Source organism: Actinomadura atramentaria DSM 43919 (assembly GCF_000381885.1).
Classification (GTDB): Bacteria; Actinomycetota; Actinomycetes; order Streptosporangiales; family Streptosporangiaceae; genus Spirillospora; species Spirillospora atramentaria.
This window is the reverse complement of sequence record NZ_KB907216.1, coordinates 1-55,968: the sequence shown is the minus strand read 5'-3', so window position 1 is coordinate 55,968 and position 55,968 is coordinate 1. Positions and strand designations below refer to the sequence as shown.

Sequence of the window (55,968 nt, the reverse complement as noted above, 5' to 3'; positions counted from 1 at the left end):
CGGCCACGCCGCGCAGCGCCGGGTCGCCGCCGCCGGTGACGGTCAGCGCCGGGCCGCGCCCGTCCGAGCCGCCGATCTCCCACTGCAGGTCCGGGTGGATCTTGCCGACGCGGTGCGACAGCTCCTCGACCAGCTCGGTCGGCAGGCCGTCGGCGTCGTCGTCGCCGGGCTGCGCCTCCAGGGCGGCCTCGATCGAGGGGCGGGCCTGCGCCCACCACTCCCAGAACTCGCCGATCGCGGCGGGCGTGGCGGCGGACATGTCGCGGGGGCGGCGAAAGATTCCCATGGCGCGTCACATCGTACGCGGATAACGGGTGGCGCCGAGGTGCGCGGCGGACCTTACCCTGGGGGAGTCATGACTCTGCGCGTACTGGCCGCCATGTCCGGCGGCGTCGACTCCGCGGTGGCCGCCGCCCGCGCCGCCGAGGCGGGGCACGACGTCACCGGCGTCCACATGGCCCTGTCCAGCAATCCCCAGTCCTACCGGTCCGGCGCGCGCGGCTGCTGCACGCTGGAGGACGCCCGCGACGCGCGCCGCGCCGCCGACGTCATCGGCATCCCGTTCTACGTGTGGGACCTCGCCGAGCGCTTCCACGAGGACGTCGTCGAGGACTTCGTCAGCGAGTACGCGGCGGGCCGCACCCCGAACCCGTGCCTGCGCTGCAACGAGAAGATCAAGTTCGCGGCGCTGCTCGACCGGGCGCGCGCGCTCGGGTTCGACGCGGTCTGCACCGGCCACTACGCGCGGCTGGACGGCACCGTCCTGCGCCGCGCGGTGGACTCGGCCAAGGACCAGTCGTACGTCCTCGGGGTCTGCACGTCCGAGCAATTGGCGCACGCGCTGTTCCCGCTGGGCGACACGACCAAGGCCGACATCCGCGCCGAGGCCGAGCGGCGCGGGCTGCGGGTCGCCGCCAAGCCCGACAGCCACGACATCTGCTTCATCGCGGACGGGGACACCCGCGGGTTCCTCGCCGAACGGCTCGGCGCGGCCCCCGGCCCGATCGTCGACACCGACGGGCGGACGGTCGGCGAGCACGACGGCGCGTACGCGTACACGATCGGGCAGCGGCGCGGCCTGCGGATCGGGACGCCCGCCGCCGACGGACGGCCCCGGTACGTGCTGGAGATTTCGCCGGTCTCGAACACGGTCACGGTCGGGCCGCGCGAGGCTCTGGACGTCACCGAGATCACCACCGGCGCGCCGGTGTGGCTCGCGGACGCGCCCGCCGGCCCGTTCGGCTGCGCGGTGCAACTCCGCGCGCACGGCGAGGTCCACGGCTGCACGGTCGAGCCGGGCCCGGACGGGCTCCGGCTGCTGCTGGCCGCCCCGGCGCGCGGCGTCGCGCCCGGCCAGACCGCCGTCCTGTACGACGGCGACCGGGTGCTCGGGTCCGCGACGATCGCCGCCGCGACCCGGGTCCGCGCGTCCTGACCCCGCGCCCCCGCGGCGCGAGCCCCCACCAGGTGAAGGAGAACCCGCATGCGGTTCGGTGTGTCCACGTTCGTGACCGACGAGGGGATCGGCCCGGCCGCGCTCGGCGCGGCGCTGGAGGAGCGTGGGTTCGGCTCGCTGTTCGTCGCGGAGCACACGCACATCCCGGTGAAGCGCGAGTCGCCGTGGCCGGGCGGCGACGAGCTGCCGCGCGTCTACTACCGGACGCTCGACCCGTTCGTCGTGCTGACGGCGGCGGCGACCGCGACCGAGCGGCTGCGCGTCGCGACCGGCATCGCGCTGGTCGTCCAGCGCGACCCGATCGTGCTCGCCAAGGAGGTCGCGTCGCTGGACGTCGTCTCGGGCGGCCGGGCGGTCCTCGGGATCGGCGCGGGCTGGAACCGCGAGGAGATGCGCAACCACGGCACGGACCCGGCCACGCGGATGCGGCTGCTGCGCGAGCGCGTCCTGGCGGTGAAGGAGCTGTGGACGCGCGACGAGGCCGAGTTCCACGGCGAGTTCGTCGACTTCGACCCGGTCTTCTCCTACCCCAAGCCCGTCCAGGACCCGCACCCGCCGATCCTGGTGGGCGGCGCGGGCCCGACGACGTTCGACCGCGTCGTGGAGTTCGGCGACGGCTGGATGCCGATCTACGGCCGCAACACCGCCGACCTCGCCGCGCGGATCGCCGAGCTGCGCGACCGGGCGGGCCGCCGCGTCCCGGTGACGGTGTTCGGCGTCCCGCCGCGCCGCGAGGCGGTGGACGAGCTGGCGGCGGCGGGCGTCGACGAGGTGCTGTTCGGCCTGCCCACGGCACCGGCGGACGAGACCGCGCGGCATCTGGACGCGTTCGCCGGGCTGCTCTGAGCACCGTCCGGCCCCGTTAGTATCCAGCGCGTGGCCAGCTTCCCGTGGACTCCCGGCACCGCGACCGGCGTCGGCTCCTACCCCGGCACCGACGTCGCCGAGGCGCTGCGCGTCGTCCTCGGCGAGTGCCCCGAACTCCCGCACCTGCCCGAGCTCCCGGCGCGCGGCGTCGGCGCGGACCTGGTCGGCCGCACCGCCGGACTGCTGGTGGACCTGCCGGTCCGCGTCGAGCCGTCCGGGTGGCGGTTCGCGGACCGGCCGGGCCGCGACACGCGCCGCGCGCTCGACCACCTCGCCCGCGACCTGGACGTGCTGGAGGAGCTGGCGGGCGGGCACGACGGCCCGTTCAAGGTCCAGGTGTGCGGCCCGTGGACGCTGGCGGCTGCGATCGAGCTGCGCAACGGCCAGCGGACGCTGCGCGACCCCGGCGCGGTCCGGGACCTGGCCGAGTCGCTGGCCGAGGGCGTCGCGGGGCACGTCGCCGAGGTCCGGCGGCGCCTGCCGCGCGCGACGGTCCTGCTGCAGGTGGACGAGCCCGGCCTGCCCGCCGTCCTCGCCGGGTCCGTCCCGACCGCGAGCGGTCTGACGCGGCTGCGCCCGGTGGAGGCCCCGGTCGCGCAGGAGACGCTGCGGCGGCTGCTGGAGCGCGCGGGCGACGTCTTCGGCGTCGCGCACTGCTGCGCGCGCGACGTCCCGTTCGCGCTGCTGCGCGGCGCGGGGTTCGGCGCGATCTCGGTGGACCTCTCGCTCGTCCCCGAACGCGACGACGACCCGGTGGGGGAGGCCATCGACGCGGGCGTGGGCCTGTTCCTCGGCGCGGTGCCCGCGACCGACGCGGCGCTGCCGCCGCTCGCGGCGACCGCGCGGCCCGTCCGGGAGCTGTGGCGGCGGCTCGGGTTCCCGCCCGCGCGGCTCGCCGAACAGGTCGTGGTCACTCCCGCGTGCGGGCTCGCGGGCGCGTCGCCCCGGTACGTCCGGGACGCGCTGAAGCGCTGCCGCGACACCGCCCGGATGCTGTTCGAGGCCGCCGACTGACCGGCGGGACGCGTTCGCGCGATTCCGGTGCCGGGCCCGGCCCGGCGGGGTGGGAATGTCACTGCCACCGGCCACAATAGGGGCATGACCTTGAGCGACGGTGTTCCCACGGGAGTCCCGGCGTCGGCCGCGCGGCGGCACGCCGAGCTGGCCGAGCGGATCGACGAGGCCAACTACCGCTACTACGTCCTCGACCGGCCCACGCTGAGCGACGCCGAGTACGACGACTTCATGCGCGAGATCCAGGCGCTGGAGGCCGAGCACCCCGGGCTCGTCACGCCCGACTCCCCGACGCAGCGGGTCGGCGCGCCGATCGTCACCGAGTTCGCGACGGTGGCGCACCTGGAGCGGATGCAGAGCCTGGACAACGCGCGCAACGCCGACGAGCTGCTGGCGTGGGACGAGCGCGTCCTCAAGGAGGTCGGCGAGGTCGCCGCCTACCTGTGCGAACTGAAGATCGACGGGCTGGCCATCGCGCTGGTGTACGAGGACGGGCGGCTGACGCGCGCGGTGACGCGCGGCGACGGCCGCACCGGCGAGGACGTCACCAACAACGTCCGCACGATCGACGCCGTCCCCGACCGGCTGACGGGCGAGGGCTGGCCGTCGGTGCTGGAGGTCCGCGGCGAGGTGTTCCTGCCCGTCGAGGGGTTCCGGAAGGTCAACGAGCTGCAGGCGGAGGCGGGGCTGGCGCCGTTCGCGAACCCGCGCAACGCGGCGGCGGGGTCGCTGCGGCAGAAGGACCCGCGGGTGTCGGCGCAGCGGCCGCTGTCGATGCTCGTCCACGGGTTCGGCCGGTGGGAGGGCGGCGCGCGGCCGGAGAGCCAGTCCGGCGCGTACGAGATGATGCGCGGCTGGGGCCTGCCGGTGAGCGACCGGTACCGCGTCCTGCCCGACCTCGACGCCGTCCGCGAGTACATCGGCTATTACGGCGACCACCGCGACGAGCCCGCCTACGAGATCGACGGCGTGGTCGTGAAGGTCGACCAGTTCCCGCTACAGCGGCGGCTCGGTTCCACCTCGCGCGCGCCGCGCTGGGCCATCGCCTGGAAGTACCCGCCGCAGGAGGTCAACACCAAGCTCCTGGACATCAAGGTCGGCGTGGGGCGTACCGGGCGGGTCACGCCGTACGGGGTCATGGAGCCGACCGTGGTCGCCGGGTCGGTGGTCGCCTACGCGACGCTCCACAACGCGAGCGAGGTCGAGCGCAAGGGCGTCCTGATCGGCGACACGGTCGTGCTGCGCAAGGCGGGCGACGTGATCCCCGAGATCGTCGCGCCCGTGACGGATCTGCGCGACGGGTCCGAGCGCCCGTTCGTGATGCCGGACAAGTGCCCCGAGTGCGGGACGACGCTGGCCTACCAGAAAGAGGGCGACGTCGACATCCGCTGCCCGAACGCGCAGTTCTGCCCGGCGCAGCTCCGGGAGCGGCTGTTCTTCGTCGCGAGCCGCAACGCGCTGGACATCGAGGCGCTGGGCTACGTCGCGGCGACCGCGCTGACGCAGCCGCTGGAGCCGAGCAATCCGCCGGTCCGCAATGAGGGCGACCTGTTCCATCTGACGGTCGAGGAACTGCTGCCGATCCGGTCGCTGGTGCGCGACCAGCGCACGGGCCTGCCCCGGATCGACGAGAAGACCGGCGAGCAGAAGGTCGTCACGTTCTTCGCCAACAAGGAGGGCGAGCCGAAGAAGACCGTCGAGAAGCTGTTCGAGGAGCTGGAGAAGGCGAAGCGGCAGCCGCTGTGGCGGGTGCTGGTCGCCCTGTCGATCCGGCACGTGGGCCCGTCGGCCGCGCAGGACATCGCCCGCGAGCTGCGGTCGATGGACGCGATCCGCGCGGCGACCGAGGAGGAGCTGGCGACGGTCGAGGGCGTCGGGCCGACGATCGCGGCGTCCGTCAAGCAGTGGTTCGAGGTGGACTGGCACCGGGAGATCGTCCGCAAGTGGGCCGAGGCCGGCGTGCGGATGGCCGACGAGGACGCGGCGGGGCCGCGCCCGCTGGCGGGCGTCAGCGTCGTCATCACCGGGTCGCTGGAGGAGTTCAGCCGCGACTCGGCGACGGAGGCGGTGCAGAACCTCGGCGGCAAGGTCAGCGGCTCGGTGTCGAAGAAGACCGGCTTCGTCGTCGTCGGGGACAGTCCCGGCTCGAAGTACGAGAAGGCCGTGAAGCTCGGCGTGCCGGTCCTCGACGAGGCCGGGTTCCGTGTCCTTCTCGATGATGGGCCGGATGCGGCCACGAAGGTCACGATCCGCGCGGAAGAGTGACAGATCGCGGTCAACCGGGGCCGACCAGCGTAAAGTTACCTAAGCGTACCGCTGAGGAACTTTTCTGCGGAACGCCCCAGGGGTGCGGCATAACGGAACGTGCGCAATTGGTTTCGCGAAGTTGGTCGTAGGTCGTACTCTCCGAGTCATCACAAGGTCCCCGAACCCCCCGAGATGGTGATGAAGGACCCGAACAACACGCGGAACACGCCCCCGCGCCGGGGCTCACCGCTGTGGACCTACTTCGCGGCCGTCATCGCGCTCGGCGCCCTCGCGGCCGCCGCCGCGTTCGCCGGGCTCGCCGCCGACCAGTGCCACGCGCTCGCGACGAGCCCGGCGTTCTGGCTGCTCGGCTGCCTCATCGTGCTCGGGGAGCTGCGGCCCATCATCACCCCGGGCCTGACGGAGAACAGCAGCGCGAGCACCGCGACGACGTTCTCGTTCGCGGCGCTGCTGTACGCGGGGCTGCCCGCCGCGATCGTGCTGCGCGCCGTCGCGCTCGTCGCGTGCGGCGTGTTCCGGCGGAGCGCCCCGCACCGGATCGCGTTCAACGTCGCCCAGTACACGCTCAGCCTCAGCGCCGCCCAGCTCCTGCTGCTGGCGTTCGGGACGCGGAGCACGCCCACCGACACGTGGGTGCCCGGCGGCGCGGACCTGCTCGCCATCGCGCTCGCGGGCGCCGTCTACTTCGTGTGCAACGACGCGCTGGTCGCGGCGGCCGTCGCGCTGCACGAGCGCGCGCCGTTCCTGCGGGCGCTGCGCGGCGACCTCGGGTACCAGGTGCTCGTCCACCTCGCGCTGCTCGGCCTCGCGCCGCTCGTCGTCGCGGCGATGGACCGGTCGGCGGCGTTCCTGCCGCTGATCGTGCTGCCGTTCACCGCCGTGTACCTGAATGCGTCCGCGTCCGTCCGGCGCGAGCACCAGGCGCTGCACGACGTGCTGACCGGCCTGCCCAACCGCAAGCTCCTCACGCTGCGCACCGAGGAGGCGCTGGCCCGCGCCCGCGCCGCCGACCGCCGCCGCGACCGGCGCGGCGTGCTGCGGCGGGCCGAGGCGGAGGGCCGCGCCGGGCTGTTCCTGCTGGACCTGGATCGTTTCAAGGAGGTCAACGACACGCTCGGGCACGCGACGGGGGACCGGCTGCTCCAGCTCGTCGCGGACCGCCTCACCCACAGCGTCCGCCCCGGCGACCTCGTCGCGCGGCTCGGCGGGGACGAGTTCGCGGTACTGCTGCCGTCCGTCCGCGACGAGGCGGCGGCCCGCGAGGTCGCGGCGCGGCTGCGGGCGGCGCTCGGCGAGCCCGTCCGGCTGGAGGGCATGATGTTCGACCTCGCCGGGAGCGTCGGGATCGCGCTGTTCCCCGACCACGCGCAGGACTTCGAGCCGCTGCTGAAGCGCGCCGACGTCGCGATGTACCACGCCAAGCAGAACCGCAGCGGCGTGGAGGTGTACGCGCCCGAGCAGGACCGCAACTCCCCGGCGCGGCTGCGGATGCTCGGCGAGCTGCGCCGCGCGGTCGACCGGGACGAGCTGGAGCTGTTCTACCAGCCGAAGGTCTCGCTGCGGGACGGCCAGCTCGTCGGGATGGAGGCGCTGCTGCGCTGGCGGCACCCCGAGCAGGGGCTGCTCGGCCCGGAGAGCTTCCTGTCGGTCGCCGAGCAGACGTATCTGATGCGGTCGATCACCGCGCACGTCATCCAGGCGGCGCTCGCGCAGGCCGCCGCGTGGTGGCGGGAGGACCTGACCGTCCAGGTCGCGGTGAACGCGTCCGGCCGCGACCTGTTCGACGCGGGCCTGACCGAGGCCGTCGAGAAGGGCCTGCGCCGCCACGGCCTGCCCGCCGCCGCGCTGCAACTGGAGATCACCGAGCGCATCCTGATGAACGAGCCCGCGTACGCGTCCGAGACGGTCGGGGCGCTCGCGGAGCTGGGCATCCCGCTCAGCCTCGACGACTTCGGCACCGGCTACTCGTCGCTGGTGCGGCTGCGGCGGCTGCCGGTCGAGGAGATCAAGATCGACGCCTCGTTCGTGCGGCGGCTCACCGGCTCGCCCGACGACGCGGTGATCGTCCGCTCGATCGTGGAGCTGGTCCGCACGCTCGGGCTGCGCTCGGTCGCCGAGGGCGTCGAGGACCACGCGACCGCCCGCGCGCTGCGCGAACTCGGCTGCGACGCCGCGCAGGGCTACCACTTCGGCCGCCCGATGGACGCCGCGACGGCGACGGACTGGCTGCGCCGCCGCCGCGAGCGCGGACTGGCCCCCGAACCCGCCGCCTGACGCGCCGCGTCAGAGGTCGTCGCGGTACTCGCGGCGGCCCGAGGGGACGTCCTGGTAGTACCGCCGCTCCCGCACCTCGGCCGGGCGCTCCACGACCCGCCGCCGCGCGGTCGCGATCCGCACGATCCCGACGACCAGCCCGATCAGGCCGCCGATCATGAGGATGACGCCGACCAGCCGGATGTCGATGCCGCTGAACTGGTAGTCGACCGCGTAGGCGAGGATCGCCCCGATGATGATCAATGCGATGCTGCCGCCGATGGTCACGGCGAACTCCTTCCGTCGTCCGCAGACGTACGCGAAGGGTGGTTCCCTCCCCTCCGGGATGAAACAAGCCGCCGCTCAGGGACCCCGTGGGTGGTTGGTCGACAGCGCTCGTGGAGTAATTAAGTAGGTGTACGTTTGAGCAGATACACATTGGGTCCATGAGCGCCGATACGAGCCTCTGACCTCGCGAATCCCATCGCTTCCAGAAACGGTTTGCACATGTCCGCGATCACCCGTGACGAGGTCGCGCACCTCGCCCGGCTGTCCCGGCTGGCGCTCGGCGAGGACGAACTGCAGCGTCTCGCCGCCCAGCTCGACCAGATCATCTCCGCGGTCGCGCGGGTGCAGGAGGTCGCGGCGGAGGAGATCCCGCCGACCTCCCACGCCCTGCCGCTGACCAACGTGTACCGGCCCGACGAGGTGCGCCCGTCGCTGTCGCCCGGGCAGGCCCTCGCGGGCGCGCCGGCGGCGGAGGAGCAGCGCTTCCGGGTTCCGCGGATTCTGGACGAGGAGGCGTGACGGCCGTGAACGAGCTGGTCGGGAAGGGCGCGGCGGAGCTCGGCGCGCTGATGGCGGCGGGCGAGGCGTCCGCCGTCGAGGTGGCGCAGGCCCACCTGGACCGCGTCGCCGCGGTGGACGGCGAGATCGGGGCGTTCCTGCACGTCGACCCCGAGACCGTCCTCGCGCAGGCCCGCGCGGTCGACGAGCGGCGCGCGGCGGGCGATGAGCTGGGCCCGCTGGCGGGCGTGCCCGTCGCGCACAAGGACGTCTTCACGACGCGGGACATGCCGACGACCGCCGGGTCGAAGATCCTGGAGGGCTGGCGGCCGCCCTACGACGCCACCGTCACGGCGCGGCTGCGCGCGGCGGGGCTGGTCATCCTCGGCAAGACGAACATGGACGAGTTCGCGATGGGCTCGTCCACCGAGAACAGCGCCTACCACGTGACCCGCAACCCGTGGGACACCGCGCGCGTGCCGGGCGGCTCGTCCGGCGGGTCCTCGGCGGCGGTCGCCGCGTTCGAGGCGCCGCTGGCCACCGGCACCGACACCGGCGGCTCGATCCGCCAGCCCGCCGCCGTGACCGGCATCGTCGGCGCGAAGCCGACCTACGGCGGGTCGTCGCGGTACGGGCTCATCGCGTTCGCGTCGTCGCTGGACACCCCCGGCCCGTTCGCGCGCAACGTGCTGGACGCGGCGCTGCTGCAGGAGGCGTTCAGCGGCCACGACCCGATGGACTCCACGTCGGTGGACCGGCCGGTCCCGCCGGTGGTGGAGGCGGCGCGGCGCGCGGACGTCGCCGGGCTGACGGTCGGCGTCGTCAAGGAGTTCGCGGGCGACGGCTACCAGCCGGGCGTGTCGGCGCGGTTCGCCGAGGCGGTCGCGCTGCTGGAGTCGCTGGGCGCGAAGGTCGTCGAGGTGTCGTGCCCGCACTTCACCTACGCGATGCCCGCCTACTACCTGATCGCGCCGTCCGAGGCGTCCTCGAACCTGGCGCGGTTCGACGCGATGCGGTTCGGACTGCGCGTCGGCGACGACGGCTCGCGCAGCGCCGAGGAGGTCATGGCGCTGACCCGCGCGCAGGGCTTCGGCCCGGAGGTCAAGCGCCGGATCATGCTCGGCACGTACGCGCTGTCGTCGGGCTACTACGACGCCTACTACGGCAAGGCGCAGCAGGTCCGCACGCTGATCGCGCGCGACTTCGAGGCCGCGTTCGAGCGGGTGGACGTGCTCGTCTCGCCGACGACGCCGACGACCGCGTTCCCGATCGGGGAGCGCGCCGACGACCCGATGGCGATGTACCTGGCCGACCTCTGCACCATCCCGTCCAACCTTCAGGGCAACGCGGCGATCTCCGTGCCGTGCGGCCTGGCGGACGAGGACGGCCTGCCGGTCGGCCTGCAGATCATGGCGCCCGCCCTCGGCGACGACCGCGTGTACCGCGTCGGCGCGGCGGTCGAGAAGGCGCTGGAAGACCGCTGGGGCGGCCCGCTGCTGGCCAAGGCCCCCGAGCTGGCGGAGGCCGCGAAGTGAGCACCCCCACGGTGATGAAGTTCGACGAGGCGCTGGTGAGGTTCGAGCCGGTCCTCGGGCTGGAGACCCACATCGAGCTGGGCACGGCGTCCAAGATGTTCTGCGGCTGCCCGACGGAGTTCGGCGCGGAGCCGAACACGCAGGTGTGCCCGGTGTGCCTGGGGCTGCCCGGGTCGCTGCCGGTCGCCAACCGCGCGGCGATCGAGGGGATCATCAAGATCGGCCTCGCGCTGAACTGCGAGATCGTCGAGTGGTGCCGGTTCGCCCGGAAGAACTACTTCTACCCGGACATGCCGAAGAACTATCAGATCTCCCAGTACGACGAGCCGCTGTGCGTCGACGGCCACCTGGAGGTCGAGGTCGACGGGGAGGTCTTCCGCGTCGAGATCGAGCGCGTCCACATGGAGGAGGACACCGGCAAGTCGCTGCACGTCGGCGGCGCGACGGGCCGCATCCACGGCGCGGACCACTCGCTGGTGGACTACAACCGGGCGGGCATCCCGCTGGTCGAGATCGTCACCAAGCCGATCACCGCGACCGGGGACAAGGCGCCGCTCGTCGCGCGCGCCTACGTCACCGAGCTGCGCGAGCTGGTGCGCTCGCTCGGCGTCTCCGACGTGCGGATGGAGCAGGGCTCGCTGCGCTGCGACGTCAACGTGTCGCTGATGCCGCGCGGCGCGAGCGAGTGGGGCACCCGCACCGAGACCAAGAACGTCAACTCGCTGCGGTCGGTGGAGCGGGCCGTCCGGTCGGAGATCGAGCGGCAGGCGGCCGTGCTCGACGGCGGCGGCAAGATCGTGCAGGAGACCCGCCACTTCCACGAGGACACCGGCACGACCACGTCCGGGCGCAGCAAGGAAGAGGCGCAGGACTACCGGTACTTCCCCGAGCCCGACCTGGTGCCGATGGCCCCGTCGCGGGAGTGGGTCGAGGAGCTGCGGGCGACGCTGCCGGAGCTGCCCGCCGCGCGCCGCCGCCGCGTGCAGGGCGAGTGGGGCCTGTCGGACCTGGAGCTGCGCGACGTCGTCAACGCCGGGGCGCTCGACCTCATCGAGGAGACGGTCGCGGCGGGCGCGGACGCGGGCGCGGCCCGCAAGTGGTGGATGAACGAGCTGTCGCGGCGCGCCACCGAGAAGGGCGTGGAGCTGGCCGAGCTGCCCATCGAGCCCGCGCAGGTCGCGCGGGTGCAGGAGATGGTCGCGGCCCGCGAGCTGAACGACAAGCTCGCCCGGCAGGTGTTCGAGGGCGTGCTGGCGGGCGAGGGCGGCCCGGACGAGGTCGTCGCCGCGCGCGGTCTCCGGATCGTGTCGGACGAGGGCGCGCTGACCGCCATCGTGGACCGGGTCATCGCCGACAACGCCGCCGTCGCCGACAAGGTGCGCGGCGGGAAGGTCGCGGCGGCGGGCGCGCTCGTCGGCGCGGTCATGAAGGCCAGCCGGGGGCAGGCCGACGCGGGCCGCGCCCGCGAGCTGATCCTGGAGCGCCTCGGCGTCTCCTGACGCGCGGTCCGGTCCCGCGGCGCGCGCCGCGGGACCGGCCGGTAATGTCCCCGGCGCTCGCTACCGTGCCGTCATGGCAGTCATTCATCCCCCCTTCCCGCCCGTCCCGGACGCCCTTCCGCCCGGTCGCGTCGTCGACGCCGCCGAGGGCATGACGGACGCCCGCTGGGCGGGCCGCCCCGTCCTGTGGATCACCGCGGACCCGGTGCCCGATGCCGCCGCGCTGTGGACGCGGCTGTACGACGAGCGGGCGAAGACGGGCCTGTACCCGCTGCTGCTGCCCGGCCTGCGCAACGCGGAGGAGCGGCCGTGGCTGTCGGGCGAGCTGGGCTTCGCCCCGGTCGACGCGGTCGACGCCCTCGACGCCGCGACGGCGCTGGACGACCTCGCCTGGGACGACGGCGACGAGGGCGTCGTCGCGCCGCGCGCGCTGGCCGCGCCGGGCGTGGTGACCGAGGACCCCGACGCCCTGGCCGTCGAGGTCGTCGCGATCCTGGCGGGCGGGACGGCCCGGCGGGTCGGCCTCGTCCCCGTGGACCGGGGCGCGGACGCGCTGGCGATGTCCGGCTGGGACGGGCCGTGCAACCACACCAACGACACCGAGAAGATCGCGGCGGTCGTGCGCTCGTGGGAGGAGCGCTTCGGCGCGCGCGTCGTGCAGGTGGGGTTCGACACGCTGGAGGTCTCGGTGGCCGCGCCGCCGACGACGATCGAGCACGCGCGGGCGGTCGCGGCCGAGCACTACATCTTCTGCCCCGACAACGTGGACCAGGGCGTCGGCTCCCTCGACGAGTACGCGGCCGACCTGGTGGGCGCGCCTTGCTGGTCGTTCTGGTGGGACTGACCGCCGGGGGCGGCCGCCGCCCGCCCCGGTCACGGAGCGTGTCCGGGCTCGTTGGTCGTCATCAGCGGTTTTGTGACCGGGAGACGCTGTCTGGGGCGTTCTCGCGGCGTCCTTTGTCGCCGGGTGGACGCTGAGCCTCAATCGCTCCGTGACCTACGGAACGTACATTGAGCATCACGGTGATCCCGCACCGCAGCAACGTCGCTGATCCGACCTCCGGCGGCACCGGGTCCGCCGGAGCCCGGCGCGGACCGGGGCGGGCACGATCCGCCCGGTCCCGGGCGTTGTCCGAGCGCCGGGCCGGCCCCAGACCATGAATTCCGAGCACCCGTCCCGTCCGAGCGCGGGGCGTCGCCCGATCGGGCAGGAGAGGACACGAGGCGCGATGAGCGGCGGCTTTCCCGACCGGGTTCCGCGCGGCGCGGTGCCCGTCGGACTGGTCGTGGTGGTCGCCGTCCTGTACGCGGTCGGCTCGACGTTCAACTGGGGCGGCGCGGCGTTCCTGGCGTGGGCGGAGGTCTTCGCCGCCGGGGCGGCGGCGACCGCGCTGCTGCTGGCCTCGCGCCGCCGCCCGGGGCCGCCGTCCGACGACCCCGAGCCTCCGGCCGAGTCCGAGCGGGACGGCGCGGACGCCGTCGAGGCGCCGCTGTCGCCCGGTCTCGGGCCGGTCGGCGTCTTCCGGCGCGGCCTGCGCGTCGGCATCCCGCGGCGCGGCGACCCCGACCCCGACGACACGCCGCGGAGCCTCCGCACGTCGTGGCGGTGGTTCGGCGTCGCGGCGGCGGCGTGGTGCGTCGGCGCGGCCGGGTCCGCGATCTCGGTGACCGTCCAGTCCCGCAGCGCGCTGTCGCTGTCGGTGCCGGACCTGTTCTACCTGGTCGCGGTCGTCTCGCTGGTGACGGGCCTGGTCGTCCCGATCCGGCTGCCGCGCGGCGCGGGCGTGTGGGTGCGGTACGTCGCCGACACGTACGTGTGCGCGAGCGCGCTGTTCGTGCTCGGCTGGGTGGCGCTGTTCGGCGACCTGTACCACCGGTCGGGGGAGTCGGCGTCGTCGTTCCTGCTGGAACTGCTGTACCCGCTCATCGACATCGTGCTGGTGTGCGGATCGCTGCCGTTCGTGCTGGGTGCGGCGCGCGGCGGCCGCCGGACGGCGTGGACGGGCTACGGCGCGCTGGCCGCGTTCGCCGCCGCCGACATCGTCACGACGGCGGTGCGGCTGCGCGGCGGCGCGCCCGCCGACGACCCGTCCGACATCCTGCGCATCGCGGGCATCGCGCTGCTGCTGCTCGTCCCCTGGACGAACCGCGCGGACGAGCCGGACGCCCGGCCCGCGCGCCCCGGCCGGATGATCGGGCCGGGCATCGCGCCCGCCGCCGCGGCCGCCGCGGCGGCCCTGTTCGTCGCGGGCCACTCGCTGACGGCGTCCCACGGGCTGGAGCCGGTGGTGTCGATCGTCGCGGGCCTGGCGACGCTGGTGCTGCTGGCGCGGCTCGCGGGCCTGCTGCGCGAGAACGACGCGCTGCGCCGCGCCGTGGACACCGGCGACGACCACTTCCGCGCGCTGTCGGAGTCGATCAACGACGCGGTCGTCATCTGCGACACCGAGGGCGTCGTCCGGTACGCGAGCGGCGGCGCGCTGCGGACGTACCGGTACACGCCCGAGGAACTGGTCGGCCGGTCGCTGCACGAGATCGTCCACCCGGAGGACCTGCCGCGCGTCCGCGCGGCGTTCCTGGCGTTCGTCGCCGCCGACCCGGACGCGGACGCGCCCGAGTTCGAGGACGCCGCGGGCGGCCACGGCGAGGTCCCGCCCGGTTCGCTGCGGCTGGCGTGCCGCGTGCGCGCGTCCGACGGCACCTGGCTGCCGACCGAGTCGGCGGTGTCGCGGTACGCCGGGCTCGGCGCGCCGTCCCTGCTGATCACGACCCGCGACCTGAGCGAGCAGGCCGCCCTGCAGCGCCAGGTCGCGCACCTGACGTTCCACGACGGGCTCACCGGCCTGCCGAACCGCGCGTACTTCGAGGAGCGCACCCGCGAGGTCCTGTCCCGTCCGGACGACGGCCAGGTCGCGGTGCTGTTCGTGGACATCGACGGGTTCACGGCCGTCAACGACTCGGCGGGCCACGCGGCGGGCGACCAGGTCCTCGCGCAGGCCGCGCGGCGGCTGCGCGGCACCGTCCAGGCCGACGACACGGTCGCGCGCTGGGGCGGCGACGAGTTCTCGGTGCTGGTGCAGCTCCCGCCGGACGGCGGCGCGGGCGGCGCGGACTCGCAGGCGGCGGTGGAGCTGGCCGAGCGGCTGCTGCGCGTGCTGTCGGCGGAGCCGTACCGGGTGGGCGGCAAGGACATCGCGCTGTCGGCGAGCGTCGGCATCGCGTTCGCGGGCGACGTCGGCGGCGCGGACGAGGCCGGGGCGACCGGCCGCCGCGCGGGCGGCCGCGCCGAGCGGGGCCGCGGCCTGCGCGCCGACGCCGCCGACCTGATCCGCAACGGCGACCTGGCGATGGCGCGGGCGAAGGAGCACGGCGGCGGCCGCGTCGAGGTGTTCGCCCCGCACATGCACACCGACGTGGTGCGCCGCCTGGAGCTGGGCAGCGACCTGCAGCGCGCGCTGGCCGACGAGCAGTTCACGGTCGAGTTCCAGCCGGTGGTCGAGCTGGCGACGTCGCGCGTGACGGGCGTCGAGGCGCTCGTGCGGTGGTGGCGCGGCAGCGAGTCGGTGCCGCCGGAGGAGTTCATCGCGCCCGCCGAGGAGTCGGGCCTGATGATCCCGCTCGGCGACTGGGTGCTGCGCCGCGCCTGCCGGGAGGTGGCGCGCTGGCGGGAGGACTCGTTCGAGGTCGGCCTGTCGGTGAACTTCACGGCCCGCCAGATCGCGGACCCGCGGTTCGTCGAGTCGGTGGCCGGGGCGCTGGCCGAGACGGGCCTGCCGCCGCAGGCGCTGACGGTGGAGGTCCGCGAGGAGGTCCTGGTCGAGGACGCGGGCCAGAACGTGCGGCGGCTGTCGGCGCTGCGCGACCTCGGCGTCCGGCTGGCGATCGACGACTTCGGCACCGGGTACGCGTCGCTGGCCTACCTCGGGCAGCTCCCGGTGGACATCATCAAGATCGACCCGTCCTTCGTGGCGGGGCTGGGCTCGGACGAGACGCTGACGCTGCTGACCGAGACGATCGTGCGGCTGGGCCGCGACCTCGGGCTGACGGTCGTCGCGGAGGGCATCGAGCGGCCCGAGCAGCTCGAACGGCTGCGGGCGATGGGCTGCCCGCGCGGGCAGGGCTACCTGGTGGCCCGGCCGATGGCGGTGGGCCGCGTGGAGTCGCTGGTCCGGACGAACATCGAGGCCGGGCCGCCGCTGGGCGCGGAGGGCCTCCAGGCCGGTTCGGAGGCCGGTTCCGAGGCGGGTTCGGCGCTCTCCGCGGGTTGACCCCGATCATGACCAAAGGGTCATGTTGTCTCGCATACTGGGATTAACTGTCCACGGATTTGACCAGCGCGGCGAAGTCGGCGAAAGTGGCCTACGTGCAGAGCAGTCTCAACATCCTCGTAGTACTTGGTCGGCGCGCAGGCTGATCAAGTCTTCACCCCTGCGCGCGCCCCTCGACCGCCAACCCGGCGGCGGGGGTTTTTTGTTGGCCGTGCGACCTCGCGAACCCCGCGTTCGAAGGCCCACCCTCCCCAAGGAAACCCAAGGACATGACGACCGAACAGATGACGGGAGCCCAGGCGCTGGTCCGCGCCCTGGAGAACGTCGGCGTCGACACCGTGTTCGGCATTCCCGGCGGCGCCATCCTTCCGGCCTACGACCCGCTCTACGACTCGGTGAAGCTGCGGCACATCCTCGTCCGGCACGAGCAGGGCGCGGGGCACGCGGCGCAGGGCTACGCGATGGTGACCGGCAAGGTCGGCGTCTGCATGGCCACCAGCGGCCCGGGCGCGACGAACCTGGTCACGCCGATCTCCGACGCCTACATGGACTCCGTCCCGATCGTTGCGATCACCGGCCAGGTGGCCACGTCGCTGATCGGCACCGACGGGTTCCAGGAGGCCGACATCGCCGGCATCACGATGCCGATCACCAAGCACAACTTCCTCGTCACCGACCCGCGCGACATCGGCCGGACGATCGCGGAGGCGTTCCACATCGCCTCGACCGGCCGTCCCGGGCCCGTCCTGGTCGACATCGCCAAGGACGCGCTGCAGGCCACGTTCGACTTCGAGTGGCCCGTCCAGATGCACCTGCCGGGGTACCGTCCGGTGACCCGCCCGCACTCCAAGCAGGTCCGGGAGGCGGCACGGCTCATCGCCGAGGCGAAGCGGCCGGTGCTGTACGTCGGCGGCGGCGTCCTGAAGGCGGGCGCGTCCGCGGAGCTGAAGGTGCTCGCGGAGCTGACCGGCGTCCCGGTCGTCACGACGCTGATGGCCAAGGGAGCGTTCCCCGACAGCCACCCGCAGCACATGGGCATGCCCGGCATGCACGGCTCGGTCGGCGCCGTCGGCGCGCTCCAGCGGTCCGACCTGCTGATCACGATCGGCGCGCGGTTCGACGACCGCGTCACCGGGCGGCTCGACGGGTTCGCGCCGCACGCCAAGGTCGTCCACGCCGACATCGACCCGGCCGAGATCTCCAAGAACCGGCACGCGGACGTCCCGATCGTCGGGGACGCGCGCGAGGTCATCGCCGACCTGATCGTCGCGGTGCAGGCCGAGCACGACGCGGGCCGCGCCGGCGACTACGAGGACTGGTGGCGGCAGCTCAACGCCTGGCGCGAGACGTACCCGCTCGGCTACGACGAGCCGGAGGACGGGCTGTCCCCGCAGCACGTCATCGAGCGGATCGGGCAGCTCGTCGGGCCGGAGGCGTACTACGTCGCGGGCGTCGGCCAGCACCAGATGTGGGCCGCGCAGTTCATCAAGTACGAGCGGCCGGGAGCGTTCCTGAACTCCGGCGGCGCGGGGACGATGGGCTACGCCGTCCCGGCGGCGATGGGCGCCAAGGTCGGCGCGCCCGACACGCAGGTCTGGGCGATCGACGGCGACGGCTGCTTCCAGATGACCAACCAGGAGCTGGCGACCTGCGTCCTGGAGGGCATCCCCGTCAAGATCGCGATCATCAACAACGGCAACCTCGGCATGGTCCGGCAGTGGCAGACGCTGTTCTACGAGGGGCGCTACTCCAACACCAAGCTGCACACCAACCGGGTCCCCGACTTCGTCAAGCTGGCCGAGGCGTACGGTTGCGTGGGGCTGCGGTGCGAGCGGCCGGAGGACGTCGACTCCGTCATCGCCAAGGCGATGGAGATCAACGACACCCCGGTCGTGATCGACTTCGTCGTCCACCCGGACGCGATGGTCTGGCCGATGGTCGCGGCCGGCACCGGCAACGACGACATCAAGATCGCCCGCGACATGGCCCCCGAGTGGGAGAACGGAGACTGACCGCGATGACGCAGCACACCCTGTCGGTGCTGGTGGAGAACACCCCCGGCATCCTCACGCGGGTCGCGGCCCTGTTCGCCCGGCGCGGGTTCAACATCGAGTCGCTGGCGGTCGGCACCACCGAGCATCCGGAGATCTCCCGGATGACGATCGTGGTGAAGGTCGAGGGCCTGCCGCTGGAGCAGGTCACCAAGCAGCTCAACAAGCTCGTCAACGTCCTGAAGATCGTCGAGCTGGACCCGGGCACGTCGGTGCAGCGCGAACTCGTGCTCATCAAGGTCCGCGCGGACGCCGAGACGCGCTCGCAGGTGCTGGAGACCGTCCAGCTCTTCCGGGCGAAGGTCGTCGACGTCGCGCCGGACGCGGTGACCGTCGAGGCGACCGGCAACCGCGAGAAACTGGACGCGCTGATCAGGATCCTGGAGCCGTTCGGCATCAAGGAGCTGGTCCAGTCGGGCATGGTGGCCATCGGCCGCGGCGCCCGGTCGATCACCGACCGCTCGCTGCGCGCGATCGAGCGCAGCGCCTGACCGGACGGCGGGCGAGGCCCGCGCGACCGACACACAACGCGTGTCACTGACACCAGGAAAGGCAGAACAGCACAGTGGCTGAGATGTTCTACGACAACGACGCGGACCTGAGCGTCATCCAGGGCCAGCACGTCGCCGTCATCGGGTACGGCAGCCAGGGGCACGCGCACGCGCTGTCCCTGCGCGACTCGGGCGTGGACGTCCGCATCGGCCTCCCCGAGGGCTCCAAGAGCCGGGAGAAGGCCGAGGCGGAGGGCCTGCGCGTCCTCACCCCGGCCGAGGCCGCCGAGGAGGCCGACCTGATCATGATCCTCGCGCCGGACCACCTCCAGCGCGGGATCTACGAGAAGGACATCAAGCCGGCCCTGGTCGAGGGCGACGCGCTGTTCTTCGGCCACGGGCTCAACATCCGCTACGGGCTCATCGAGCCCCCGGCGGGCGTGGACGTCTGCATGGTCGCGCCGAAGGGCCCGGGCCACCTGGTCCGCCGCCAGTTCACCGCGGGCCGCGGCGTGCCGGTGATCGTGGCGGTCGAGGCCGACGCGTCCGGCAACGCCTGGCCGCTGGCGCTGGCCTACGCCAAGGCCATCGGCGGCCTGCGCGCGGGCGGCATCAAGACGACGTTCACCGAGGAGACCGAGACCGACCTGTTCGGCGAGCAGGCCGTGCTGTGCGGCGGCGTGTCCGAGCTGATCAAGACCGGGTTCGAGGTCCTGATCGAGGCCGGGTACCAGCCCGAGGTCGCCTACTTCGAGTGCCTGCACGAGATGAAGCTCATCGTGGACCTGATCTACGAGGGCGGGCTGTCGAAGATGTTCTGGTCCGTCTCGGACACCGCCGAGTTCGGCGGCTACACGCGCGGCCCGCGCGTGGTGAACGCCGAGACCAAGGCGGAGATGAAGAAGATCCTCGCCGAGATCCAGTCCGGCGAGTTCGCCAAGGAGCTGATGGCCGAGTTCGAGGGCGGCCAGGTGCAGTTCGGCAAGTTCCGCCAGGAGCTGGCCGAGCACCCGATCGAGAAGACGGGCGGCGCGCTCCGCCCGATGATGAGCTGGCTGAACGACTGACGTTCGCCCGCACGCGCGGCCGGGCCCGCCGTCCCCTGACCGGGGCGGCGGGCCCGTCGCCGTTTCCGGGGACGCGCGGGGTGCATACTCGGTATTGCCTAGAGCATGCTGCGTATGCATACTTGGTAGGCATGTCCATACGTCACGGCCTGCTGGCCCTGCTCTCCCAGGGACCGCGCTACGGCTACCAGCTCCGCGCCGAGTTCGAGTCCTCCACCGGAGCCACATGGCCGCTCAACATCGGTCAGGTGTACTCGACGCTCGCCCGGCTCGAACGGGACGAGCTGATCACCCGGGTCGGCGCGGACGACGAGGGCCGCTTCGTCTACCGCATCACCCCCGCCGGCGAGGAGGACGTGCGCGCCTGGTTCGCCACCCCGGTCGTCCGGGCCGACCGGCCCCGCGACGAGCTGGCGATCAAGATGGCGCTGGCCGTCACGACGCCCGGCGTGGACGTCCGGACGGTCGTCCAGACACAGCGCGCCGCGACGCTGCGGTCGCTGCAGGACCTCACCCGGCTCAAGGCCGGCGCGCCGGACGACGCCGTCGAACCGGGGGAGCACGCCTGGCGGCTCGTCCTCGAATCCATGATCTTCCGGGCCGAGGCGGAGGTCCGCTGGCTGGACCACTGCGAGGCGTACATGGTGCGGGTGCGGCCGGTCGACGCGCCGCCGGCGGCCCCGGTCGCGGCCGACGACGCCGAGAGCGCGGAGGCGCAGCGGTGAACGTCCTGGAGATGCGGGACGTCACCCGGGAGCACGGGGCCGGGCAATCGCTCGTCCACGCGCTGCGCGGTGTCTCGCTGGCGGTGCGGCCGGGCGAGTTCGTCGCCGTCATGGGGCCGTCCGGGTCGGGGAAGTCGACGCTCCTCACGCTGGCCGGGGGACTGGACGCGCCGACGTCCGGCACGGTCGTCGTCGAAGGCGTGGACGTCGGCGGGCTGCGGCGGGCGGGCCTCGCGGCGCTGCGCCGCCGCAGCATCGGCTACGTGTTCCAGGACCTCAACCTGATTCCGAGCCTGACCGCCGTCGAGAACGTGATGCTCCCGCGCGAACTGGACGGCGTCCGCGCGCGCCGGGCGCGCCGCGAGGCGCTGTCCGCGCTCGCCGACCTCGGGCTCGCCGACCTCGCCGGGCGGTTCCCCGAGGACATGTCCGGCGGCCAGCAGCAGCGCGTCGCCATCGCCCGCGCCCTCGCGGGGGACCGGCGGCTCGTCCTGGCCGACGAGCCGACCGGAGCGCTCGACAGCCGCACCGGCGAGGACGTCATGCGGCTGCTGCGCTCCCGCTGCACGGAGGGGGCCGCGTGCCTGATGGTGACGCACGAGTCGCGGCACGCGGCGTGGGCCGACCGGGTCGTCTTCCTGCGGGACGGCGAGATCATCGACAGCGCCGGGCGCAGCGTGCCCGAGTCGCTGCTGGAGGGGACCGCGTGAACCGCGCGACGCTGCGGATCGCCCGGCGCGACGCCGCGCGGTCCCCCGGACGGACGCTGCTCGTCCTCGCGATGATCGCGCTGCCGGTCACGGTGATCGTCGCGTTCGCCGTCCTGGCGCGGACGGCGGACTGGTCGCCGCGCGAGTCGCTGCCGAACAACCTCGGCACGGCGGACGCGCGGCTGAGCGGCGTCGACCGCGTCCCGATCGAGCAGTTCTCGGCCGTCGACCCGACCGGCTACCAGCGCACGGCCGACACCGAGCAGAACGGCACGGCTCCCGGCGCCGAGCCGAACGGCGGCACGGCGACCGGCGGTGCGAACGGCGGTGCCGCGCGCGGCGGCGCGACGGGCGGTGTCGCGGTGACGGGCGGCGAAGCGGGCGGTGGTGCGGAAGGCGGTGAAGGCGACGGTGATGTCCGGCCGTGGAGTGACGCCGAAGTCGCGCGGGTCGTCGCCGGGAGGTTCGGGGATGGGGCGCGGGTCGTTCCCGTCACCACCGGAGGGCAGGTCGAGGTCCGGACTCCGCGCGGTGTGCTCGGGGCCGATCTCACGCAGCTCGATCTGCGTGATCCGCTGACGCGCGGCATGGCCTCGGTCACCGCCGGGCGTGCGCCGGTCGCGTCGGACGAGATCGCGCTCAGCCGCGAGTTCGAGGAGCGCGGCTTCCGGATCGGTTCGACCGTCCGGGTCGGTCCGAAGGGCGAGGCGAAGCGGCTGACCGGGTTCGTGTCGCTGCCGCGGGCGGCCGGTCCGGTCGCCGTCGCGCCGCCCGGCGCGTTCCCGGCCGGGCGGGAGGGCCGCACGGAGTGGCTGCTGTCCGCCGGACACGACGTGAGCTGGGCCGACGTCCGCTCGCTGAACGGGGCGGGGTTCACCGTCCTGTCCCGCGCGGTGGTGCTGCATCCGCCGTCCGGGCTCCCCGACCCTCCGGGCAGTGGGACACGCGGTTCCGATCTCGCCGTCGTCGCGCTCGCCGTCGCGATGATCATCCTGGAGGTCGTGCTGCTCGCCGGGCCGTCCTTCGCGGTCGGCGTGCAGCGCCGCCGCCGCGACCTCGCGCTGCTCGCGGCGGCGGGCGGGACGCCCGGCCACCTGCGCGCGGTGGTCGTCGCGGGTGGCGCGGTCCTCGGCACGGCGGGCGCGCTGCTCGGCGTCGCCGCCGGGATCGGGGTCGCGGCGGTCGCCGCGACGGCGCGGACGCACGTCCTGGACCACGCTCCGCTCGGCCCGTTCGACGTCCCGTGGCTCCCGGTCGCGCTGACGGCGGCGCTCGGCGCGGTCAGCGGCCTGCTCGCCGCGCTCGTCCCCGCGCTCCAGGCCGCGCGCACCGACGTGGCCGCCGCGCTCGCGGGCCGCCGCGACCGCGCGCGGTCCCGCGCGGGCCGGCCGATCATCGGTGGCGTGCTCGTCGCCGCCGGGACCGCGCTGAGCCTCGGCGGGATCGGCCCGCTGCACGAGCTCGCGCCCGCGCTCGGCGCGGCGGCGATCATCGTCGGCTGCGTGCTGGCCACGCCGTGGCTCGTCGGGCTGGCGGGCCGCGTCGCGGGGGCGCTCCCGCTCCCGCTGCGCCTCGCCGTCCGCGACGGCGCGCGCAACCGGGGCCGCGCCGCGCCCGCCGTCGCCGCGATCACGGCGGCCGTCGCGGGCATCACGGTGCTCGCCATCGGCGGGGCCAGCGACGCCGCGCAGGAGCGCCGGGAGTACCGCCCGCAGCTCCCGTACGGGTCGGCGCTGGTCCGCGTGCCGGACGGGCGCGTCGCCGCGACGCGCGACGCGATCGGCCGCGAGTTGGCCGACGCGCCGGTCACACCGATGCGCACCCTGCCGGGCGAGGGCTCGGAGTGCCACCCGGGGACCGAATGCCCGTTCGTGTCCTTCGCCGTGAAACAGCGCAAGGGGCAGCGCACCATCGTCCTGGACACGGTCGTCGGCGGGCCGCGCGAGGCCCGGCTGCTGCTCGGCCGCGACGATCCGCGGATCGCCGCCGCGCTGACCGCCGGGAAGGTCGTGCTGTTCGACGCGGCGCGGCCCGGCGAGACGACCACCGCCGCGACCGTCTCGGTGTACCGGAACGACATGCCGCACACGCTGCGGACCGTCCGCCGCCTGCCCGCGCTGGCCGTCGCCGAGGACCCGCACGTCGCGGTGATCGTCCCGCCCGCCGTCGCCCGCCGCGTCGGCCTGCCCGTCACGGTGACGGCGTTCGGCGTGGACCGCGCCGACCACCGCACGACCCGCGACGAGCAGGAACGGCTCACCGAGCGCGTCGCGGGGATCGCCGGTACGGCGGACGACGGCTCGGTGTACGTCGAGCGCGGCTACACCGGCGGGAACGGCCGAATCCTGCTCCTGCTGGCGCTCGCGGCCGCCGCGCTCGCGCTCGGCGGCTCACTGCTCGCGACCGGGCTCGCCGCCGCCGACTCCCGGCCCGACCTCGCGACGCTCGCCGCGATCGGCGCGAAGCCGCGCACCCGGCGGCTGCTGCTCATGGGGCAGGCGGCGTTCGTCGCCGTGCTCGGCTGCTGGCTCGGCGTCGCGGCCGGGTTCGTCCCCGGGCTGGCGGTGGCGATCCCGCTCACCGCCGACACGACCGGCGGCGCGGGCCACCACGGGACGATCATCGACGTCCCGTGGACGGTGCTCGGCGCGGTCGTGGTCGTCGTGCCCGCCGTCGCGGCGCTCGTCGCGGGGCTGTTCGGGCGCGGCCGGCTGCCGCTCGTCCGGCGCGCGACGGGATGACACGCCGCCGCCGATCGGCCACGGATCGTCATATTCGGCCGTTGCGCTGCTAATTTGCTGATCCGTGGCCGACGCGGTGGCGATGGAGGGGCGACCGCCCGCGCGCGCCGCGCGCCGTCCGCGCCGGTCGCCGCGCCGCCCGCCGGGCCCGCTCGCCGCGCTCGTCGTCGCGACCGGGACGGTCTACACGGTCCTGGCGCTGCTGCGGCTCCGGACGTTCCGGACGAGCACCTACGATCTCGTCATCTTCGACCAGGCCGTCCGGTCGTACAGCCGGTTCGGCGCGCCGATCGCACCGGTGAAGGGCGTTCACAACGGGTTCGGGGCGGACTTCTCCATCCTCGGGGACCACTTCTCGCCGCTGCTGGCCGTGCTCGCGCCGTTCTACCGGCTCCACGACGGCCCCGCGACGCTGCTCGTCGCGCAGGCCGTTCTCTTCGCGCTCGCGATCGTGCCTGTCCACCGGTTCGCCGCGCGGCGCGTCGGGCGGCGCGCGGCGTACGCCGTCGCGGCGGCGTACGCCCTGTCGTGGCCGATCGCGGAGGCGCTGGCGTTCGACTTCCACGAGGTCGCGTTCGTCCCGCCGCTGTCGGCGTACCTCGTGGAGCGCTGGGACGCGGGGCGGCGCGGACGGGCCTGCGTCGCGGCGCTCCTGCTGCTGCTCGTGAAAGAGGACACGGGCCTGCTGCTCGTCGGGTTCGGGCTGTACCTGCTGACCCGGCGCGGCGAGCGGTGGGCGGGCGCGGCGTTCGCGGCCGCCGGACTCGCCGCGACGTGGATCGCCTCGCGCGTCGTCATCGCGGAGTTCGGCGGGGACACGCGCTACTACTGGGCGTACGGGCGGCTCGGCGCGGACGTGCCGGACGTCGCCGCGCACCTGGCGGCCCGCCCGTGGGACGCGCTCGCCGCGCTCGGCACGCCGCCGGAGAAGCTGCTGACGGCGCTGCTGCTCGTCGCGCCGTTCCTCCTGCTCCCGCTGCTGTCCCCGGTGACGCTCGTCGCCGTGCCGATGCTGGCCGAACGGATGCTCGCGGACCGCTTCGAGAACTGGTGGGCGCCGCATTACCACTACAACGCGTTCGTCGTCGCGGTGATCGCCCTCGCCACCGCCGACGGCGCGTCCCGCCTGCGCGCCCTCGCCACCCGCGCCCGCCGCGCGCACCCGGCCCGCGCCCGGCCCGGCGGCGTACGGACGCGCTCCGCGCGGTCTGGGGGCGTGTGGTCTGGGGGTGCGCAGTCTGGGGGCGCGCGGTCTAAGGGCCTGCGGTCTAAGGGCGCGCAGTCCCAGGGCACCCGGTCCCAGGGCACCCGGTCCCAGGGCGCCCGGTCCGAGGGCGGGCAGTTCGGACGCGCGCCGTCAGAGCGCGCACGGGGCGGGCGCGGGCGGACGCGCTCGGCGCGGGTCGGCCGCGTGTGGTCGGGTTTCGGGACGCCGCATCGGGTGGGCGTGCTGGTTCGGCGGCCTGGGGCGTTGTTGGGGGTGGGGCTGCTGGTCGGCGCGGTCGTGCAGGTTCCGTTCTTCGCGTTCCGGCGGCTCGCCGAGCCGGGCCTGTACGTCCGGGACGCGCGCGCGTCCGCCGCCGCGCGCGCCGTCGCAAGGGTGCCGGACGGTGCCGTCGTCGAGGCGGCGAACCACGTCGGCCCCGCGCTCACCGGCCGCGCCCGCGTCCTGCTGTGGGACGGCGTCCCGCGCCGCGCCGCGTGGGTGGTCGCGGACGGCGACGCGCGCGAGTTCCCCTTCCCGTCCGCCGCCGCGCAGCGGGACCGGATCGCGCGGCTGCTGCGCGCCGGCTACCGGGAGGTGTACCGCTCGCACGGCTACGTCGTGCTGCACGGTGACGCGGCCGCCGAGGACCGGCTGGCGACCGGGAAAGAGGTACCTACCCATTCGGCGTCCCCTGTCCGATAATCGAGGGGAGAAGTCGTGAGGGCCGCGGCGCGTTCGGCGCGCACCAGCGCGTCACTCCCGGAGCCCGCGCCCCGAGCGGCGGTTGGGGCGAGGCTGGTGACTGAGCGCGGCGGCAGGGGCGGCGAGGACACGGCGGGCGGGACGGCGTTCGAGGTCCGCCGCCACGAGACCTGCGGGCACGCCTGGATCGGGCTGCTCCGCCACGTCTGGGCGGCGGGCGAGGCGGGGATGGACGATCCCGGGCCGATCGTGGAGGGCCCGCCGGTCATGTTCGAGATCGCGTCGCTGAGCCGCGAGGACCCGATCCTGCTGCGGTACGGCGAGCCCGCGCCCGCCCCGACCGCGGCGAACACCCCGAGCGCGCCGAACGCCCCGAGCGTCCCGGCGGGCCGTGCGGAGGCCGCGGACGCGCACGGCGCGGGCCAGCTCCGCTGGGTCGTGGAGCTGCTGCGCGCCCGCCCGTGGACGACGAGCGCCTGGATCTCGCTGACCGATCCCGGCCCGCCGGGCGCGGCGTCGCCGCCGATCACGGCGCTGTCGTTCCGCGTCCGCGGCTACCGCCTGGTCATGACGGCGATGTTCCGCTCGCAGAACGTACGCACGGCGTACCTGTCCTATATCCCGCTTTATGACGTGCAGGTGCGGGTGGCGGCCGCGCTGGGGCTGCCGCCGGGGCCGCTGCGGGTGTTCGTGGACGTCCCGCACGTCGGCGTCGGCGACATCGACCGGGTGGCGGCGGTGCTGGCGGCGCAGCCGGAGCCGCACGCCGCCTGACCGCCCCGGTGGACCGCTCCCCGGTCCGGGCGTGCTACCACAGACCCTAATGAATGCGGATTTTTTCGGCATATAGGGTGTTCGGGTGTGTGTCACCATGTCCGCGAACCGGCCCGCGGGCGGGGGATAGACTCGCGAGAGGCGAGCGCACGACGAGGTGGACTCGCGCCAGCACCCGAACCGCACATCCCACGTTCCTAAGGACTCTTCCTTGAGCAAGCCCGTCGTCCTCGTCGCAGAAGAACTCTCACCCGCCGGCATCGCCGTCCTCGAGTCCGACTTCGAGGTCCGCAGTGTGGACGGCGCCGACCGCGCCCAGCTCCTGCCGGCCGTCGCGGACGTCGACGCGCTGATCGTCCGCTCCGCCACCAAGGTCAACGCCGAGGTCTTCCAGCACGCGCGCAGGCTGCGCGTCGTGGCCCGCGCGGGCGTCGGCCTCGACAACGTCGACGTCGAGGCCGCCACCAAGGCCGGCGTGATGGTCGTCAACGCGCCGACCTCCAACATCGTCACCGCCGCCGAGCACGCCATCGCGCTGCTCCTGGCCACGGCGCGGAACGTGCCACAGGGCCACGGCGCGCTCAAGCAGGGCGAGTGGAAGCGCTCGAAGTACACCGGCGTCGAGCTGGCGGGCAAGACCGTCGGCGTGCTCGGCCTCGGCCGCATCGGCGTCCTGGTCGCGCAGCGCCTCGCCGCGTTCGACATGAACGTCATCGCCTTCGACCCCTACGTCCAGGCGGCCCGCGCCGCGCAGCTCGGCGTCAAGCTCGTGACGCTGGACGAGCTGCTGCGCGAGAGCGACTTCATCACCGTCCACCTCCCGAAGACGCCCGAGACCCTCGGCCTCATCGGGGACCGCGAGCTGCACCAGGTCAAGCCGTCCGTCCGGATCGTCAACGCCGCGCGCGGCGGCATCGTGGACGAGGCCGCGCTGGACCTGGCGATCAAGGACGGCCGGGTCGCGGGCGCGGGCATCGACGTGTTCAGCACCGAGCCCTGCACCGACAGCCCGCTGTTCCACCACGACAACGTGGTCGTCACCCCGCACCTGGGCGCGAGCACGCACGAGGCGCAGGAGAAGGCGGGCACGCAGGTCGCGCGTTCGGTCAAGCTGGCGCTGTCGGGCGAGTTCGTGCCGGACGCGGTGAACGTCCAGGGCGGCGCGGTCGCCGAGGACGTCAAGCCCGGCCTGCCGCTCGCCGAGAAGCTCGGCCGCATCTTCACCGCCCTCGCCGGCGGCGTCCCGGTCCGGCTCGACGTCGTGGTGCGCGGCGAGATCACCGCGCACGACGTCAAGGTGCTGGAGCTGGCGGCGCTCAAGGGCGTCTTCCTCGACGTCACCGAGGAGGCCGTCACCTTCGTGAACGCGCCGCTGCTCGCCCGCGACCGGGGCGTCGAGGTCACGCTGACGACCAGCGAGGACAGCCCCGACTGGCGCAATGTCGTGCAGGTGCGCGGCACGATGGCCGACGGCGCGGTCGTGTCGGTGTCGGGCACGCTCACCGGCCCCAAGCACGCCGAGCGGATCATCGAGATCAACGGCTACGCGATGGAGCTGGTGCCCACCGCGCACATGGCGTTCTTCTCGTACGCGGACCGGCCGGGCATCGTCGGCGCGGTCGGCAAGCTGCTCGGCGACGCGGGCGTGAACATCGCCGGGATGCAGGTCGGCCGGGACGCCAAGGGCGGCCGGGCGCTGATCGCGCTCACCGTCGACTCGACGGTCCCGCCGCAGCTCGTGGACGCGATCTCCGCCGAGGTCGGCGCGGACATGGGCCGCCGGGTGGACCTGGACGGCTGATCCCGCGACGCGTTCCGACGGCCCCGCACCGGCTTCGGTGCGGGGCCGTCGGCGTTCCGGCGGACGACCCGCGTCTCGGCATGTGAGATGAACCGCCATGAGCTGGGACGATCGGACGCGGTCGCGGGTACGTTGGACGGAGACCCGCGGCGAGCCCGCGACCACCGTCCGCCGCCGCTCGGGTCCCGTCCGGAGCCGGGCCGCGCGACCCGCGGCGCCGTCCACGGCGATCCCGTTCAGCCACCGTTCCGCCCGGATGGAGCATGCCGTGAACAACACCGAGGACGAGACGACCGAAGCCCTGCGCTCGGCCCTCCAGAAGTCCCTGGACCGCCGGGGCTGACCCGCCCCTCCCGCGACCGGCCGCGGGCCCGCACGCCCGCGGGCCGGTCCGAGGGGTGAGACCAATGACCAAGCAATGAGACATTTGCAGTAGAGTTCGCGCATGGCTTCCCGCAGCATCCGCCTCGCGGTCATCCCCGGCGACGGCATCGGCCCCGAGGTCGTCGCCGAAGGGCTCAAGGTCCTCGCGGCCGCCGCCCCCACGTCCGACCTGGCGTTCGAGCAGACCACGTACGACCTCGGCGCGGCGCGCTGGCACCGCACGGGCGAGACGCTGCCCGACTCGGTGCTGGAGGAGCTGCGCGGGCAGGACGTGATCCTGCTCGGCGCGGTCGGCGACCCGTCCGTCCCGAGCGGCGTCCTGGAGCGCGGGCTGCTGCTGCGCGCCCGGTTCGAGCTGGACCACTACGTCAACCTGCGGCCGGTCAAGCTGTTCCCCGGCGTGAAGACCCCGCTGGCGGGCGTGAAGCCCGAGGACATCGACATGGTCGTCGTCCGGGAGGGCACCGAGGGCCCGTACACCGGCGTCGGCGGCGTGCTCCGCAAGGGCACCCCGCACGAGGTCGCGACGCAGGAGAGCGTCAACACCGCGTTCGGCGTCGAGCGGGTCGTCCGGTACGCGTTCGCGCAGGCCGACGCCCGGCCGCGCAGGAAGCTCACGCTCGTCCACAAGGACAACGTGCTGACGTTCGCGGGCGAGCTGTGGCAGCGGATCGTCAAGCAGGTCGGGGCCGAGTACCCGCAGGTCAGCGTGGACTACTGCCACGTGGACGCGGCCACCATGTTCTTCGTCAACCAGCCCCAGCGGTTCGACGTCGTCGTCACCGACAACCTGTTCGGCGACATCATCACCGACATCGGCGCGGCCATCGCGGGCGGCATCGGGCTCGCGGCGTCCGGGAACGTCAACCCGGACGGCACCGCCCCGTCGATGTTCGAGCCCGTCCACGGCAGCGCCCCCGACATCGCGGGCCAGGGCAAGGCCGACCCGACCGCCACGATCCTCTCGGTCGCCATGCTGCTCGACCACGTCGGCGCGGCCGACGCCGCCCGCCGCGTCGAGCGCGCCGTGTCCGACGACCTCACCGAGCGGGCCGGGCTCGGCAACCGCTCGACGGCGCAGATCGGCGACGCCATCGCCAAGCGAGTATCCGGCTAGCGGCGCGCCGGCCGCCGGGCGACCCCCGGCGGCGCGGAACCCTCCGGGCGCGCCCTGCGGCGCGCCCGGATTTCGTCGTGCGCCGTACGGAGGGGTGAGTCTCGACGAAGCATCACAATAGGGAATGAGCCGCGACGGCGAGGAGGCCGGCCGGCGATCCGCGAGAGGACCAACGCGATGAGCACCATCCCGGACTTCGACGTCACGCTCAACGAGCGGGCCGTTCCGGCCGCCGAACGCGAGCGCATCATGGCCGACCCCGGATGGGGCCGCTACTTCACCGACCACATGGTCACGATCCAGTACTCGGCCGAGCGCGGCTGGCACGACGCGCGCCTCCAGCCGTACGGGCCCATCGCGCTCGACCCGGCCAGCCAGGTGCTGCACTACGCGCAGGAGCTGTTCGAGGGGCTGAAGGCGTACCGGCAGCCGGACGGCTCGATCGTCACGTTCCGGCCGTACATGAACGCCGCCCGGATGAACCGGTCCGCCAAGCGGATGGCGATGCCGGAGATCCCCGAGGAGCTGTTCGTCGCGGCGCTGGAGCTGCTGGTCCGCACCGACCGGGACTGGGTGCCGACCGAGGAGGGCGCGAGCCTCTACCTGCGGCCGTTCATGTTCGCGACGACGCGCGCGCTCGGCGTGAACAACCCCGCGCAGGACTACACGTTCGCGGTGATCGCGTCCCCGTCCGGTCTGTACTACAAGGGCGGCGTCAAGCCCGTCAGCGTGTGGCTGTCGCAGGACTACACGCGGGCCGCGCCGGGCGGCACCGGCGAGGCCAAGTTCGGCGGGAACTACGCGGCGTCGTTCGCGGGGCAGGCGCAGGCCGTCGCCAACGGCTGCGACCAGGTCGTCTGGCTCGACGCGGTGGAGCGCCGCTGGGTCGAGGAAGTCGGGTCGATGAACCTGATGTTCGTCTACGGCGAGGGCGCGAACGCGCGGCTGCTGACCCCGGCGCTCACCGGAACGCTCCTGCCCGGCATCACCCGCGACTCCATGCTCAAGCTCGCCCCGGACCTCGGCATCCCCGCCGAGGAGGGCAAGATCAGCATCGAGGAGTGGCAGGCGGGCTGCGAGTCCGGCGAGATCACCGAGGTGTTCGGCTGCGGGACCGCCGCGATCATCAGCCCGGTCGGGACGGTGAAGGCGGCCGACCGCGAGTGGTCGATCGGTACCGGCGAGACCGGCCCGGTCTCGTCCCGGCTGCGCGAGGAACTGATCGGCATCCAGTACGGCACGCGCCCCGACCCGTACGGCTGGGTCCACAAGATCGCCTGACGTCCCCGGGGTCCGGCCCCGCCCTCCGGGGCCGGACCCGGGCGTCTCGGCTGGCGAGACGGCGGGTGACCGCACCGGGAGCCGTGTGGCACACTGGGACCATCATGCGTATCAGCCTCGTCATTATCGGCTGGCGCGTCGGCATCTGACGGGACACCGCCGACGCGCAGACCTCTCACGTCCGTGGGGGGTCTTTTTGTTTGCCCCCGCGCGGCCGCCACGGCACTCATCGAAAGGTCTCCAGACCATGCAACGCGACGCCTTCCACGTCTACGACACGACCCTGCGCGACGGATCGCAGCAGGAGGGGCTGAACCTGACGGTGGCCGACAAGCTCGCGGTGGCGCGGCACCTCGACGGCCTCGGCGTCGGGTTCATCGAGGGCGGCTGGCCGGGCGCGAACCCCAAGGACACCGAGTTCTTCCGCCGCGCGCTGACCGAGCTCGACTTGCAGAACGCGCAGCTCGCCGCGTTCGGCGCGACGCGCCGGGCGGGGCTGCGGGCCGCCGACGACCCGCAGGTCGCGGCGCTGCGCGAGTCGCGCGCGCCCGTCGTGACGCTCGTCGCCAAGAGCCACGACCGGCACGTGGAGCTGGCGCTGCGCACGACGCTGCAGGAGAACCTGGCGATGATCCGCGACACGGTCTCGCACCTGCGCGCGGAGGGCCAGCGGGTGTTCCTGGACGCCGAGCACTTCTTCGACGGGTTCCACGCCAACCGCGCGTACGCGCTGGAGGTCGTCCGCACGGCCGCCGAGGCGGGCGCGGACGTCATCGCGCTGTGCGACACCAACGGCGGAATGCTGCCGGACGAGCTGGCGGAGGTCGTCCACGAGGTCGTCGGGACGGGCGCGCGCGTCGGCATCCACTGCCACGACGACTCCGGCTGCGCGGTCGCGAACTCGCTCGCGGCCGTCAGCGCCGGGGCCACGCACGTCCAGGGCTGCGCGAACGGGTACGGGGAGCGCAGCGGCAACGCCAACCTCTTCACGCTCGTCGGGAACCTCCAGCTCAAGCGCGGCATGGACCTGGTGACCGGCGAGCAGCTCACCCGGATGACGCGGATCGCGCACGCCGTCTCGGAGATCACCAACGTCGTGCCCAGCTCGCAGCAGCCGTACGTGGGCGTGTCGGCGTTCGCGCACAAGGCGGGCCTGCACGCCTCGGCGATCAAGGTCGACCCGGACCTGTACCAGCACATCGACCCGGCGGCGGTCGGCAACGACATGCGGATGCTCGTGTCCAGCATGGCCGGGCGGGCGTCGGTGGAGCTGAAGGGCCGCGAGCTGGGCTACGACCTGTCCGGCGAGAAGGCCAAGGCCGTCGTGGACCGGGTCAAGGAGCTGGAGGCGACGGGGCACACGTTCGAGGCGGCCGACGCGTCGTTCGAGCTGCTGCTGCGCGAGGAGCTGACGGGCGTCCGGCAGCGGCACTTCGAGGTCGAGTCGTGGCGGACGATCGTGGAGCGCCGCGCGGACGGCGTCCTGGTCAGCGAGGCGACCGTCAAGCTCGTCGCCAAGGGCGAGCGGATCATCGCGACGGGGGAGGGCAACGGCCCCGTCAACGCGCTGGACAACGCGCTGCGCATCGCGCTCGGGCGGCTGTACCCGGAGCTGGCGACGATGGAGCTGGTGGACTACAAGGTCCGCATCCTGGAGGGCTCGCACGGGACGGGCGCGCGCACCCGGGTGCTCATCGGGTCCAGCGACGGCACCCGCGAGTGGGGGACGGTCGGCGTCGAGGACAACGTCATCGCGGCGTCCTGGCAGGCGCTGGAGGAGGCCGTCAGCTACTGCCTCCTGCACGCGGGCTACGAGGCGGACTGACGGGCGGGCAGAATCGGAGCCATGAGCACAGAGATCGCCGACGCCCCCGACGCCGACCGGTACGAGATCCGCGACGACGGCGTCCTCGCCGGGTTCGCGCAGTACCGCGCGGAACCGGGCGCGGTCGTCTTCGTCCACACCGAGGTGTTCCCCGAGTTCGAGGGGAAGGGGATCGGCGGGGCGCTGGCGCGCGGCGCGCTGGACGACGTGCGGGCGCGCGGCCTGAAGGCCGTGCCGTCGTGCCCGTTCATCCGGGGCTGGATCGAGCGGCACCCGGACTACCGGGACCTCGTGGCGTAGCGCCGCGAGGCCCCGGACTCAAAGGGTCAGGACTCCGCCGGGCCGGCGGACTCGACGACCTCGAAACCCCACAGCTCGGACGCGCCCGCGGCGGGGCCGCCGTGCCCGTGTCCATGACCGTGCCCGCTGCCCTCGGCGGCGGCGCGGGCGTGGCCCTCGGCGAACGCGCGGCTCTCGGTCCACGCGCGGAAGTCCTCTTCACTTCGCCACTTCGTGTAGACGAGGTAGCGGTCGGTGCCGTCCACCGGGCGCAGCAGCTCGAAGCCCTCGAACCCGTCGGCGTTCTCGACGAGCCCGGCGCGCCCGGCGAACCGGCGCTCCAGCTCGTCGCGCCGCTCGGCGCTGACGGTCAGGACGTTGATCTTCACGACGGACATGGCATCCCCTCGGCTCGCTGGTCGGCACGACCATATCCGGCCGAGCCGCGCCCGCCGTTCGGGGGAGTGACCAGCGGAAAGGTCCGTTGTTTCGTGGAGAACAATGAGAAAACGCCACTAATTTGGGCAAAGTGCTGGCGGTTTTGTCACCCGGACGCCAGCATGAATGCCCCGGACGCGGTGGCGAGGCCGTGCCGGGAGCCATTGCCCGCCGCGTCACGGAGAGCCGCCCATGCCCGTCCCGTCCCCGAACCGCCAGGCCGACGGCGGCCCCGTGGACGCCCGCTACGCCGAGGCGGCGTACCGCGTCGGTGAGGCGTGCGAGCACTGCGGCGACCTGTGGACGGCCGCGCAGTGGTTCCGGGAGGCCGCCGAATCCGGCCGGCCGGGCGCGCGGGCGCGGCTGTGCTGCGTCCTCGGCCGCCTCGCCGACTCCCTCGCCGACCGGCCGGACGGCGTCCCCGACTCCGGCGAGCTGCTGGCCGAGGCCGCCCGGTGGCTGACGGGCGCGCCCGAGGCGGCCATGCCGGTCGGGATCGGGCTCGTGACGGCACTGCTCAACCTCCAGCAGCGGCAGGCGGCGCGGCGCGCGCTGGAACCGGCGGCCCCGCGCTGATAGCCGACATGTCGCCGTCTGAACCGAAAGCGCCCCGCCGTCGTCGGAGAGGGTGAGCGACCGGCGCGAGGGAGAACGACATGGCACGGCACGGCGTGGAGAGGGCGGCGCGGTGAGCGGCGACGAGACCGGACGGGACCGGCGCGCGCCCGACCACCGGACCACGGCCGAGTTCCGCAGGCCCGGCGCGCCGGCCGAGGACACGATCGTGGACGGCGTCTCCGCGCCCGGCCCGCCCGAGACGCTGACGGACGCGCCCGCCGACGTCACGCTCACCGATCCGCCCGAGGACACCGTGCCGCCCGCGGACACGATCGTGGACGGGCCGGCCGAGGGCCGGTGGACGGCGCGGCACGGCGCCGAGGAGCCGGGGGACCGGCCGGTCGCGCCCGTCCCGCCCGTCGTCATGGCGAGCGCCGCGCCGCCGCGTCCGGTGGAGGCGACGGTTCCGCCGCCGCCGTTCGCCGTGCCCGCGCCGTCCACCGTGCCGGACGAGCCGACCGCGCCCGCCGGGAGCGCGCTGCCTCCGGCGGGGCCGCCCGCCGCGCCGCCCGCGCCGTCCGGGGGGCCGTCGCGCCGGTTCGCGGTCGTCGGGGGAGCGGTGGTCGTCCTGGCGCTGATCGCCGCGATCGGCGTCTTCGTCTGGGCGGGCGGATCGGACGGCGGGTCGCCGTCCCGGCCCGCGACCGCCGCGCCGACGGGCGGCGCGACGCCGTCCGAGCAGGCGGCCGGGCAGCCGACCGCGGAACCGTCCGGGCAGCCGTCCGGCGGGCCGGGCGACGACGAACCGGCCGCGACGCCGCCCGCCGCCGCCCCGCCCGGCGAGGGCGACGGCGGCGGGGGAACCGAGCCGGAAGCGCCCCCGGCCGGTCCCGTCGTCACCGGCGACGGCGTCACGTACCAGCTCGTCGAGCAGGACGACGGCTACTACGAGGGCCGCGTCCGCATCACCAACACGACCGGCCGCCCGCTCACCGAGTGGCGGCTGACGTTCAGGGTGTCCGGCGGCCACGTCCGCAACGTCTGGGGCGGACGGCTCGTCCACGGCGGCCCCGCCGTCGAGATCACCCAGGAGCGGGGCGCCGCGCCGATCCCCGCCGGGGCCGTCCTCGACGTCCGGTTCGGGGCGGAGGGAGCGCCCGCCACGCCCGCGGACTGCCGCGTCAACGGCCGCCCGTGCGGGTTCTGACCGGCACCGATGCGCTCCGGACCCGCCCGATAGGCTGCCCGGCATGCGTATCGCGAGGTTCTCCATCGACGAGGGCGTGTCCTTCGGAGTGGTGGAAGAGAACACCATCGCCGCCGTCCGCGCCCACCCCTTCGGGGACCTGACGTTCACCGGGCAGCGTTTCCCCCTCGCCGACGTGCGGCTGCTTGCTCCCATCCTGCCCAGCAAGGTCATCGCCATCGGCAAGAACTACGCCGAGCACGCGCGCGAGATGGGCGCGGAGCCGCCCGCCGAGCCGGTGATCTTCAGCAAGCCGTCCACGGCCGTCATCGGGCCCGGCGAGGCCGTCGCCTATCCGCAGAAGCTGTCGGAGCGGGTGGACTACGAGGGCGAGCTGGCCGTCGTCATCGGGCGGTTGTGCCGGGAGGTGCCCGCCGCCCGCGCCGCCGAGGTCATCCTCGGTTACACGTGCGCCAACGACGTCACCGCGCGGGACCTGCAGCGCCGCGACGGGCAGTGGACGCGGGCCAAGGGCTTCGACACCTTCTGCCCCCTCGGCCCGTGGATCGAGACCGAGCTGGACCCGGCCGACCTGGCGCTCACCACGCGCGTCAACGGGGAGCTGCGCCAGGACGCGCGGACGTCGCTGCTCCTGCACTCCGTCCCCGAACTCGTCGCGTACGTCAGCCAGGTCATGACGCTGCTGCCGGGCGACGTGATCCTCACCGGCACGCCCGCCGGAGTGGGGCCGCTGGAGGTCGGCGACGAGGTCACGGTGTCCGTCGAGGGCGTCGGGGAACTCACCAACCGCGTCGTGGCGCGCGAGTGAACCGGCCCGCCCCGCGACCCGCCGCCCCGGACGAGCACCGTCCGGGGCGGCGCTTTTTCCTTCCCGGGCGAGCAGTCCGCTAACCGTTTTGGTCCCGGCCCCCGACTCCTGTATTCTCATCGAGGCGCGAGCGACCCGGCCGGTTCCGACCGGAAGGCCAGCTCACGGCACTGGGGTATGGTGTAATCGGCAGCACGACTGATTCTGGTTCAGTTAGTCTAGGTTCGAGTCCTGGTACCCCAGCGGTTCTCCCGAAAGGGAGATCAGTGCAGGCCCCCGTCGTCTAGTGGCCTAGGACGCCGCCCTCTCAAGGCGGTAACGGCGGTTCGAATCCGCTCGGGGGTACGCCTTCTGAACCCGCTCCGCGAATCGCGGCGCGGGTTCTCTGCTTTTCGGGCGCGGACCGCGCGGCGGCCCCGGCGTTCTCCGCCGGGGCCGCCGCCAACGCGTCAGTGCGTGGGGTCCTGGTCGATCTCGCCGCGCCACGCGCCGGTCTCGCCGCCGTGCTCCTCGACGAACGACTTGAAGCGCTCCAGGTCGCCCTTGACGCGGTGCGGGATCAGTCCCAGTGCCTCGCCGGCCTTCTCGACCACGCCCTCGGGGCGGTGTTCGAGCTGGAGCATCACGCGCGTCCGGTCCGGGCCGATGCGGTGGAACGTCACCGCGCCCGCCTGCGCGGGGCCGTCGGTGGTCGTCCACGCGACCCGCTCGTCCGGCCGCTGCTCGGTGATCTCCGCGTCGAACTCGCGCGTGACACCGGCGACCTTGGTCACCCAGTGCGTCCGCGTGGACGTGAGCTGCTCGACGCGCTCCACGCCTTCCATGAAGCGCGGGAACTCCTCGAACTGCGTCCACTGGTCGTAGGCCGTCCGCACCGGGACGTCCACGTCGATCGACTGCTCTACGGTGGCCATGTCTCCTCCCTCTGAAGCGGCGCCGAATGCGCCGCTCCATCCGTCGTCGTCGCACACTGCCCACCCGATCCCCCACCAAACGCCCGGATGCCCGCACGGGGGGACGGATCGTGGTCTTGGGGGGTTCGGGAGTCCGGTAGGGTTGGGGGTGTCGAGGCGGGAGGTCGCCTCGGGTCCTGCCCCCGTCGTCTAGTGGCCTAGGACGCCGCCCTCTCAAGGCGGTAACGGCGGTTCGAATCCGCTCGGGGGTACCGGTCGCGAAGCGCCCCGGACGGTTTCCGTCCGGGGCGCTTCGTCGTTCAGGCGCGCTGGCGGGTGGTGGTGCGCTCCACGCCGGCCTGGAGGTAGCCGACCTCGGCCTGCGAGCCGCGCGCGGGCAGGGCGGCCGGGGTGAGGCGGTCGACCTCGATCGTTCCGACGCGGGTCACCAGCTTGTTCTTCAGCGCCTGAGCCTGGCGGTCGTCGGTGACCTTGAACTTCGACGCGCCGCTGCGGTCCTCCACGCTGTGCGTCGCGGTCAGGCCCAGTTCGGCGAGGGCGCGGACGACGTCCGCCGGGTCGGCGGGCGGCACCGGGCTCAGCGGCGCGCGGACGCCCTGCACGCTCAGCGCGCCGCCGACGCCGTTCGCCGCCGCGCGGACGGCGGCGGGGTTGCGCAGGACGAACCGGTCCACGCGCAGGAACGGCGCGTCCTTGTACGCCAGCGGGGCCTGGTCGTGCGGTCCGAACGGAAGCTGCCGCCACACGCTGGACCCGGCCCGGGTCACCGCGTTGTACCCGTCCTTGATGAGCGCCGTCAGGTTCGCCACGAGCCCGTCGTGGCGGGCCGCGATGTTCCGCCCGCCGCCCCAGTCGCCGCGCAGCGTGCTGAGCGCCTCGGTGCGGACGGTGTCGGCCTCCACCGGGTCGTAGACGGAATCGGTCACCCACCAGAGCGCCGAATAGCCGCCCTGATACCCCTGGACGAGGTACCGGCTCCCGTCGTGGTGGACTTCGACGACGAAATTGTGGATTCCGCTGAGGTCGCAGTCGAGCAGATGGATCTCCCCGGCCCCGGCGGGAACGCGGTTGAGTTCGCGCGCGATTTCGCCGGCGGTGTCGTAGCGGAATTCGAACCGCTCGGTCAGCGAAATGGTGGCCGTGTAGTTCCCGCGCAGCGCGGTCATGACGTTGACGGACGTCATGCCGCAGTTGCTCCACCGCGCCGACAGCCTGCGCGCCAGCTCGGTGTGCGCGCCGGTGCGGGCGAGCGCGGCGTCGCGCCACTCGGCGACGATCGCCCGCTCGGCGTCGCGGACCGGGTTGAAGACCGAGGTCAGCGTGGCCACGTCGCGGGCGGCGGCGGTGAAGTCGGCCCATTTCGCGTAGGTGTACGTCGGCCCCGTGGAGTCGGCGATGAGCGCGGCGGCGGTGGCCAGCACCGCGTCCGGCGCGTTGCGCTCGACCTCGCGGATGCGCTCGCGGCCCGCCGCGGGAAGATCGTCCAGCGGTTTGTCGGAGTACTCGTTGACGATGATCACCGGTGCCCCCAAGCATTGTCGGCGAATTCGCGCTGAGCGTAGGCATTTCGGGGCCGCGCGGTCCAGTGCCCGCGGGCGGCGATCAGCGTCGTTATCGCTGACAATGGCGCGCCTTTTACCGAGGGATTCGTGCGGTGTCGGCCATCCGGGTATTCGGACGCCGATTCCGGGCGGGGAAACGGCTCCCCGGCCGGATTCGGCCGCCGCGAAGAGGTGTCAGGACGCGGTCAGGCCCGGGACGCCCCGCGCCAGCGCCAGGTCGAGCGCGGCGCGGCCCGCGGGGGCGAGCAGGTCCCGGTCGGCGGGGGCGACGAGGACGATCTCGTCCACCTCGCCCGCGGCGGCCAGCGGCCCGTCGTAGGCGGCGGTGAAGCAGGCCATCCGCACGTGCGTGTGGTCCGGCTGGTCGTGGGCGGCCGCGCGGACGGTGCCGAGCTCGGCGAACGCGGCGGGCGCGAGCGTCACGGCGACCTCCTCGTACACTTCGCGGGCCAGCGCCGCGCGGTCGTCCTCGCCGGGCTCGGTCTTGCCGCCGGGCAGGTAGAGCAGGTCGCGGCCCCGGGCGCGGACGGCGACGAGGCGGCCCTCGACGGCGTGGACCCAGGCGACCACCGGCAGATCGACCACTGGCAGATTGACCACGGGCAGATCGTCCATGCCGGTCAGTGTTCCAGCAGCCGCCGCAGCGTCAGCACGGACCCGGCGGCGAGGCCGTAGCGCTCGGCGGCCGAGCCCTGGTTCACGGCGAGGCCGAGCGCGCCGGAGGAGTCGGTCCACAGCAGCGGGTCGCCGGGCGGGACGCTGCCGAACGTCCGCTCGTAGGCGACGCGGGCGGCGGTGGGAATCCCGTCCGGCGACGTCCAGGACAGGCCGATCGGCGTCCCGTGGACGGGTCGGCCGAGGTCGGCGGCGTCCGCGCCGAGGATCAGGCTGCCGTAGCGGTCGACGTACAGGACGGTCGCGGTGACGGTCCCGTCCGGCGCGACGGACGGGCGCGGCACCTCCAGCCGCAGCGGCGCGACGGGTGGCCCGAGCTCGGCGAGGTCGACGCCGTTGAGCACGTGCGCGGCGGCGGGCGCGAACACGTCCCGTCCGTGGAACGTCGTGGACGGCGCGGGGAAGCGGAACGCCGGGTTGGTGAGCGCGTGCGCCGCGACGACGCCGCCGAGCGCGTCCGCGGCGGGCGTCAGCAGGCCGTTGTCCGGCCCGACGAGCACGTCGCCGCGCGCGACGCGCAGCGCGATCGGCCGCCGGTCGGTGCCGACGCCGGGGTCCACGATGCCGAGATGGACCCCCTCGGGCAGGTACGGAAGCGCCTGCCGCAGGAACAGCGCGCCCTCGACGATCGCGAACGGCGTGATCTCGTCGCTGAGGACCAGCACCCGCGCGCCCGGCGCGATGCGGTGGACGACGCCCGCGCAGATCGCGGTGTAGGCGGCCCCGAAGTCGGTGGCGATGCTCGCGAACGGCGGCACGGTTCCTCCTCAGCCGAGTGCGACGACGATCCCGACGACGCCGAGCGCGAGCGTCACCGCGGTCGTCAGCGCGATCGTGGCGGGGTCGGCGACGGACTCGCCCGCGTCGAGCCGGCGCGCGCGCCGCCGCTGCTGCCGCCGGGCGCGCCGCAGCAGGACGGCCGCCGCGCCGCAGACGACGATCGCCGCGAGCGCCGCGCCGACCGTGGACGGCGCGAGCCGCACGGCGAGCAGTCCCACGGCGACCAGCGACAGCGCGGTCCGCGACCAGGCGAGCGCGGTCCGCTCGGGCTGCGCGCCGCGGTCCCACAGGCTCACCGGGCGACGAGCAGGGTGACGAGCGCGGCCACCGCCAGCCCCGCCAGACCGTACGACATGACGGGCGCGAGGGCGGGCAGCGGCAGCGTCTCGGCGCGGCGCAGCGCGCGTTCGGTGAGCAGCCAGCGGCGGAAGGCGAACAGCGCGGCGAACGCGCCGGTGGCGGCGCAGCCGACGGCCAGGACGGTCCGCAGCGGGTCGTCGATGAGGTCGCCGCTGACGGCGAGCCCGATGCCGCCCGCGACGAACGCGAGGGCGGTGCGAATCCAGGCGAGGAACGTGCGCTCGTTGGCCAGGGTGAAGCGTGGGTCGGGATCGTCGCCCTCCGCCAGCAGCCGTCCGGTCCAGCCGCGCGGGGTCTCCGTCGCGCTCATATCGCGTTCTTTCCCTACCTGCGTCAAATGTCGCTTTCATCCGCCACAATACTTCTCGACATTCCCAGTATTGAGGCAGGAATTGTGTCGTCGGCGCAGGTGGGAGCGGGTCAGCCGGTCGTCCGGCGCATCCCCTCGGAGATCTTTTCGGCGGCGGCCAGCACCGGCCCGGCGTGCAGCCGCCCGGGGGACCGGCTCAGCCGCTCCAGCGGCCCCGACACCGACACCGCCGCGATGACGCGCCCGCCCGCGCCGCGCACGGCCGCCGACACCGACCCGACGCCCTGCTCGCGCTCGCCGACGCTCTGCGCCCAGCCGCGCCGCCGCACGGCGGCGAGCGTCGTCGCCTCGAACTTCGCGCCGCGCAGCCCGCGGTGCATCCGGTCGGGTTCCTCCCAGGCCAGGAGGATCTGCGCGGCCGACCCGGCGGTCATCGGCAGCGCCGCCCCGACCGGGACGGTGTCGCGCAGCCCGCTGGCGCGCTCGGCGGCGGCCACGCAGACCCGCACGTCCCCCTGGCGGCGGAACAGCGACGCGCTCTCGCCCGTCAGGTCGCGGAGCTGCGCCAGGATGGGCTGGGCGATGGCCAGCAGCCGGTCCTCCCCGGCGGCGACGGCCAGTTCGGCGAGCCGGGGCCCGAGGATGAACCGCCCCTGGGTGTCGCGGTGGACGAGGCGGTGGTGCTCCAGCGCGACGGCGAGGCGGTGCGCGGTGGGCCGGGCCAGACCGGTGGTCTGGACGAGCTGCGCGAGGGAGGCCGGACCGGCTTCCAGCGCGTTCAGCACCAGAACCGCTTTGTCAAGTACGCCGACTCCGCTAGAGTTGTCCATGTCTTGATATTGCCGTCTCGTCATGTGAGATGCAAATCGGACGACCGGGACCCCGGCGCACCGACGCGCCCGGGACACGACTCAGGTGAGGTGGAGCGATGGGCCGCACATTGGCCGACAAGGTGTACGACGCGCACGTCGTGCGACGTGCCGAGGGCGAACCCGATCTCCTTTACATCGACCTGCACCTGGTCCACGAGGTGACCAGCCCGCAGGCGTTCGACGGCCTCCGGATGGCGGACCGCAAGGTCCGCCGCCCCGATCTGACGATCGCGACGGAGGACCACAACGTCCCGACCACCGACCTGCTCGCCCCCATCGCCGACCCGGTGTCGCGCACGCAGGTCGAGACGCTGCGCAAGAACTGCGCCGAGTTCGGAATCCGGCTGCACCCGATGGGCGACGCCGGGCAGGGCATCGTCCACGTCATCGGCCCGCAGCTCGGCCTGACGCAGCCCGGCATGACGGTCGTGTGCGGCGACTCCCACACCTCCACGCACGGCGCGTTCGGCGCGCTGGCGCACGGCATCGGCACCAGCGAGGTCGAGCACGTCCTGGCGACGCAGACGCTGCCGCAGGTCAAGCCGAAGATGATGGCCGTCACGGTGAACGGCGCGCTGCCCGCGGGCGTCACCGCCAAGGACCTGATCCTGGCGATCATCGCCGAGATCGGCACCGGCGGCGGCCAGGGCTACATCATCGAGTACCGCGGCGAGGCGATCCGGTCGCTGTCGATGGAGGGCCGGATGACGGTCTGCAACATGTCCATCGAGGCGGGCGCGCGCGCCGGGATGATCGCCCCCGACGAGTCCACCTTCGAGTACCTCAAGGGCCGCCCGCACGCCCCGCAGGGCGCGGCGTGGGACGAGGCCGTCGAGTACTGGAAGTCCCTCGCCACCGACGAGGACGCCGTGTTCGACAAGGAGGTCGTCATCGACGCCTCCACCCTCACCCCGTTCGTGACCTGGGGCACCAACCCCGGCCAGGGCCTCCCGCTGGGCGCGTCCGTGCCCGACCCGGCGTCCTACGGCGACCCGGTCGAGCGGCAGGCCGCCGAGCGGGCGCTGGAGTACATGGGCCTGACGGCGGGCACCCCGCTGCGCGACGTCGAGGTCGACACCGTGTTCGTCGGGTCCTGCACCAACGGACGCATCGAGGACCTGCGCGCCGTCGCGGACGTCCTCAAGGGCCGCCGCGTCGCCGACGGCGTCCGGATGCTGGTCGTCCCCGGCTCGATGGAGGTCAAGAAGAAGGCCGAGGAGGAGGGCCTGCACGAGGTCATCTCCGCGTCCGGCGCGGAGTGGCGCGAGGCGGGCTGCTCGATGTGCCTGGCGATGAACCCTGACAAGCTCACGCCGGGCGAGCGCAGCGCGTCCACCTCCAACCGCAACTTCGAGGGACGGCAGGGGCCGGGCGGCCGCACGCACCTGGTGTCGCCCGCCGTCGCCGCCGCCACCGCCGTCACCGGCCGCCTGGCCGCCCCCGCCGACCTGTAAGGAGCCTGGACATGGAAGCGTTCACCACCCACACCGGGCGCGCGGTCCCGCTGCGCCGCAGCAACGTGGACACCGACCAGATCATCCCGGCGGTCTGGCTCAAGCAGGTCAGCCGCACCGGGTTCGACAAGGGCCTGTTCTCGGCGTGGCGCGAGGACCCCGGGTTCGTGCTGAACCAGCCCGAGTACGACGGGGCGACGATCCTGGTCGCCGGGACGGACTTCGGCACCGGCTCGTCCCGCGAGCACGCCGTCTGGGCGCTGCAGCAGTACGGGTTCCGCGTCGTCATCGCGCCGCGCTTCGGCGACATCTTCCGCAACAACTCCACCAAGATGGGGCTGCTGCCGGTCATCCTCCCGGCCGAGACGGTCGAGGCGCTGCAGACCCGCGCCGAGCAGGACCCGAAGGCGGAGATCACCGTCGACCTCGCGGCCCGCGAGGTCCGCGCCGGGGAGATCACCGCGCCGTTCGAGATCGACGACTACACGCGCTGGCGCCTGATGGAGGGCCTGGACGACATCGGCCTGACCCTCCGCCACGCCGACGACATCGCCGCGTTCGAGGCGGACCGGCCGGGCCGCCTGCCGACCACGGCCTGACCGCCGCGACGCGCCCGGGCCGCCCCCGGCGTGCCGGACGTCCCCGCCCACCGAGCACAATCGGGGGGAGGGGACGTCCGCGCCCCGGGGAGGAGACGCGCGTGAGCACGGCGCCCGAGCACGGACCGAGCTGGGACGACCCCGCGCTGACCCTGCTGGCGCGGCGGCTGCGCGACGCGCACCGGCTCGTCGCGCCGCTCCCGCCGGCCGACCGCAGGCGCTGCATCCGGCACCTGCTGGCGATCACTGACCTGGCCAAACGCGACACCGCGTTGGCCGCGCGGCGACTCGACGCGTTCCTCGCCGATTTCCGGCCGGAGCCCGGCTCCCGATAACGTGCCCGTTGGCCGGCGTTGATCCGGCGCCCGGGTGAGACGGGGGCGAGGCCGACAAAAACGCCTGCGACACGGAACGGCTTCCGTTCAGGTGATTGTGTCCTTGCCGACGCTCCCTTAGTTTCGTTCGGGCAAGGGGGGAACTAGAGGAGTAACCCATGAACAAGCGAGAGCTGGTCGACGCCATCTCTGACCGGCTGGGGAGCAAGAAGGCCGCAGCCGAGGCCGTCGACGCGATCCTGGAGACGATCCAGACCACCGTCGCCAAGGGCGACAAGGTCGCGATCACCGGCTTCGGGTCCTTCGAGAAGGCCGACCGGCCTGCCCGGACGGCCCGGAACCCGGCAACGGGCAAGACCATCGACGTTCCCGCGACGTCCGTGCCGAAGTTCAAGGCCGGCGCGGACTTCAAGAACCTGGTCGCCGGCAAGAAGTAGGCTCCACCGTCCCGGCGCCCGGACCCGCCTCGCGCGGGTCCGGGCGCCGCGGCGTTTCTCGGGGGCTTTCTACGGGAGCGGGAACGTCGCCAGCGTGACGGCGCTGATCCGGCCGTCCTCCTCGACGCCGAGCCGCACCCGCTGGCCGAGGCGCAGCAGGCGCAGGCCGCCCGCGTCGAACGCCTCCGCGTCGAAGTGCAGTTCCGTTCCGTCGTCGAGCAGCACGCTGCCCGTGCGCGTCGCGGCGTCGTACGTCCGCACCGTTGCCTGCATGCGGCCGACCCTATCGGCGCGCGGCGTCAGGTCGCGTCGTCGAGGGCGTGCAGGCCGGGCAGCAGCGGCGCGACGGCCGCCGTGCGCGGGCCGGTGCCGAGGGCGAGCGCCGCGCGCAGGTCGGCCGGGGTGTCCACGTCGCGGCGTACGCTGTCGATGCCGTCCAGCAGCAGTTCCCGGACGCCCCGCGCGCCGTGCGCGGCCCGCGACCCGCCGCCGAACGCGGGCGCGAACGCGGTCCCCGGCCGCGCCGTGTAGAGGGTCGTGCCGACGCCCGCCGCGTCCGGCACGAACGCCTCGGCCGCCTCCCCGGCGGCGGCCAGCACGCGTTCGAGCTCGTCCGGCCGCAGCGCGGGCAGGTCCGCCGACAGGGCGCCGACCCCGGCGTCCGGCGCGGCCTCGCGGGCGCGGCGCGCGCCGTGGACGAGCGCGGGGTTCAGTCCGGCGTCGGGCTCGTCGGGCACGACGCGGGCGCCGAGCGCCGCCAGCTCGGCGGCGGGAAGGGGGTCGTCGGTGACGACTGTCACATCGCGGACCAGGGCGCAGCGCAGCGCCGCCGCGACGGTGTCGGCGGCCACGGCGAGGGCCAGCGCCTCGCGGTGCGGGCCCGCCGCGCGGGACATGCGCGTCTTCGCGCGGGCCAGCACCTTGACCGGGACGACGAGGGACCACTGGAGACGACGCGCGCCGCGCTCTGCTGTAGACATGGCGACTCGACACTATGCGGAAGCAAGCGCGACACTTGACCACACCCCGCGTTCGCGCGCGGGAGAGACCGAGAAGGGACGGGCATGACCGACGGTTATTCGCCGACGTGGCGGAGGATCACGATCGTCATCCTGCGCCCGCTGCTGTACGGGCTGCTGAAGCGCGACTGGCGAGGCCGCGGCAACGTCCCCCGCGAGGGCGGCGTCATCATCGCGGCGAACCACATCTCCGAGTCCGACCCGCTCGCGCTGGCCCATTTCGTGTACGAGTCCGGCCGCTATCCGGTCTACCTGGCGAAGTCGACGCTGTTCGACGTGCCGGTGTTCCGGTCCGTGCTGCGCGGCACCGGTCAGATCCCCGTCTACCGGGACCGCGCGGACGCGGCGCTGGCGCTGCGCGACGCGGAGGACGCGCTGCGCCGCGGCGAGTGCCTGATGTTCTACCCGGAGGGGAGCTGCACCCGCGATCCGGAGCTGTGGCCGATGACGGGCCAGACGGGCGTCGCGCGGATGGCGCTGAAGACGGGCGCGAAGGTCGTCCCGGTGGCGAGCTGGGGCGCGCACGAGCTGCTGCCGTACACCAAGACGGAGAAGACGGGCCTGGCGGGCACGCTGAAGCGCGGCTTCCACCCGTTCCCGCGCAAGACGATGCGGGTGGTCGCGGGGCCGCCGGTCGACCTGTCGAAGTACGCGGGCGAGCCGCTGACCAAGACGGTTCTGCGCGCCGCGACCGACGACATCATGCGCGAGATCGCGGGTCTGCTCGGCGAGCTGCGCGGCGAGGAGCCGCCCGCCGAGCTGTACGACCACCACAAGGTGCTGGAGCAGCGGCGCGCGGCCGCCGAGCGCGGGGAGCGGGGGGAGGACGCGTCGTGACCGTCCGGGTCGCCGTGATGGGCGCGGGCTCGTGGGGCACCGTGATGGCGAAGCTGTTCAGCGACGCGGGCGGCGAGGTGGTGCTGTGGGGCCGCCGGGAGGCGGCCGTCGCGGCGATCAACGAGCGGCACGAGAACGCCGACTACCTGCCGGGGATCGCGCTGCCCGCGGGGCTGCGGGCGACGTCCGACCCGGCCGCGGCGCTGGCGGGCGCGGACATCGTCACGATCGCGGTGCCCGCGCAGACGCTCCGGGCGAACCTCGCGGACTGGGGCGGGCTGCTGCCCGCGAACGCGCTGGTCGTCAGCGGGATGAAGGGCGTCGAGCTCGGCACGACGCGGCTGATGTCGGAGGTCGTCCAGGAGGCGGCGGGCGTGCCGCGCGAGCGGATCGCGGTGTTCTGCGGCCCGAACCTGGCGCCGGAGATCGCGTCGGGGCAGCCGGGCGCGGCCGTCGCGGCGTGCGTGGACGAGGAGCGGGCGCGGCAGCTCCAGGCCGCGACGATGACCGCCTACTTCCGCGTCTACACCACGACGGACGTCGTGGGCTGCGAGCTGGGCGGCGCGGTGAAGAACATCGTGGCGCTGTGCGTCGGCATGGCGGCGGGCCTGGGGTTCGGCGCGAGCACGCAGGCGCTGCTGATGACGCGCGGCCTCGCGGAGATCACCCGGCTCGGCGCGGCCCTGGGCGCGGACGAGCACACGTTCGCGGGACTGGCGGGGATGGGCGACCTCGTCGGCACGTGCCTGTCGCCGCTGTCGCGGAACCGGACGTTCGGCGAGAACCTGGGCCGGGGCATGACCCTGGACGAGGTCGTCGCCGTCACCAAGCAGACGGCGGAGGGCGTGAAGTCGTCCGAGCCGGTGCTGGAGCTGGCCCGCAAGCACGGCGTCGAGATGCCGATCGCGGAGGCCGTCGCGGCGGTGCTGCACCACGGCATGCCGATCAAGGAGGCGGCGATCTCGCTGATCTCCCGGTCCCCGAAGGCGGAGCGCTACGGCATGTCGCAGGGGGAGTGAGCGCGAAACGATCTCTTCACACGGGGAGATAGGGTCAGGGTTCATGTCCGAGGTTTCCTCTAAGGTCCGCGTGGCCGTGGTGTTCGGCGGGCGCAGCTCCGAGCACGCCATCTCCTGTGTCACCGCCGGTGCCGTCATGGCCGCCATGAACCCCGACCGGTACGAGATCGTGCCGATCGGCATCGCGCGCGACGGCCGGTGGGTGCTGGTGGAGTCGGCGGCGGCGCTGGAGATCACGGACGGCGTGCTGCCGGAGGTCGAGGCGGTCGGCGGCGCGGTGACGCTGCCGATGGACGCGGGCGCGGGCGGGCTGCTGGTGGTCGAGCAGGGCCGGGTGCCGGTGGCGCTCGGCGAGGTGGACGTGGTGCTGCCGCTGCTGCACGGCCCGTACGGCGAGGACGGCACGATCCAGGGTCTGCTGGAGCTGGCGGGCGTCCGGTACGCGGGCGCGGGCGTGCTGGCGAGCGCGGTCGGCATGGACAAGGGCTTCATGAAGCTCGTGTGGCAGGCGCGCGGTCTGCCGGTCGGCCCGTACGTCCTGGTGGGGGACCGGGAGTGGCGGCGCGAGCGCAAGCGCAAGCTGGACGAGATCGCGGAGCTGGGCTTCCCGGTGTTCGTGAAGCCCGCGCGGGCCGGGTCGAGCATGGGCATCACGCGCGTGACGGACGCGGCGGGCGTCGAGGCGGCGGTGGAGTTCGCCCGCGAGCACGACCCGAAGGTGATCGTGGAGGCGGCGATCGAGGGCCGCGAGATCGAGTGCGGCGTGCTGGAGGGGCTGGACGACGGGCCGCCGGACGCGAGCCTGCCCGCCGAGGTGCTGGTCGGCGGCGAGCACGACTTCTACGACTTCGAGACCAAGTACCTCGACGGCACGACGCGGATGGCGATCCCGCCGGACCTGCCGCCCGCCGCCGTCGACGAGGTGCGGCGGCTCGCGGCGCAGGCGTTCGACGCGCTGGACTGCGAGGGCCTGGCGCGGGTGGACTTCTTCTACACGCCCGACGGCCGCTGGGTCCTCAACGAGATCAACACGATGCCGGGGTGTACGCCGACGTCGGCGTTCCCGCAGATGTGGGCGGCGAGCGGGCTGGACTACCCGGCGCTGGTGGACCGGCTCGTCACGACGGCGCTGAACCGGCCGGCCGGACTGCGCTGACCATTCGGTGATCGGGGCCTTACGCAGGCTTTCGACGGGTGAAACCCCGTGGTAACAGGGGTTTCGGCAGGATCGTGGGGACAGCCGCCGTCCCGGAAGGACCGCTCCGTGCTCCCGTCGCCAAGCGCACCGACCCTGGCCCCTGATTCCGCGTTCCCGCGCGGCCTTCCGGCACGCGCCGTGCCGGGGCACGACCGGTGGCATCCGGACGTCCCGGCGGTCGCGGAGATCATCACGGGCGGGTCGGTGCGGCTGGACTGCCTGGCGCGGGAGCCGGGCGCGGAACCGCTGCTGTGCGGGCCGATCGCCGTGGTGGGCGCGCTGCCGGGCGACGTCATCGTCGTGGACGTGGTGGCGCTGGGCCGCGCGGACGGCCGCCCGGCGCGGCTGGGGCACCCGGGCGTGATCGGCTGCGCCCCGGACCCGGCGGAGATCGCCGCCGCGCACGGTTTCCCGGGCGGCGCGGCGGCCGGTGCCGTGCTGAACCATGTTGCGCGCGCCGCCGTGCTGGGGGACGCGGTGTTGGGTGACGCCGTGCCGGTTGACGCGGTGCCGGTGGGCGCCGTGCCGATCGGTGCGATGCCGGGCGGTGCTGTGCGGAGCAGCGCTGCGCCGGACGCCGCCTCGCGCGGCGCTTCCGATCGCGCGAGTGCCGCATCCAGCGGCACCGCGCGGGACGACGCCGCCTGGGGCGGCGCGGAACGGAGCGGGACCGCGCGGGACGGGGCTGTGCGGGACGGTGCTGTGCGGAGCAGCGCCGTCCGGGAAAGTGCCGTCCGGGGTGGGGTCGTGCGTGACGGTGCGGGCCGGAACGGGATGGTGCGGGACGGGGTCGTGCGGGACAGAGTCGCGCCGGACGGAGCCGAACGCGATGGAGCCGTGCGGAACGGAGCGGCGCGGAACGGAGCCGAACCCGGCGGTGCGACGCGGGACGGCGCTGTGTGGGACGGAATTGCGCGGGGTGTCGGGCCGGGCGCCGCGGGGTCAGGCGGTGCCGGGTGGGACGGTGTCGCGCGGAACGGTGCTGGGCGGGACGGCGCGGTGCGGAACGGTGCCGGGTGGAACGGTGCCGGGCGGGACGGCGCGGTGCGAGACGGTGCGGTGCGGGATGGCGCCGGGCGGGACGGAGCCGGATTGGGCGGTGTCGTCCGAGACGGCGTCGCGGGAGCGGCGCCCGTGCGGGACGGCGTGCGGGCGCCCGTGCTCGGCGGGCTCGTCGCGGGGACTCCGGCGTATGCGCGGGCGGCGGCGGAAGGGCTGCGCGGCATTGAGCGGGGCCGAGCGGTAGGCGGCTGCGGCATCGCGCCACTGCGCGCCGGATCGCGCATCCTGCTGCCGGTCCACGTCGCGGGCGCGAAACTGTCGGTCGGGGACCTGCACTTCCCCGACCCGGGAGCGCCCGACTGTGCCCTGTTCCCGGCCGCGGGCTGGATCGACCTGCGCGTGAACCTGACGCGACGCGGGGTCGAGCGCTTCCGCGTCACCGGCCCGATGCTGATGCCCGACCCCACCCCGCTTTTCTGACCCCCACTCGCCCCAACCCCCGGAATCACTCCTCACGCTGCGCCGCTCACGCTGCGCCGCTCACGCTGCGCCGCTCACGGTGCTTCGGTCAGGCCGCGCCGCCAGGACGCGCCGCCAGGACGCGCCGCCAGGACGCGCCGCCTGGCCTGCGTCGCCCGGCTTTCTGTGCCTGGCCCGCGTTTCCCGGCTCGCGTCGGGGAGTCGGTCCAGGGATGCGGGTTCCCCCGGCAGGTGTTTTGTCCCGTCGATGAATCGACCGTCCGGAACGGGGCCGGCGGGTGCGCACCGCGCGGCGCGGGTTGTGAGCCGGGTGACAAGACTCACGGGTCCGTCCGTTGTTGGATGACATCGTCCGGTGTTAATTTCTGGACGAATCGTCAATAAGTGGTTTCCGACGCGGGAGGACCCATGTCCGTACGGATCGAGGAGCCGGACGGCATCGTCCTCCAGGCCCGCGACGTGCGCTTCGACTGGTCGCAGGTCCCGCTGCACTGGATTCCGGGCGATCCCGTGGCGAGCCATCTCATCAACGTGCTGCACATGCTGCTGCCCGCCGGTGAGGAATGGTTCGTCCGCGTCTTCAAGGAGGCCGTCCCGCACATCCGCGACGAACGGCTGCGCGAGGACGTCCTGGGCTTCATCGGCCAGGAGGCGATGCACGCCGCGTCCCACGACGGCGTCCTGGAGCATTTCGTTGCGCAGGGCCTGGACGTGCGCCCCTTCACCCGGCAGGTGGACTTCCTGTTCGAGGGCCTGCTGGGCGACCGCGGCCTCACCGGCGACCGGCGGCGGTCCTGGCTGAACGAGCGCGTCAGCCTGATCGCGGCGATCGAGCACTTCACCGGCGTCCTCGGGGACTGGATTCTCAACGCCGAGGCGCTGGACCGCGCGGGCGCGGACCCGACGATGCTGGACCTGCTGCGCTGGCACGGCGCAGAGGAGGTCGAGCACCGGCACGTCGCGCACGACCTGTTCATGCACCTGGACGGGACGTACTCGGCGCGGCTGCGCGCGATGGCCGAGACGGTGTCGATGCTCGTCGCGCTGTGGCAGCGCGGGCACCGGTTCCTGATGGCCGCCGACCCGATCGTCCAGGGCCGGATCAAGGGCGGGCTGCGGCACCTGCGCCGCACCGGCCCGGCCGGGCTGACGCCGGACGGGCGGATGATGGGCGCGTCCATCCGCCGCTACCTGCGGCGCGACTACAGTCCGCTGCGCGAGGGTTCGACGGCGCAGGCGCTGGAGTACCTGGCGTCCTCCCCGGCGGCGCAGGCGGCGCTGCGGTGAGGGGCGACATCCCGCCGTCGCTGTTCGGCAAGCGCCCGCGCGACCCGTTCTGGGTGGCGGCGAACGCGTTCTTCAACGGGCTGGAGCGCGTCCGGTCGCTCCGCGCGCCGGTCGTCCGGGACGCGCGGCCGGTGGACCGGTCCCTGCGGCTGACCGTCCGCGCGGTCCGGCGCGAGGCCGCCGACGTGGTGTCGCTGCGGCTGGCCGCGCCGGACGACCGGCCGCTGCCCGCGTGGCAGCCCGGCTCGCACCTGGACGTGCTGCTGCCGTCCGGCCGCCGCCGCCAGTACTCGCTGTGCGGCGACCCGGCCGACCGCCGCGCGTACCGGATCGCGGTCCGCCGCCTCCCGGCGGGCGCGGGCGGGTCGCTGGAGATCCACGACGCGGTGGCGGAGGGCGACTCGCTGTCGGTGCAGGGGCCGCGCAACGCGTTCCCGTTCCTCGCGCGGGAGCGGTACGTGTTCGTCGCGGGCGGCATCGGGATCACGCCCGTCCTGCCGATGGTGCGCGCGGCGCACCGCGCGGGCGCGGACTGGCGGCTGGTGTACGCGGGCCGGTCGCGCGCGTCGCTGCCGTTCCTGGACGAGCTGCGCGAGTTCCCGGCCGACCGGGTGCGCGTCCGCGCGGACGACGAGGACGGCGTCCCGTCCGGCGCTGACCTCCTCGCGTCCGCCGCGCCCGGCACGGCCGTGTACTGCTGCGGCCCCGCCCCGATGATCGACGCGGTGCGCGCCGCGTTCGACCCGTCCGGCGGCTCCACGCTGCACTTCGAGCGCTTCGCGCCCGCGCCGGTCACCGACGGCAAGCCGTTCGAGGTCGAGCTGGCCCGCACCGGCCGGACGCTCCGGGTCCCGGCGGACCGCTCCGCGCTCGACGTCATCCGCGAGCAGATCCCCACGGCGGCCTACTCCTGCCGCCAGGGCTTCTGCGGCACGTGCCGCGTCGGCCTGCTCGCCGGAGACGCCGACGAACGCGCCGTCTCCGACGCCGCCGACGACGGGTTCCTGATCTGCGTCTCCCGCGCCTCCGGCGGCCGCCTCACCCTCGACCTCTGACGGGCCTCCGGGCGGCGGGGTGTCGGGCCACGCGGGAACTCGTGGGTCGGGCCGCCGCCCGGAGGGGTCTCGCGGGGGTGTTCAGAGGTCGGTTCCGAACGGGTCGTCGCGCAGGTCGGGACGGACGGCGCGCAGCTCCGCGTACTTCTCGTCCTCCGCGAGCATCAGGCGGGTCAGACCCTCGCGGTCGTCGGCGACGACGCCGAACCGCATGCCGTGCCGCGCCTCGGTCGCGGTCAGCGGACGCCACAGGTAGCAGCGCCACGCGCCGTGCCGGTCGCGGTAGGGCGTCGCCCAACGGCCCTCGGGCGCGGTTCGGCCGGGCAGCGGCGGCTTCGGATCGACGCGGACGGCGTCCGGCGGGGTGGGGCGGTCGTGGGTCATGGTGCGTCTCCTTCGTGTTCGGATGGGCGGGGCGTTGGTTCGGGCGGGACGTTGGTTCGGGCGGGACGTTGGTTCGGTCGGGACGTGGTGCGACGCGTCGGGGTGCGACGCGGCGTGGTCCGGCGCGGCGGGATGCGACGCGGCGTGGTGCGACGCGGCGGGATGCGACGCGGCGTGGTGCGACGCGGCGTGGTCCGGCGCGGCGGGATGCGACGCGGCGTGGTGCGACGCGGCGGGATGCGACGCGGCGTGGTGCGACGCGGCGCGGTCTGACGCGGTGGGGTGCGGCGCGGCGCGGTCTGACGCGGCGGGGTCCGACGCGGCGGGGTTCGGCGCGGTGTGGGGCGCGGCTGGATGCGGCGCGGCGTGGGCGGCCGGTCGGGTCGCAGCGCGACGTGGTCGGCCGTGGCCCGGTTGCCGGAAAAGCGATTAGACGTGAAGCGCGGCCGGGTGCGGCGCGGTGTCGTTGGGCGGGGCGCGGAGCGGCGTGCAGGTCAGGGAGGGAAGCCCGTCGCGCCGCGCCCCGGTCGGTGGGGAGTCGCGCGCGGTCAGGGGGCGGGGAACACCGCGTAGACCGCCTTGCCGCCGTCCGCGAGCAGGGTCGTGCCCCAGGCGGCGGCGAGGCTTTCGACGAGGAAGAGCCCGCGGCCGGACGTCGCGTAGGCGTCGTTCCCGGCCGGGACGGGCCGGGCCTCGCCCGCGTCCTCGACCTCCAGGACGGCCCCGACGTCGCACAGGCAGCACCGCAGGACGATCTCCGCGGACCCGGCCGCGTGCAGGTGCGCGTTCGTGACGAGCTCGCTCGCGACGAGCCGCGCGTCGGCGACGCGCTCGGGGTCGTACCCCTGCGCGGCGAACCAGCGCGCCGCGAAGTCGCGGGCGAGCCGCACCGACTCGGGCCGCGACCCGATCCGAAGCGACGAAGCGGACGGCGACGGCGGGTTCGTCGCTTTGCTTGCGGTGATCACGTGGCACTCCCTGTTTCGGCTTCTCTGCGCGATTCCACGTCCAGCCTCGCCGCGAGGTGGGACGCTGGCCACGACAACGCCCCTGCACGGTGCGAACGCGGGTCATCACCGTGGGTGGCGGTCATCGCTGGTCATCACCGGCCATCGCCGGTCATGGAGAGAGAGGATCATCAGTGCCTCAACCCCCCAAGAAACTGACGCCGGAGAAGGGCCCGAACGACTTCTTCGGCCGGCACGTCCGCAGGTTCCGGGAGATGGCGGACCTCACGATCGCGGAACTCGCGGCGGCGATCACCTACAGCCCGTCGTTCGTCAGCGGCGTCGAACGCGGCGAGAGCGGCTGCGAACGCGACTTCGCGGAGCGCTGCGACGATGTCCTCGACGCGCGGGAGACGCTCCAGAGCATCTGGGACGACCTGTTCGGGAGCCGTATCAACGGGATGCCCGCGTGGTTCGTCGAATGGGCGAACTACGAGGCGGACGCCACGATTCTCTGGACGTACCAGCCGCTTGTGGCCTACGGCCTGCTCCAGACGCCGGAGTACGCCGCCGCCCTGCTCAACAACGACGCCGAACTCGTCAAGGCTCGCCTCAAGCGCCAGAGCATCCTCACCCGCAACGACCCCGAGCCGCCGCGCATCGTCTATGTGCTCCCCGAGGTCGCGCTCTGGAACGAGCGCGGCGGCCCGGAGGTCATGAGGGCTCAGCTCGACCGCCTCGCCGCCTCGGTCGGCCCGCGTGTGAGCGTGCGCGTCGTCCCCAATGGCGTCGAGCATCCCGGCAACGACGGGGCGTTCACCTTGGCTAGGATGAGCAATGGCGTCCAGGTCGCCCACGTCGACACGTCGGCGCGCGGCTTCGTCCTCGAAGCGAACGCGGACGTCACCCGTCTCCACGAGGTTTTCACCGCGATCAGTGACCAGGCGCTGCCGGTCGGCATGAGCGTCGACCTCATCAAGCGCACGAGCGAGGAGAAGTATGGCTGACCTGAGCAACGCCCGGTGGCGCAAGTCGTCCCGCAGCGGTAGCAACGGCGGGGAATGCGTCGAGCTTGCGACGGTCCCCGGCACGGTGGCGATCCGCGACAGCAAGGACCCGCAAGGCCCGAACCTTCTCCTGGACCGCTCTTCCTTCCGCCGCTTCACCGCCGCGATCCGAGCCCTCTGACCCCCACCCACCCCGCACCAAGCACAAAACCCAGAACGCCCCTTCCCGACCACCACTGGCCGAGAAGGGGCGTTCCGCTTCCCGGAATAAACGATCACCCCACCGGGTACCCCGCTACCGACCCCAATCGACCGGGGAGCCCGATTGTCCAAAGACATGAACGCCCCGACCTGGCGAAAGTCCTCTCACAGTGGCAGCAACGGCGGCGATTGCGTAAAACTGGCCAACCTCTCATGGCGCAAGTCGTCCCGCAGCGGCAGCAGCGGCGGGAACTGCGTCGAACTTGCGACGGCCCCCGGCACGGTGGCGATCCGCGACAGCAAGGACCCGCAAGGCCCGAACCTTCTCCTGGACCGCCCGTCCTTCCGCCACTTCACCACCGCCATCCGAGCCCTCTGACCTTCGCTATGAGCGTCGGCCTAACTAAGCGCATGAACGAGGAGAAGTATGGCTGACCTGAGCAACGCCCGGTGGCGCAAGGCGTCTCGCAGTTCCGGCAACGGCGGAAATTGCGTCGAACTCGCAACGGTCCCCGGCACGGTGGCGATCCGCGACAGCAAGGACCCGCAAGGCCCGAACCTTCTCCTGGACCGCCCGTCCTTCCACCGCTTCACCACCGCCATCCGAGCCCTCTGACCCCACCCGCTCCGCACAAAGCGCAAGCCCTAGAACGCCTCTTCCCGACCACCCCGGCCGAGAAGAGGCGTTCCACGTCTCCACCAAATAGCCGGGCCAAGACCCACGTGCTTCTTCGCTTGCGAACTCCCCAGGGGCGATGAGAACCAGCATTCCGGCGGTGGGCTCAAGCCCGTCGAACCGGTTGCGAACCCTCGCAGGGGCGATGAGGACACCGACGCCGAGCCGGGCGCGGCCGGGTGGTCGGGTTGCGAACCCTCGCAGGGGCGATGAGGACACGCGGTCGCGCCGCTGTTGCTGATCGTCACCGCGTTGCGAACCCTCGCAGGGGCGATGAGGACCTGGACCGGGACGACTACCTGACCGAGGTCATCCACCTGTTGCGAACCCTCGCAGGGGCGATGAGGACCCCGTCGCACGCCCGAGGGGCGGGCGGCTGCTGTGGTTGCGAACCCTCGCAGGGGCGATGAGGACTTGACTACGTTGACGGGCTGCTTTCGGAGCTT

At 73.7% G+C, this 55,968-nt stretch carries 54 protein-coding genes, 3 tRNA genes, 1 pseudogene and 1 CRISPR repeat array (1 of these 59 only partly in view); of the genes and pseudogenes, 44 read left to right on the top strand and 14 right to left on the bottom strand.

Annotation, left to right across the window (positions count from 1 at the left end):
* Nucleotides 1–286: the 5' portion of a DUF695 domain-containing protein gene (locus tag G339_RS0121305; RefSeq protein WP_026341651.1), read on the bottom strand. Its footprint begins 776 nt before the window's first position; the window shows 286 of its 1,062 coding nt (coding positions 1–286); its start codon is at nucleotides 284–286; the stop codon falls past the left edge of the window.
* Nucleotides 287–355: 69 nt separating this feature from the next.
* On the opposite strand from G339_RS0121305, the gene mnmA reads away from it, so the two are divergent.
* The 5 genes from mnmA (at nucleotide 356) to G339_RS0121280 (ending at nucleotide 7,879) form a co-directional block, all read left to right on the top strand.
* Nucleotides 356–1,435, top strand: a complete 1,080-nt coding sequence (gene mnmA / locus G339_RS0121300; protein ID WP_019633091.1) for a tRNA 2-thiouridine(34) synthase MnmA — start codon at nucleotides 356–358, stop codon at nucleotides 1,433–1,435.
* Between the two features lie 48 nt (nucleotides 1,436–1,483).
* Nucleotides 1,484–2,302, top strand: coding sequence for an LLM class F420-dependent oxidoreductase (locus G339_RS0121295; protein WP_019633090.1), 819 nt, complete (start codon nucleotides 1,484–1,486; stop codon nucleotides 2,300–2,302).
* Between the two features lie 21 nt (nucleotides 2,303–2,323).
* Nucleotides 2,324–3,337, top strand: coding sequence for a methionine synthase (locus G339_RS0121290; RefSeq protein ID WP_157407937.1), 1,014 nt, complete (start codon nucleotides 2,324–2,326; stop codon nucleotides 3,335–3,337).
* 84 nt (nucleotides 3,338–3,421) lie between these two features.
* Nucleotides 3,422–5,602, top strand: a complete 2,181-nt coding sequence (ligA, locus tag G339_RS0121285; RefSeq protein WP_019633088.1) for an NAD-dependent DNA ligase LigA — start codon at nucleotides 3,422–3,424, stop codon at nucleotides 5,600–5,602.
* A 180-nt stretch (nucleotides 5,603–5,782) separates the two neighbouring features.
* Nucleotides 5,783–7,879, top strand: coding sequence for a putative bifunctional diguanylate cyclase/phosphodiesterase (locus tag G339_RS0121280; protein ID WP_033323916.1), 2,097 nt, complete (start codon nucleotides 5,783–5,785; stop codon nucleotides 7,877–7,879).
* A 9-nt stretch (nucleotides 7,880–7,888) separates the two neighbouring features.
* On the opposite strand, the gene G339_RS0121275 is transcribed toward G339_RS0121280, so the two are convergent.
* The gene (locus G339_RS0121275; protein WP_019633086.1) at nucleotides 7,889–8,146 is read right to left on the bottom strand and encodes a DUF6458 family protein; all 258 of its coding nucleotides are present in this window, start codon (nucleotides 8,144–8,146) and stop codon (nucleotides 7,889–7,891) included.
* A 219-nt stretch (nucleotides 8,147–8,365) separates the two neighbouring features.
* Between G339_RS0121275 and gatC the strand changes: the two genes are divergently transcribed.
* The 19 genes and pseudogenes from gatC (at nucleotide 8,366) to G339_RS0121180 (ending at nucleotide 33,122) form a co-directional block, all read left to right on the top strand.
* The gene (gatC, locus tag G339_RS0121270) at nucleotides 8,366–8,665 is read left to right on the top strand and encodes an Asp-tRNA(Asn)/Glu-tRNA(Gln) amidotransferase subunit GatC (RefSeq protein WP_019633085.1); all 300 of its coding nucleotides are present in this window, start codon (nucleotides 8,366–8,368) and stop codon (nucleotides 8,663–8,665) included.
* A gap of 50 nt (nucleotides 8,666–8,715) precedes the next feature.
* Nucleotides 8,716–10,179 (top strand): Asp-tRNA(Asn)/Glu-tRNA(Gln) amidotransferase subunit GatA, encoded by a 1,464-nt coding sequence (gatA, locus tag G339_RS0121265; protein WP_051107921.1) that lies wholly within the window; start codon nucleotides 8,716–8,718, stop codon nucleotides 10,177–10,179.
* A gap of 14 nt (nucleotides 10,180–10,193) precedes the next feature.
* Nucleotides 10,194–11,678 (top strand): Asp-tRNA(Asn)/Glu-tRNA(Gln) amidotransferase subunit GatB, encoded by a 1,485-nt coding sequence (gene gatB / locus G339_RS0121260; RefSeq protein ID WP_033323914.1) that lies wholly within the window; start codon nucleotides 10,194–10,196, stop codon nucleotides 11,676–11,678.
* A gap of 73 nt (nucleotides 11,679–11,751) precedes the next feature.
* Nucleotides 11,752–12,522, top strand: a complete 771-nt coding sequence (locus tag G339_RS0121255) for a DUF4253 domain-containing protein (RefSeq protein WP_026341650.1) — start codon at nucleotides 11,752–11,754, stop codon at nucleotides 12,520–12,522.
* A 385-nt stretch (nucleotides 12,523–12,907) separates the two neighbouring features.
* Nucleotides 12,908–15,946: a putative bifunctional diguanylate cyclase/phosphodiesterase gene (locus tag G339_RS0121250; protein ID WP_019633081.1), complete on the top strand. Its 3,039-nt coding sequence runs from the start codon at nucleotides 12,908–12,910 to the stop codon at nucleotides 15,944–15,946.
* A 266-nt stretch (nucleotides 15,947–16,212) separates the two neighbouring features.
* A pseudogene (locus G339_RS0121245) lies at nucleotides 16,213–17,958 on the top strand (acetolactate synthase large subunit); the annotation flags it as partial.
* Between the two features lie 5 nt (nucleotides 17,959–17,963).
* Nucleotides 17,964–18,488 (top strand): acetolactate synthase small subunit, encoded by a 525-nt coding sequence (ilvN, locus tag G339_RS0121240; RefSeq protein WP_019633079.1) that lies wholly within the window; start codon nucleotides 17,964–17,966, stop codon nucleotides 18,486–18,488.
* An 83-nt stretch (nucleotides 18,489–18,571) separates the two neighbouring features.
* The gene (ilvC, locus tag G339_RS0121235; RefSeq protein WP_019633078.1) at nucleotides 18,572–19,555 is read left to right on the top strand and encodes a ketol-acid reductoisomerase; all 984 of its coding nucleotides are present in this window, start codon (nucleotides 18,572–18,574) and stop codon (nucleotides 19,553–19,555) included.
* A gap of 131 nt (nucleotides 19,556–19,686) precedes the next feature.
* Nucleotides 19,687–20,280, top strand: coding sequence for a PadR family transcriptional regulator (locus tag G339_RS0121230; RefSeq protein WP_019633077.1), 594 nt, complete (start codon nucleotides 19,687–19,689; stop codon nucleotides 20,278–20,280).
* Nucleotides 20,277–20,990, top strand: a complete 714-nt coding sequence (locus G339_RS0121225) for an ABC transporter ATP-binding protein (protein ID WP_019633076.1) — start codon at nucleotides 20,277–20,279, stop codon at nucleotides 20,988–20,990. Before G339_RS0121230 ends, G339_RS0121225 begins: the two co-directional genes overlap by 4 nt.
* The gene (locus G339_RS0121220; protein WP_019633075.1) at nucleotides 20,987–23,731 is read left to right on the top strand and encodes an ABC transporter permease; all 2,745 of its coding nucleotides are present in this window, start codon (nucleotides 20,987–20,989) and stop codon (nucleotides 23,729–23,731) included. Before G339_RS0121225 ends, G339_RS0121220 begins: the two co-directional genes overlap by 4 nt.
* A 64-nt stretch (nucleotides 23,732–23,795) precedes the next feature.
* On the top strand, nucleotides 23,796–25,640 hold the full coding sequence (locus G339_RS37000; protein WP_019633074.1) for a DUF2079 domain-containing protein: 1,845 nt from the start codon (nucleotides 23,796–23,798) through the stop codon (nucleotides 25,638–25,640).
* A 96-nt stretch (nucleotides 25,641–25,736) separates the two neighbouring features.
* The gene (locus G339_RS0121210; protein ID WP_019633073.1) at nucleotides 25,737–26,414 is read left to right on the top strand and encodes a hypothetical protein; all 678 of its coding nucleotides are present in this window, start codon (nucleotides 25,737–25,739) and stop codon (nucleotides 26,412–26,414) included.
* Nucleotides 26,415–26,625: 211 nt separating this feature from the next.
* Nucleotides 26,626–28,215 (top strand): phosphoglycerate dehydrogenase, encoded by a 1,590-nt coding sequence (gene serA, locus G339_RS0121205; protein ID WP_019633072.1) that lies wholly within the window; start codon nucleotides 26,626–26,628, stop codon nucleotides 28,213–28,215.
* Between the two features lie 97 nt (nucleotides 28,216–28,312).
* The gene (locus G339_RS0121200) at nucleotides 28,313–28,558 is read left to right on the top strand and encodes a hypothetical protein (protein WP_019633071.1); all 246 of its coding nucleotides are present in this window, start codon (nucleotides 28,313–28,315) and stop codon (nucleotides 28,556–28,558) included.
* 102 nt (nucleotides 28,559–28,660) lie between these two features.
* Nucleotides 28,661–29,716: a 3-isopropylmalate dehydrogenase gene (locus G339_RS0121195; protein ID WP_019633070.1), complete on the top strand. Its 1,056-nt coding sequence runs from the start codon at nucleotides 28,661–28,663 to the stop codon at nucleotides 29,714–29,716.
* A gap of 177 nt (nucleotides 29,717–29,893) precedes the next feature.
* The gene (locus G339_RS0121190; protein WP_019633069.1) at nucleotides 29,894–30,997 is read left to right on the top strand and encodes a branched-chain amino acid aminotransferase; all 1,104 of its coding nucleotides are present in this window, start codon (nucleotides 29,894–29,896) and stop codon (nucleotides 30,995–30,997) included.
* A gap of 247 nt (nucleotides 30,998–31,244) precedes the next feature.
* Entirely contained in the window at nucleotides 31,245–32,822 is a 1,578-nt protein-coding gene (gene cimA / locus G339_RS0121185; protein ID WP_019633068.1) for a citramalate synthase, read from the top strand.
* A gap of 21 nt (nucleotides 32,823–32,843) precedes the next feature.
* On the top strand, nucleotides 32,844–33,122 hold the full coding sequence (locus G339_RS0121180) for a GNAT family N-acetyltransferase (protein WP_019633067.1): 279 nt from the start codon (nucleotides 32,844–32,846) through the stop codon (nucleotides 33,120–33,122).
* Between the two features lie 26 nt (nucleotides 33,123–33,148).
* Here G339_RS0121180 and G339_RS0121175 read toward each other — a convergent pair whose 3' ends face one another.
* A complete protein-coding gene (locus tag G339_RS0121175) occupies nucleotides 33,149–33,499 on the bottom strand; it encodes an antibiotic biosynthesis monooxygenase family protein (protein ID WP_019633066.1) in 351 nt (116 codons plus the stop codon).
* Nucleotides 33,500–33,731: 232 nt separating this feature from the next.
* Between G339_RS0121175 and G339_RS0121170 the strand changes: the two genes are divergently transcribed.
* From G339_RS0121170 to G339_RS0121150, 5 genes are all read left to right on the top strand, one after another.
* Entirely contained in the window at nucleotides 33,732–34,115 is a 384-nt protein-coding gene (locus G339_RS0121170) for a hypothetical protein (protein WP_019633065.1), read from the top strand.
* A 112-nt stretch (nucleotides 34,116–34,227) separates the two neighbouring features.
* On the top strand, nucleotides 34,228–35,304 hold the full coding sequence (locus G339_RS40905; protein WP_026341649.1) for a cellulose binding domain-containing protein: 1,077 nt from the start codon (nucleotides 34,228–34,230) through the stop codon (nucleotides 35,302–35,304).
* A gap of 43 nt (nucleotides 35,305–35,347) precedes the next feature.
* On the top strand, nucleotides 35,348–36,112 hold the full coding sequence (locus G339_RS0121160; protein WP_026341648.1) for a fumarylacetoacetate hydrolase family protein: 765 nt from the start codon (nucleotides 35,348–35,350) through the stop codon (nucleotides 36,110–36,112).
* A 171-nt stretch (nucleotides 36,113–36,283) separates the two neighbouring features.
* A tRNA-Gln gene (locus G339_RS0121155) sits at nucleotides 36,284–36,355 on the top strand.
* A gap of 29 nt (nucleotides 36,356–36,384) precedes the next feature.
* Nucleotides 36,385–36,457 (top strand) — tRNA-Glu (locus tag G339_RS0121150).
* A 104-nt stretch (nucleotides 36,458–36,561) separates the two neighbouring features.
* Here the strand turns inward: G339_RS0121150 and G339_RS0121145 are convergent.
* Nucleotides 36,562–37,026, bottom strand: coding sequence for an SRPBCC family protein (locus tag G339_RS0121145; protein WP_019633063.1), 465 nt, complete (start codon nucleotides 37,024–37,026; stop codon nucleotides 36,562–36,564).
* A 178-nt stretch (nucleotides 37,027–37,204) separates the two neighbouring features.
* Here G339_RS0121145 and G339_RS0121140 point away from each other — a divergent pair.
* Nucleotides 37,205–37,277 (top strand) — tRNA-Glu (locus G339_RS0121140).
* Nucleotides 37,278–37,325: 48 nt separating this feature from the next.
* On the opposite strand, the gene G339_RS0121135 is transcribed toward G339_RS0121140, so the two are convergent.
* The 6 genes from G339_RS0121135 to G339_RS0121110 form a co-directional block, all read right to left on the bottom strand.
* A complete protein-coding gene (locus G339_RS0121135) occupies nucleotides 37,326–38,546 on the bottom strand; it encodes a hypothetical protein (RefSeq protein WP_019633062.1) in 1,221 nt (406 codons plus the stop codon).
* A 216-nt stretch (nucleotides 38,547–38,762) separates the two neighbouring features.
* Nucleotides 38,763–39,203, bottom strand: a complete 441-nt coding sequence (locus tag G339_RS0121130; RefSeq protein WP_033323859.1) for an NUDIX hydrolase — start codon at nucleotides 39,201–39,203, stop codon at nucleotides 38,763–38,765.
* A gap of 5 nt (nucleotides 39,204–39,208) precedes the next feature.
* Nucleotides 39,209–40,021 (bottom strand): SAM hydrolase/SAM-dependent halogenase family protein, encoded by an 813-nt coding sequence (locus G339_RS0121125; RefSeq protein WP_020722879.1) that lies wholly within the window; start codon nucleotides 40,019–40,021, stop codon nucleotides 39,209–39,211.
* A 9-nt stretch (nucleotides 40,022–40,030) separates the two neighbouring features.
* Entirely contained in the window at nucleotides 40,031–40,339 is a 309-nt protein-coding gene (locus G339_RS0121120) for a DUF202 domain-containing protein (RefSeq protein ID WP_020722878.1), read from the bottom strand.
* A complete protein-coding gene (locus G339_RS0121115) occupies nucleotides 40,336–40,713 on the bottom strand; it encodes a YidH family protein (protein ID WP_019633060.1) in 378 nt (125 codons plus the stop codon). The genes G339_RS0121120 and G339_RS0121115 overlap by 4 nt, the downstream gene beginning before the upstream one ends.
* 110 nt (nucleotides 40,714–40,823) lie before the next feature.
* Nucleotides 40,824–41,543: an IclR family transcriptional regulator gene (locus tag G339_RS0121110; RefSeq protein WP_026341646.1), complete on the bottom strand. Its 720-nt coding sequence runs from the start codon at nucleotides 41,541–41,543 to the stop codon at nucleotides 40,824–40,826.
* A 98-nt stretch (nucleotides 41,544–41,641) separates the two neighbouring features.
* Here G339_RS0121110 and leuC point away from each other — a divergent pair, with 98 nt between their 5' ends.
* From leuC to G339_RS0121090, 4 genes are all read left to right on the top strand, one after another.
* The gene (leuC, locus tag G339_RS0121105) at nucleotides 41,642–43,039 is read left to right on the top strand and encodes a 3-isopropylmalate dehydratase large subunit (protein WP_026341645.1); all 1,398 of its coding nucleotides are present in this window, start codon (nucleotides 41,642–41,644) and stop codon (nucleotides 43,037–43,039) included.
* Nucleotides 43,040–43,050: 11 nt separating this feature from the next.
* A complete protein-coding gene (leuD, locus tag G339_RS0121100; RefSeq protein ID WP_019633057.1) occupies nucleotides 43,051–43,638 on the top strand; it encodes a 3-isopropylmalate dehydratase small subunit in 588 nt (195 codons plus the stop codon).
* 101 nt (nucleotides 43,639–43,739) lie between these two features.
* On the top strand, nucleotides 43,740–43,973 hold the full coding sequence (locus G339_RS0121095; protein ID WP_019633056.1) for an SCO5555 family protein: 234 nt from the start codon (nucleotides 43,740–43,742) through the stop codon (nucleotides 43,971–43,973).
* 158 nt (nucleotides 43,974–44,131) lie between these two features.
* A complete protein-coding gene (locus G339_RS0121090; RefSeq protein WP_019633055.1) occupies nucleotides 44,132–44,410 on the top strand; it encodes an HU family DNA-binding protein in 279 nt (92 codons plus the stop codon).
* A 69-nt stretch (nucleotides 44,411–44,479) separates the two neighbouring features.
* Here the strand turns inward: G339_RS0121090 and G339_RS39525 are convergent, their stop codons facing one another.
* Together G339_RS39525 and cofC are read right to left on the bottom strand one after the other, a co-directional pair.
* Nucleotides 44,480–44,683 carry a hypothetical protein gene (locus tag G339_RS39525; RefSeq protein ID WP_019633054.1) on the bottom strand — a complete coding sequence of 68 codons (204 nt, stop codon included), beginning with the start codon at nucleotides 44,681–44,683 and terminating at the stop codon, nucleotides 44,480–44,482.
* A 26-nt stretch (nucleotides 44,684–44,709) separates the two neighbouring features.
* The gene (gene cofC / locus G339_RS0121080) at nucleotides 44,710–45,390 is read right to left on the bottom strand and encodes a 2-phospho-L-lactate guanylyltransferase (RefSeq protein WP_026341644.1); all 681 of its coding nucleotides are present in this window, start codon (nucleotides 45,388–45,390) and stop codon (nucleotides 44,710–44,712) included.
* 84 nt (nucleotides 45,391–45,474) lie between these two features.
* Here cofC and G339_RS0121075 point away from each other — a divergent pair, with 84 nt between their 5' ends.
* From G339_RS0121075 to G339_RS0121045, 6 genes are all read left to right on the top strand, one after another.
* Entirely contained in the window at nucleotides 45,475–46,266 is a 792-nt protein-coding gene (locus G339_RS0121075; RefSeq protein WP_019633052.1) for a lysophospholipid acyltransferase family protein, read from the top strand.
* Nucleotides 46,263–47,285, top strand: a complete 1,023-nt coding sequence (locus G339_RS0121070) for an NAD(P)H-dependent glycerol-3-phosphate dehydrogenase (RefSeq protein WP_019633051.1) — start codon at nucleotides 46,263–46,265, stop codon at nucleotides 47,283–47,285. Before G339_RS0121075 ends, G339_RS0121070 begins: the two co-directional genes overlap by 4 nt.
* Nucleotides 47,286–47,328: 43 nt before the next feature.
* Nucleotides 47,329–48,441, top strand: coding sequence for a D-alanine--D-alanine ligase family protein (locus G339_RS0121065; RefSeq protein WP_026341643.1), 1,113 nt, complete (start codon nucleotides 47,329–47,331; stop codon nucleotides 48,439–48,441).
* Nucleotides 48,442–48,753: 312 nt separating this feature from the next.
* Complete coding sequence (locus tag G339_RS40545; RefSeq protein ID WP_240489869.1) at nucleotides 48,754–49,965, top strand: acetamidase/formamidase family protein; 1,212 nt, start codon at nucleotides 48,754–48,756, stop codon at nucleotides 49,963–49,965.
* A gap of 408 nt (nucleotides 49,966–50,373) precedes the next feature.
* Nucleotides 50,374–51,252 (top strand): metal-dependent hydrolase, encoded by an 879-nt coding sequence (locus G339_RS0121050; RefSeq protein ID WP_019633049.1) that lies wholly within the window; start codon nucleotides 50,374–50,376, stop codon nucleotides 51,250–51,252.
* The gene (locus G339_RS0121045) at nucleotides 51,249–52,307 is read left to right on the top strand and encodes a PDR/VanB family oxidoreductase (RefSeq protein ID WP_019633048.1); all 1,059 of its coding nucleotides are present in this window, start codon (nucleotides 51,249–51,251) and stop codon (nucleotides 52,305–52,307) included. Before G339_RS0121050 ends, G339_RS0121045 begins: the two co-directional genes overlap by 4 nt.
* Nucleotides 52,308–52,388: 81 nt before the next feature.
* On the opposite strand, the gene G339_RS0121040 is transcribed toward G339_RS0121045, so the two are convergent.
* Entirely contained in the window at nucleotides 52,389–52,691 is a 303-nt protein-coding gene (locus G339_RS0121040; RefSeq protein ID WP_019633047.1) for a hypothetical protein, read from the bottom strand.
* Nucleotides 52,692–53,239: 548 nt separating this feature from the next.
* On the bottom strand, nucleotides 53,240–53,659 hold the full coding sequence (locus G339_RS34750; RefSeq protein WP_019633046.1) for an ATP-binding protein: 420 nt from the start codon (nucleotides 53,657–53,659) through the stop codon (nucleotides 53,240–53,242).
* A 173-nt stretch (nucleotides 53,660–53,832) separates the two neighbouring features.
* Here G339_RS34750 and G339_RS34745 point away from each other — a divergent pair, with 173 nt between their 5' ends.
* From G339_RS34745 to G339_RS0121015, 4 genes are all read left to right on the top strand, one after another.
* Nucleotides 53,833–54,645 (top strand): helix-turn-helix domain-containing protein, encoded by an 813-nt coding sequence (locus G339_RS34745; protein ID WP_051107913.1) that lies wholly within the window; start codon nucleotides 53,833–53,835, stop codon nucleotides 54,643–54,645.
* A complete protein-coding gene (locus tag G339_RS0121025; RefSeq protein ID WP_019633044.1) occupies nucleotides 54,638–54,826 on the top strand; it encodes a DUF397 domain-containing protein in 189 nt (62 codons plus the stop codon). The genes G339_RS34745 and G339_RS0121025 overlap by 8 nt, the downstream gene beginning before the upstream one ends.
* A gap of 156 nt (nucleotides 54,827–54,982) precedes the next feature.
* Nucleotides 54,983–55,225, top strand: a complete 243-nt coding sequence (locus G339_RS38045) for a DUF397 domain-containing protein (RefSeq protein WP_084693353.1) — start codon at nucleotides 54,983–54,985, stop codon at nucleotides 55,223–55,225.
* A 48-nt stretch (nucleotides 55,226–55,273) separates the two neighbouring features.
* Complete coding sequence (locus G339_RS0121015; protein ID WP_019633042.1) at nucleotides 55,274–55,462, top strand: DUF397 domain-containing protein; 189 nt, start codon at nucleotides 55,274–55,276, stop codon at nucleotides 55,460–55,462.
* 183 nt (nucleotides 55,463–55,645) lie between these two features.
* Nucleotides 55,646–55,936: direct repeats of the CRISPR family, unit length 30 nt; unit sequence GTTGCGAACCCTCGCAGGGGCGATGAGGAC.
* Nucleotides 55,937–55,968 lie beyond the last annotated feature (32 nt).

Coding starts and splice junctions, on each gene's coding strand:
- mnmA (WP_019633091.1), top strand. CDS start 356: ATGACTCTGCGCGTACTGGCCGCCATGTCCGGCGGCGTCGACTCCGCG.
- G339_RS0121295 (WP_019633090.1), top strand. CDS start 1,484: ATGCGGTTCGGTGTGTCCACGTTCGTGACCGACGAGGGGATCGGCCCG.
- ligA (WP_019633088.1), top strand. CDS start 3,422: ATGACCTTGAGCGACGGTGTTCCCACGGGAGTCCCGGCGTCGGCCGCG.
- G339_RS0121280 (WP_033323916.1), top strand. CDS start 5,783: ATGAAGGACCCGAACAACACGCGGAACACGCCCCCGCGCCGGGGCTCA.
- gatC (WP_019633085.1), top strand. CDS start 8,366: ATGTCCGCGATCACCCGTGACGAGGTCGCGCACCTCGCCCGGCTGTCC.
- gatA (WP_051107921.1), top strand. CDS start 8,716: ATGGCGGCGGGCGAGGCGTCCGCCGTCGAGGTGGCGCAGGCCCACCTG.
- gatB (WP_033323914.1), top strand. CDS start 10,194: ATGAAGTTCGACGAGGCGCTGGTGAGGTTCGAGCCGGTCCTCGGGCTG.
- G339_RS0121255 (WP_026341650.1), top strand. CDS start 11,752: ATGGCAGTCATTCATCCCCCCTTCCCGCCCGTCCCGGACGCCCTTCCG.
- G339_RS0121250 (WP_019633081.1), top strand. CDS start 12,908: ATGAGCGGCGGCTTTCCCGACCGGGTTCCGCGCGGCGCGGTGCCCGTC.
- ilvN (WP_019633079.1), top strand. CDS start 17,964: ATGACGCAGCACACCCTGTCGGTGCTGGTGGAGAACACCCCCGGCATC.
- ilvC (WP_019633078.1), top strand. CDS start 18,572: ATGTTCTACGACAACGACGCGGACCTGAGCGTCATCCAGGGCCAGCAC.
- G339_RS0121230 (WP_019633077.1), top strand. CDS start 19,687: ATGTCCATACGTCACGGCCTGCTGGCCCTGCTCTCCCAGGGACCGCGC.
- G339_RS0121200 (WP_019633071.1), top strand. CDS start 28,313: ATGAGCTGGGACGATCGGACGCGGTCGCGGGTACGTTGGACGGAGACC.
- G339_RS0121195 (WP_019633070.1), top strand. CDS start 28,661: ATGGCTTCCCGCAGCATCCGCCTCGCGGTCATCCCCGGCGACGGCATC.
- G339_RS0121190 (WP_019633069.1), top strand. CDS start 29,894: ATGAGCACCATCCCGGACTTCGACGTCACGCTCAACGAGCGGGCCGTT.
- cimA (WP_019633068.1), top strand. CDS start 31,245: ATGCAACGCGACGCCTTCCACGTCTACGACACGACCCTGCGCGACGGA.
- G339_RS0121180 (WP_019633067.1), top strand. CDS start 32,844: ATGAGCACAGAGATCGCCGACGCCCCCGACGCCGACCGGTACGAGATC.
- G339_RS0121175 (WP_019633066.1), bottom strand. CDS start 33,499: ATGTCCGTCGTGAAGATCAACGTCCTGACCGTCAGCGCCGAGCGGCGC.
- G339_RS0121170 (WP_019633065.1), top strand. CDS start 33,732: ATGCCCGTCCCGTCCCCGAACCGCCAGGCCGACGGCGGCCCCGTGGAC.
- G339_RS0121160 (WP_026341648.1), top strand. CDS start 35,348: ATGCGTATCGCGAGGTTCTCCATCGACGAGGGCGTGTCCTTCGGAGTG.
- G339_RS0121145 (WP_019633063.1), bottom strand. CDS start 37,026: ATGGCCACCGTAGAGCAGTCGATCGACGTGGACGTCCCGGTGCGGACG.
- G339_RS0121130 (WP_033323859.1), bottom strand. CDS start 39,203: ATGGACGATCTGCCCGTGGTCAATCTGCCAGTGGTCGATCTGCCGGTG.
- G339_RS0121115 (WP_019633060.1), bottom strand. CDS start 40,713: ATGAGCGCGACGGAGACCCCGCGCGGCTGGACCGGACGGCTGCTGGCG.
- G339_RS0121110 (WP_026341646.1), bottom strand. CDS start 41,543: ATGGACAACTCTAGCGGAGTCGGCGTACTTGACAAAGCGGTTCTGGTG.
- leuC (WP_026341645.1), top strand. CDS start 41,642: ATGGGCCGCACATTGGCCGACAAGGTGTACGACGCGCACGTCGTGCGA.
- leuD (WP_019633057.1), top strand. CDS start 43,051: ATGGAAGCGTTCACCACCCACACCGGGCGCGCGGTCCCGCTGCGCCGC.
- G339_RS0121090 (WP_019633055.1), top strand. CDS start 44,132: ATGAACAAGCGAGAGCTGGTCGACGCCATCTCTGACCGGCTGGGGAGC.
- G339_RS39525 (WP_019633054.1), bottom strand. CDS start 44,683: ATGCAGGCAACGGTGCGGACGTACGACGCCGCGACGCGCACGGGCAGC.
- cofC (WP_026341644.1), bottom strand. CDS start 45,390: ATGTCTACAGCAGAGCGCGGCGCGCGTCGTCTCCAGTGGTCCCTCGTC.
- G339_RS0121075 (WP_019633052.1), top strand. CDS start 45,475: ATGACCGACGGTTATTCGCCGACGTGGCGGAGGATCACGATCGTCATC.
- G339_RS0121065 (WP_026341643.1), top strand. CDS start 47,329: ATGTCCGAGGTTTCCTCTAAGGTCCGCGTGGCCGTGGTGTTCGGCGGG.
- G339_RS0121050 (WP_019633049.1), top strand. CDS start 50,374: ATGTCCGTACGGATCGAGGAGCCGGACGGCATCGTCCTCCAGGCCCGC.
- G339_RS0121040 (WP_019633047.1), bottom strand. CDS start 52,691: ATGACCCACGACCGCCCCACCCCGCCGGACGCCGTCCGCGTCGATCCG.
- G339_RS0121025 (WP_019633044.1), top strand. CDS start 54,638: ATGGCTGACCTGAGCAACGCCCGGTGGCGCAAGTCGTCCCGCAGCGGT.
- G339_RS38045 (WP_084693353.1), top strand. CDS start 54,983: ATGAACGCCCCGACCTGGCGAAAGTCCTCTCACAGTGGCAGCAACGGC.
- G339_RS0121015 (WP_019633042.1), top strand. CDS start 55,274: ATGGCTGACCTGAGCAACGCCCGGTGGCGCAAGGCGTCTCGCAGTTCC.